This window comes from Brevibacterium sanguinis (assembly GCF_039528855.1).
Classification (GTDB): domain Bacteria; phylum Actinomycetota; class Actinomycetes; order Actinomycetales; family Brevibacteriaceae; genus Brevibacterium; species Brevibacterium sanguinis.
The window spans coordinates 172124-218475 of record NZ_BAAAMB010000016.1; the positions used below are offsets into that span (position 1 = coordinate 172124).

Here is a 46352-nt window from a genome sequence, read left to right on the forward strand (position 1 = left end):
GCCGACGACGTCGACGAAGTCGTCGACACCTCCCAGCGCGACGAGCTCAGCCGCGCGGTCTCCGCGACCTCCGAGGACGTCATCGAGACCCGCATCGCCCACAAGGCGGCAACCGACCGCGCGCGGTTCCTCCGCGACCGCGTCGACTCCCTGCTCCGCCAGGCCGGCGCCGAGGAGGCCGCCCGGGAACAGGCCCAGCGGGCGATCGCGCGGAAGACGGCAGCGGCCGCCTCGGCGGGCATCATCGCCGAGATCGCCGAGGAGGCCGCCACCCTGGCAACGGACACGGTCGCCGAACTCGGCGAGACCATCACCGTCCTCGTCACCGAGAGAGGGGGCCTGCGGGAGGAGAAGAACCGCCTCGGCGAGGAGATCGGGTCGACCCGCACGGAGCTCGGCAGGCTCAAGGACGCCGCCGCGGAAGCGGAGCTCGCGAAGGAGCGGTACCGTCTCAAGCTCGAAGAGGTCGAGCACCGGGCCGAACAGGAGACGGGGCTCGGACTCGAACGCCTCATCGCCCAGTTCGGGCCCGACACCCCCGTGCCCGGGTTCGAGGAGGGGGAGGAGGAGCGGCCCTACGTCCGCGCCGACGTCGAGAAGCGGCACAGGGAGGCGACGAAGCAGCTCAACCGGATCGGCACCGTCAACCCCCTCGCGCTCGAGGAGTACGAAGCGCTCAAGGAGCGCCACCAGTTCCTCGAGAAGCAGATCGCCGACATCGAATCCTCCCGGAAGGACCTCATGCAGCTCGTCGAGGAGGTCGACCGGCACGTCGAACGCGTCTTCGCCGAGGCGTATGCGGACACGGCGCGGGAGTTCGAGGACATCTTCTCCCGTCTCTTCCCCGGCGGTGAGGGCAGTCTCAGCCTCACCGACCCCGACGACATGCTCACCACCGGCGTCGACGTCCACGCCCGACCCGCCGGCAAGAAGGTCAAGCGCCTCTCCCTGCTCTCCGGCGGGGAGCGTTCGCTCGTGGCCGTGGCGATGCTCGTCGCGATCTTCAAGGCCCGGCCGAGTCCCTTCTACGTCATGGACGAGGTCGAGGCCGCCCTCGACGACCTCAACCTCTCGCGCCTGCTCACGGTGTTCAGGGAGCTGCAGGATTCGAGCCAGCTCATCGTCATCACCCACCAGAAGCGGACGATGGAGATCGCCGACGCCCTCTACGGCGTGACGATGCACGGCGACGGCGTCTCGAAGGTGATCTCGCAGCGCATCCCCGCCCAGCCGGAGCAGTGACGCACAGCGGAGTCCCAGGGAATTCTCCACGAGCCACGCGACCCCGGATCACTCCCGACGTGGTCTGGGGCGATAGACTGGGCCGTTGAAGCAGCATTGTCGAAAATCTTTGAGGAGCGGGACGTCCATGGCCGAGTCGGCTGAAGCACGGGGTGACTGCCGGGCATGAATGCAGTTCTCGTCGTCATCGTCGGCCTCGCCATCTCCTTCGCTCTCGCTCTCGTCGTCGTCCTCCTCGTCGCCCTGCCCGGCCTCAAGGCCGAAGGGCGGCTGCGCTACTCCTCCGATGTGCAGCGCTTCCGGCTGCCCGGACAGTGGACGGGATACGACGACGAGGTCCACGAGTTCTTCGGCCATGACGACGGCACGTCCCACCTGGCCACCCGCGAACAGGCAGCCGTCACCGCGATCCGCGACCACTCCTATGTGCTCCGACCCCAGCCGCGCAGACACGCGGCGCCGTCGCTGCTCACCGTCAGGCCGCGCACCCGCCACTGGAAGATCCCGGACTCCGGAACCGGCTGGCGCACGACCGCGGGACTGCTCTTCGGCTCACGCGGCACCTGAGGCCCGCGCGCCCGACGCCGTGAGACCGACACAGCACTGACACCGCCGTGAGACGAACACGGCACACCGACAGCAGACCAAGGAGGACGTCCCGCAATGGACCAGCCGATCATCCTGCTCATCGTCGCAGCCATCGTCTTCATCCTCGTCGTGGCGCTGGGCATCAGCCTGCGCATCAACGCCCGACGCAAGGGCTTCGGCGAGGACCAGTCGATCGACGCCGACTTCACCGGCGAACTGACGATCGACGAGATCACCGAGGCCGTGGCCAAGGAGAAGGAGAAGGCGGCCGGCTCCGAAGTGCCGACCGAACCGGCCAGCCGCCTCGTCCGGCTGCGCGAGAGGCTCGCGAAGTCGAACTCCGGGCTCGGCCGCGGACTGCTCAACCTCCTCTCCCGCGACACACTCGACGAGGCGACCTGGGAGGAGATCGAGGACACCCTCATCCTCGCCGACGTCGGCGTCGAACCCACCTCCGAACTCGTCGACACCCTCCGCGAACGCGTCAAGGTGCTCGGCACCCGCGACCCCGACGAGGTTCGGGGGCTGCTGCGCGAGGAGCTCATCAAGCTCGTCGATCCGACGATGGACCGTGAGCTCGCCACCTCCGGCACCGCAGGAGATCCCGCCGTCATGCTCGTCGTCGGCGTCAACGGCGCCGGCAAGACGACGACCGTGGGCAAGATCGCCCGCGTCCTCGTCGCCGAGGACAAATCCGTCCTCCTCGGTGCCGCCGACACCTTCCGCGCCGCCGCCGCCGACCAGCTGACGACCTGGGGTTCACGCGTGGGCGTGGAGACCGTGCGCGGCGAAGAGGCCGCCGATCCCGCCTCGGTGGCCTACGCCGCCGTCGAGAAGGGCAAGGCGGAGAACGCCGACGTCGTCCTCATCGACACCGCCGGTCGCCTCCAGAACAAGGTCGGGCTGATGGACGAGCTGCGCAAGGTCAAGCGCGTGGCCACCCGCCCCCTCGGCGTGGGCCACGACATCGACGAGGTCCTCCTCGTCCTCGACGCGACGACCGGGCAGAACGGCATGCAGCAGGCCAAGGTGTTCGCCGAGGCGGTCGACATCTCCGGCATCGTGCTCACGAAGCTCGACGGCACTGCGAAGGGCGGCATCGTCATCGCCGTCCAGCGTGAGCTCGGGGTCCCGGTCAAGCTCATCGGCCTCGGCGAAGGTGCCGACGACCTCGCCCCGTTCACCGCCGAAGGGTTCGTCGACGCTCTCCTCGACTGAGCCATCCCGCCCGCTGAGACAGTCGAACGATCGGTCTCAGCGGGCTTCTCACTGCCTCTGACCAGGCATTCCGCCTCACCTGAGGCCCTCGTCACATTCTCGAAACATCGTCGAATCATTCCCGTGACCTCGTCCCTGAAGACTGGGCGCACCGGAACCGATTGAGACGATTGAGAGACAGAGACATGGAACTCGATGCAGTGAATGTGTGGATGATGGTCGCTGCGGGGCTCGTGCTGCTGATGACCCCCGGCGTGGCCTTCTTCTACGGAGGGATGACTCGGATCAGTTCGAGCATCAACATGATGATGATGGTCTTCTCGGCCATGGCCGTCGGGGCGCTGGTCTGGGTGCTCTACGGCTACGGCCTGAGCTCCGGCGACTCGATCGCCGGGATCGTCGGCAACCCGCTCAGCCAGCTCGGCCTCGCCGACGCCGTCGCCAACCAGCCGGAGACGCTGATCTCCATCGGCTACGGGTCGACGTTCGCGATGATCGCGATCGCCCTCATCGCCGGGGCCGTGGCCGACCGTGCGAAGTTCTCCACGTGGCTTGTCTTCTCCGCCGCCTGGGTCACCCTCGTCTACTGCCCGCTGGCCTTCATGGTCTGGGGTGACGGGATCCTGTCGGCCGACGGCGCGATCGGCAGCGTCTTCGGACCCGCGATCGACTTCGCCGGCGGCACCGTCGTCCACATCAACGCCGGCATCTCCGCCCTCGTCCTCGTCGTCGTCATGGGCCGCCGGGCACGCTTCTCCACCCCGCACAAGCCGCACAACATCCCCATCACCGTCCTGGGTGCCGCCCTCCTGTGGTTCGGCTGGTTCGGGTTCAACGGCGGAGCCGCCTCGACGATCGAGCAGGCCGGACTCATCTGGGTCAACACCCTCGTCGCCCCGGCCGCGGGCATGATCACGTGGATCACCATCGAACGCCTGCGGGCCTCACGCCCGAGCAGCATCGGCAGCGTCTCCGGACTCATCGCCGGCCTCGTCGCGATCACCCCTGCGTGTGCCGACGTCGAACCCTACGCCGCGATCCTCATCGGCATCGCCGCCGGCGCCGGAGCCTACTTCGCGGTCGTCGCGAAGAACCGTCTGCGCTACGACGACGCACTCGACGTCGTCGCCGTCCACCTCGTCGCCGGCATCATCGGCACCGTGATGATCGGATTCTTCGCCGTGCCCACCGCGGAGACGGCTACGGGACTCTTCTACGGCGGCGGACTCGAACTCCTCATCGCCCAGATCGTCGCCTGCATCGTCGCCATCGTCTACGCCGGAGCGGTGACCTTCGTCATCTCGCTCGTGCTGCGCAAGACCATGGGTCTGCGGATCGACCCGCGCGACGAACTCGACGGCATCGACAACGTCGAACACGCGGAGCGGGCCTACTCCTTCCGCTGACCCGATGCTCCCGCCTCGGCGCCGGTCGGTCTCGCCGGACTCCGAGGCGGGGGAGTACGCCGGAGTGCTCACAGGACGCCCCACCCGCGGTTCCAGCAGACGCCGCAGGTGGGGTGTTCTGGTGCCCGGCGGGGTTTCGGACCTCCCAGGGGGAGTTGTTAGGCTAGGGAGTCGACCAATCTGAAGAAGGCGTGCACGTGTTCAATTCCCTCTCCGACAGGCTCACCGCGACTTTCAAGAATCTGCGCGGCAAGGGCAGGCTCTCGGAAGCCGATGTCGATGCCACCATCCGCGAGATCCGTCGAGCCCTGCTCGACGCCGACGTGGCCCTGCCCGTCGTCCGCGCCTTCACCGGGCGGATCCGCGATCGGGCGCTGTCGGAGGAGGTCTCGGGGGCGCTCAACCCGGGCCAGCAGGTCGTCAAGATCGTCAACGAGGAACTCGTCGCCATCCTCGGCGGCCAGACCCGTCGCCTCACCTTCGCCAAGCGCCCGCCCACGGTCATCATGCTCGCCGGACTCCAGGGTGCGGGCAAGACGACGCTGGCCGGCAAGCTCGCCCACTGGCTGAAGTCCGAGGGCCACCGCCCGATGCTCGTCGCCGCCGACCTCCAGCGCCCCAACGCCGTGGGTCAGCTGCAGATCGTCGGTGAGCGGGCCGGTGCCGTCGTCTACGCCCCCGAATCCGGCAACGGCGTGGGCGATCCCGTCAAGGTCGCCACCGACGCGATCGAGGTCGCGAAGTCGAAGCTCCACGACGTCGTCATCGTCGACACCGCGGGTCGCCTGGGCATCGACGAAGAGCTCATGCAGCAGGCCGCGGACATCCGTGCCGCCGTCAACCCCGACGAGGTCCTCTTCGTCATCGACGCGATGATCGGTCAGGACGCCGTGAAGACCGCCGAGGCGTTCCTCGAAGGTGTCGACTTCACCGGTGTCGTGCTCTCGAAGCTCGACGGCGACTCCCGCGGCGGTGCCGCCCTCTCCGTCGCCGAGGTGACCGGCCGACCGATCATGTTCGCCTCCACCGGCGAATCGATGACCGACTTCGAACAGTTCCATCCCGACCGGATGGCCGACCGCATCCTCGACATGGGCGACATCCTCACGCTCATCGAGCAGGCGGAGAAGAACTTCGACGAGAAGGAGACCGCGAAGCTCCAGAAGAAGTTCGAGTCCGGCGAGGACTTCGACCTCAACGACTTCCTCACCCAGATGGCGGGCCTGCGGAAGATGGGCTCGATGAAGAAGATGCTCGGCATGATGCCGGGCATGAGCCAGTACAAGGATCAGATCGAGAACTTCGACGAGCGCGAGGTCGACCGGGTCGAGGCGATCGTGAGATCGATGACACCGTACGAGCGCAGCAACCCGAAGATCCTCAACGGCTCCCGGCGCGCCCGCATCGCCAAGGGTGCCGGCACCACCGTGACCGCGGTCAACCAGCTCATGGAGCGCTTCACGCAGGCGCAGAAGCTCATGCGCGGCATGGGCCGCGGCGGCGGCATGCCGGGCATGCCCGGGGCCGGCGGCATGCCGGGAATGGGCTCACTGCCTGGTGGGGGAGCCAACCGGAAGAAGAAGGCCGCGGGGAAGAAGAAGGGCCGCAAAGGCGGTCAGTCGGGCAACCCGGCCAAGCGCGCCGAGCAGGCGCAGGCCGTCCAGGACCGGAAGTCGGGCAAGGCGAAGGACCCGGTCGGTTCGGCCTTCGGCGGCGTCGACCTCGGCGGGGACGACGACTTCGATCTCGCGAAGCTGCCCAAGGGCTTCGGCGGGATGTTCCCAGGTGGAAAGAAGTAGCCCTTTCTGGCACAATGAACTCTTGTACTTTCGCCTCGGCGCGGGCCCTCTCTTCTGCCTCGAGTCGATAGTCCAGGTCGCAGACTCCGTCACGTCAACCCCACGACTGTGCGGTATCTCTGTGCAAACAGAACACAAAAGGAGACACCACTACAGTGGCAGTCAAGATTCGTCTGACCCGCATCGGCAAGGTCCATGCACCCTTCTACCGCGTCGTCGTCGCCGACTCGCGCACCCGTCGTGACGGTCGCGCGATCGAGCAGATCGGCATCTACCAGCCGCTGCGCGACCCCTCGGTCATCGAGATCGACTCGGAGCGTGCGCAGTATTGGCTCTCTGTCGGCGCGCAGCCGACCGATCAGGTCCGCAACCTGCTCAAGCTCACCGGCGACTGGCAGAAGTTCACCGGTGAGGGCGAAGCCGTCAGCACCGTGAAGCCGCAGCCGGAGAAGGAGGCCTTCGTGGCTCCGACCGCCGACTCGGTGATCAAGGAAGCCATCACGCAGAAGAGCTCGGGCAAGGCTGACGCCGCCGAGGTCGAAGCTGAGGACACCGCTGCCGACGACGTTGCCAAGGCCGTCGAGGCCGAGGACGCCGCTCAGGCCGAAGCCGCTGAGGACAACGCCTGACATGTTGGCAGATTCGCTCGAACATCTGGTCCGCGGCATCGTCGATCATCCCGACGACGTCGCAGTTCGGTCCCGGTCGTCCCAGCGTGGGACGACGCTCGAGGTCAGGGTTCACCCCGACGACCTCGGACGTGTCATCGGCCGCGCGGGTCGCACCGCGAAGGCCCTGCGCACCGTGATCAACTCCCTTGCCGGCCGTGAGTCGGTGCGGGTGGACCTCATCGAAGCGTAGATCTTCCACACACGAGGGGGACGTCGGCGGGCAGCCGACGTCCCCCTCGGGCATTCATCCGCGGCCGCGGAGCCCACGACTGCGGCGAACTACACTGAATGCTGATGAGAACGCATTCCCCCGACCACGAGGAGCACGCATGGACACGGTGATCGCCCGGCTGGGCAAGCCGCACGGGATCAGAGGCGAATTCACCGTCGAGGTGCGCACCGACCGCCCCGAGGAACGGCTCGTGCCCGGGATGACGTTCGCCACCGACCCCGACATCGGCGAACTCACGCTCAAGTCCGCGCGCTGGCACCGTGACCGTCTCCTCCTCACCTTCGACGAGGTGGCCGACCGCACCCGCGCCGAGGAGATCCGCAACACGCTCATCCTCAGCCCCCAGGACGACGAGGACGACGACGCCGAGGCGTGGTACCTCGATGACCTCATCGGACTGGCCGCGTTCGTCGGCGAGACGCAGGTCGGCGAGGTCGTCGACGTCACGAACGGCACCGCACAGGACCTCCTCCACATCAGGCACGTCGACGGACACGAGGTGCTCGTGCCCTTCGTCGCAGCGATCGTCCCCGACATCGACATCGAGGCCGGGCGCATCATGCTCACCCCGCCCGCCGGTCTCCTCGACGCGGAGTGAGCCTGCGCATGCGCATCGACGTCGTCTCGATCTTCCCCGACTACCTGGCCGGACTGCGGCTCTCCCTCATCGGCAAGGCGATCGAGCAGGGACTGCTCGGCCTGAGCGTCCACGACCTGCGCGACTTCACCTTCGACCGCCACAACACCGTCGACGACTCCCCGTACGGGGGAGGGGCCGGCATGGTGATGAAGGCCGAACCGTGGGCACTCGCCCTCGACCACATCCGGCAGGCCGGAGAGCCCGCGCCTGCGGACACGTCGGGCAGCCTCGGCGCGGGCCCGGCGAAGCCGATCCTCATCGTCCCGAGCCCCGCGGGGGAGGTCTTCGATCAGCGGATCGCCGAAGAGCTCAGTGCAGCTGAGCACCTCGTCTTCGCGTGCGGACGCTATGAGGGCATCGATCAGCGCGTGCTCGACTGGGCGCGGGAGGACTTCGAGGTGCGGCCGATGAGCATCGGCGACTACGTCCTCAACGGGGGCGAGGTCGCATCGATGGTGATGATCGAAGCCGTCAGCCGCCTCATCCCCGGCGTCATCGGCAACCCCGAGTCCCTGGCCGAGGAGAGCCACGAGGGCGGTCTCCTCGAGTACCCGATCTACACGAAGCCGGCGGTCTGGCGCGGTCACGCGGTGCCGGACATCCTGCTCAGCGGCAACCATGCGGCGATCGCCCGGTGGCGACGTGACCGACGTCTCGAACGCACCGCCGAGGTCAGGCCCGACCTGCTCGACGACCGTGACGATCTGAACGCCCGCGACCGCGAGGTCCTCGACCGGTTTGAGTCTTCCGACCCCGCCGTGACAGAATAGATCGTCGCGTTTGTTGGCATCCGCCTGCTTCAGGGGGTCGGATGTCCGCGCCGCCGGCCGGAATCCTCGGCCGACACCTGGGGAGCGATCCCGACAGACGATCCGAATACCGGTTCTCACCGGTCCTACATGCGTGTCCTCGACCTGGAGCAGAGGCCACAGGAGAAGCACAATGCAGAAGCTCGATGTTGTCGATGCAGCCTCGCTGAAGACCGACGTCCCCGATTTCCGCGCCGGTGACACCCTCAACGTCCACGTCCGCGTGGTCGAGGGCAACCGCTCGCGCATCCAGGTCTTCAAGGGTGTCGTCATCCGCCGTCAGGGCGACGGCGTCCGCGAGACCTTCACCGCCCGCAAGATCAGCTTCGGCGTCGGCGTCGAGCGCACCTTCCCGGTGCACTCGCCCATCGTCGAGCAGATCGAGGTCCTCTCCCGCGGCGACGTCCGCCGCGCGAAGCTGTACTACCTGCGCAACCTGCGCGGCAAGGCCGCTCGCATCCGCGAAAAGGCCTGAGCGCCCCAGCTGCCTGGCACCGGCGAACGTGAAGAACGCTGACGAGAACGCGACCTCCGGGTCGCGTTTTCGCGTCTCTGGCCGGATGTGGAGGATCGTCGGCATCATCGCCGTCGTCATCGTCATCCTCGGCGCCGCGGTGCGCGGATTCGTCGTCCAGCGCTTCACCATCCCCAGCGAATCGATGCAGCCGACCCTGACCGTCGGCGACACGATCACCGTGTGGCGCCCGGACGCGCTGACCGGCACGATCGAGCGCGGCGACATCGTCGTCTTCGACGGCCGCGGCTCCTTCATCGACGATCCGCTGCCGACCCCGCTGCAGAAGATCGGTTCCTGGGTGGGTGTCGGCAGTCGCGACGTCTACTATGTCAAACGCGTCATCGCCCTCGGCGGGGACACCCTCGAGTGCTGCGACGCCGAGGGCCGGCTCCTCCTCAACGGCGAACCCCTCACCGAGGACTACGCCCCGCTGCCCGCCTCACAGGTGCCGTTCTCCATCGCCGTGCCGGCCGACACGATGTGGGTGATGGGCGACAACCGCGACGACTCCACGGACTCGCGCGCGCTGCTCGGACGCCCCGGCGGCGGCTTCATCCCCCTCGACCGGGTCATCGGCCCCGTCATCGGGCACGGCTCGACGATCGACTGATACGCTCGTTCCAGCCAGCCCGCGCAGGTCGCGCACCGATGCGAAAGCGAACGAATGACCTCCGAACCACAGCCCTCCCCACGTGCGTCCAAAAAGCTCCTCCGCGGACTCCTCGAGACCCTGGTGATCATCGTCATCGCCCTCCTCATCTCCACGGCGCTCAAGACCTGGGTGGTTCGGTCCTTCTACATTCCCTCCGGATCGATGATGGAGACCCTCCAGATCGACGACCGGGTCCTCGTCAACCAGCTGGCGCCGAAGTTCGGTCCCGCCGACCGCGGCGACATCATCGTCTTCGACGACCCCGACGACTGGCTCTCGGGCTCCGAATCCTCCGGGTACGCACCCAACCCGTTCCTCGAGTTCATCGGCCTCGCACCCTCGGACGCAGGCAACCAGCTCATCAAACGCGTCATCGGCGTCGGCGGGGACACCGTCGAATGCTGCGATGCCGAGGGGCGGATCCTCGTCAACGGGTCACCGATCGACGAGACCTACCTGGCACCGGGCACGCAGCCCTCGGAGATGGAGTTCTCCGTCACCGTGCCCGAAGGCAGCTACTGGGTGATGGGCGACAACCGCGGCAATTCCGCAGACTCCCGGTACCACCTCGACGGACAGCCGTTCGTGCCTGCCGACAACGTCGTCGGCACCGTCTTCCTCATCAACTGGCCGCTGAGCAGCTTCGCTTGGGTGTCCAACCCCACGGACGTCTTCGCCGACGTCCCGGCGCCGCAGGGAATCACCGTCAACTGATGGCAGCACGCGGACTGCACGACGTCTCGGTGGAGAGGGCGCTGCTCGCCGAGGGATTCGACACCGTCATCGGCGTCGACGAGGTGGGGCGCGGGGCGCTGGCCGGTCCCGTGAGCGTGGGGGTCGCCGTGTTCTCGCTGACCGAGGTGTGCGGGAGTCCGGTGCCCGAGGGCATCCACGATTCGAAGCAGCTCGATGCCGTCTCCCGTGCTGCCGCCACCGCGCGGGTCCAGGACTGGGCGCAGGCGAGTGCGGTCGGGTCGACGCTGCCTGCGGAGATCGACGCACTCGGGATGACGCTCTCCCTCGGACTCGCCGCCAGGCGGGCCCTCGCACAGGTGCCGGGGCTTGTCGATGGGCAGGGGCTGATCGACGGGCAGGGGCGGACGATGGTCCTCCTCGACGGCAAGCACGACTGGCTCTCGGCCCCACTCACGCTCGACTGCCTGGGGATATTCGGCGCCTGCGCCGACATGGATCTGCCGCCGGTGCGCACGATCATCAAGGGCGACGGCAGCGTTCCGGTCATCGCGGCGGCGAGTATCGTGGCGAAGGTGGAGCGCGACGAAACGATGATCGGCCTCGCCGAGGCGCACCCGCAGTATGGTTGGGAGTCCAACGTCGGCTACGGCACCGCCGCCCACCGGCAGGCGATCGTCGACCACGGACCGAGCGTCCACCACCGCCGAAGCTTCCGCCTGCACGCCGTGCCACCGGCCGGTGCCGGGCGGGTTGCCCCTGATACTGACCCTGTCCCCGAGTCCTGACCCTGTCCCCGAGACGAAGAGAGGAACCCCGTGAGCGCAGACGATCTCGATGACTACGAGGCCCAGCTCGAACTCCAGCTCTACAAGGAGTACCGCGACGTCGTCGGCCTGTTCGCCTACGTCGTCGAGACGGAGAGGCGCTTCTACCTCGCCAACCACGTCGACCTCAAGGCCCACAACGACGCCGGCGACGTCTACTTCGAGCTGACCCTGCGCGACGCCTGGGTGTGGGACAGCTACCGGTCGGCCCGCTTCATCAAGATGGTCCACGTGCTCACGTTCAAGGACGTCAACATCGAGGAGATCGCGAAGTCCGACCTCGAACCCCTGACCTCGATCGGGCGGTGACCCCGCGCGGGGTGAGCCAGCGGCGGTGAGGTGAGCCTGCAGCAGTGAGGTGAGTCGTCTCCGACTAGCGTGCGGTCGAGGTGTGGACACCCGCTCACTCATGTGCCCTGGGCCTGTGGACGCCCACGCGTCGTCCACAGGCCGATTCTCTGCTCTTCCCTCGGCACGATCGAACGTGGTGCCGTGGTGGGCATGTCGGGAACGAGAGGGACAACGCGAGGCGAGAGGCAGATCGCCCTGGGCCGTGCCGGGGAGGACCTCGCCGTGGCGCGCCTCGAAGCCGAGGGCATGGTCATCCTCGCCCGCAACGTCCGCTGTGCCCGCGGTGAGATCGACATCATCGCCAGGGACGGGGCCGCCGTCGTCTTCGTCGAGGTCAAGACCCGCCGCACGATGAGGCAGGGGTCGCCACTCGAGGCGATCACGCCCGTGAAGCTGCGGAAGATCCGGATGCTCTCGGGACTGTGGCTGCGCGCCCAGACCGAATTCTTCCCAGCCGCCCGGATCGATGCGATCGGCATCGTCATGGAGCCGCGCGTCGTCCTCTCCCACCTGAAGAACGTGCAGGTCGACTCATGAGCGAGCCGCTGCCGGTGACCGGCGACGACGACTTCGACCCGGAACTCCCTGCCGAGGCCGACCCCTGGCTCGATGCCGCCGAGGAGGTCGGCCCTGCGCCCCCGCTCGTGGTGGCGACCCCGGAGACGACCATCGTCGGGCGGGCCTCGGCCGTGGCCCTGTGGGGACTGACCGGCAAGATCGTCTCGATCGAGGCCAGCGTGAGTGCCGGCCTGCCCGGCATCGACATCGTCGGACTGCCGGACACCTCGGTGAGCGAATCCCGGAAGCGGCTGCGAGCGGCGCTGGCCTTCCTCGGCACCCCGGTGGCCACCGAGCACCTGACGGTCAACCTCACTCCCGGTAGCGTCCCGAAGATCGGCACCGGATTCGACCTCGGCATCGCCGTGGCCGTGCTCCGGGCGCGCAGAACGATCACCTCACCCGATACGGAGCGGGTCATCCACTGCGGCGAGCTCGGACTCGACGGTCGGATCCGCCCGGTCAGCGGAGTGCTGCCGACCCTCCACAGCGGTCTGCTCGCCGGGTTCGACCGCTTCGTCGTGCCCGCCGGCAACGCGAGCGAAGCCGGCCTCATCAGCGGCATCGAGGTCATCCCGGTCTCCTCGCTCGCCGAACTCGTCAACCTCTACGGCGGTGCACTCACCGTGCCCGCGCTGCCGCCGGTCATCGACGCCGCCGGTCCCGCGGCCCACAGTCCCGACCTCCACGACCTCGCCGAGGTGCAGGGCCAGGAGGAAGCGCGCTTCGGCCTCGAAGTCGCCGCGGCCGGGGGCCACAACCTGCTCATGCGGGGCACGCCGGGAGCGGGCAAGACCCTGCTCGCCCAATGTCTGCCGGGAATCCTCCCGTCGCTGTCCGACGCCGAGGCCCTCGAGGTCGCCGCGATCCGGTCGCTGCGCGGGGAACTCACCGCCGGTGACGAACTCGACCACCGTCCCCCGTTCGAGGCGCCCCACCACCGGAGCACCGCCTCGGCGCTCGTCGGCGGACGCCGACCGGGAACCGTCGGGATCCTCAGCCGAGCCCACCGGGGAGTGCTCTTCATGGACGAGGCGCCGGAGTTCTCCCGGGACGTGCTCGAAGCGCTGCGCCAGCCGCTCGAGGCCCGGCAGGTCCACATCCACCGGGCGTGGGGGTCGATGGTGCTCCCGGCCGCGTTCCAACTCGTCATGGCCGCCAACCCGTGTCCGTGCGGCGCCGGGATGCCGGCCGGCGGCCAGGGCGCATGCCAGTGCACGCCGATGGACAAGCGCCGCTACCGCAACCGGCTGTCGGGTCCGCTCCTCGACCGCGTCGATCTGCAGCTCGAACTCTTCCCCGTCTCGCCTGCCGACCTCCGCCTCGGCGGGGACCAGGAGGCGAGCGCTGTCGTGGCCGACCGCGTGCACGCGGCCAGGCACGCCCAGGAGGCGCGCTATGCCGACTGTGCTTGGTCGCTCAACGCGAATGCGCCCGGTTCGTGGCTGCGCGACCACTTCGGCATGCGGCCCGAGGTGCTGCGCGGTCTCGATCGGGCGCTCGAGACCGGCCGGATCACGATGCGCGGCTACGACAGGGTGCTGCGCGTCGCGACGACGCTGACGGACCTCGCCGGTGCCGAGACTCCCGATGCCGACAGGATCGCCGTGGCTCTGGCGCTGCGGACGCAGGAGACGTGAGCGAGACGGAGGACGAGGTCATGGACGACGAACGGATCGAGGGCACGGCCAGCGAGTCGCGGCAGCGCAGCGCGCTCGCCGCCCTACTGCGGATCGGCGAACCCGGTGACGGGCTGCTCAGAGCCGTCGTGATCGCTGTCGGCCCGATCGCGGCCCTCGAGATCATCCGCGCCGTCGCTGCCGAACCCGTGAGCACCGGGGATGCCGCGGCCCACCTGAGCGCCGAAGTCGGGGAACCGGCCGCCGGCAGTCAGCTCGCCGAGGCGCTCGCCCGGTGGGCGGTGCGCTCCGCCGATGCCGACGGCGACCACGACCTCGAGGGAATGCTGCGCCTCGGCGGGCGACTCGTCATCCCGGGTGACGACGAGTGGCCGCGGTGTCTTGACGACCTCGGGCCGGCGGCGCCCCTGGCACTGTGGGTGCGGGGACAGGCCGGACTCGATGCGACGCTGCGCCGGGCCGTCGCCGTCGTCGGGGCGCGGGCGGCGAGCGGGTACGGGACGAAGTGCGCGTCCGACCTCGCGTGGGATCTCGGCGCCGAGGGGTTCACCGTCGTCTCCGGCGGTGCGTTCGGCATCGACGCGGCCGCCCACCGGGCGGCGATCGCCCGGGACGCCCCGACGATCGCCTTCATGGCCGGAGGCGTCGACCGGTTCTATCCGGCGGCGAACGCCGATCTCTTCACCCAGGTGCTCAATGGGGGAGCGATCGTCTCGGAGACCGCGCCCGGGATGACGCCGATGCGGCACCGCTTCCTCCTGCGCAACCGGCTCATCGCCGCGTCCGCCCTCGTCACCGTCATCGTCGAAGCCGGGTGGCGCAGCGGGGCGCTCAACACCGCCCGGCATGCGCTCGAGCTCTCCCGCGCCGTCGCCGCCTATCCGGGGTCGGTGTACTCGGCGTCATCGGCGGGAACGCATCGGCTCATCCGCCATCACGAGGCCGAACTCGTCACGACGGCCGCCGACGTCCTCGACCTCCTCGACGACGACGAACTGCCGCTCGATCTCGGACCCGACCCGGACGGCGGCTCACGCGGCGATGATCGGCTCGAGGACCTCAGCGAGCGGGAGAAGATCTGCCTGACCTCGCTGTCGGCGACGAAGGAACTCGACGTCGGGACGCTCGCCGCACGAGCCGGACTGACCGTCCAGGACACCCTCTCCGCGCTCGCCCTCCTCGAACTCGCAGGGCTCGGCAAGAGGCACGGCTCCGGCTGGATGAAAGTCCGAGGCGGCTGACCGCAGCCGGCTGCGAGTCCCTCACTCCGCCGGCCTCCGCCGTCGCGGTTGCGCAACCGCGTAGTCTGGGGACTGTGACCAACGCACACCGCTTCCCCACGGTGGTCGACGCCTACGCCGACCACCTGCGCTCCCGTGATGTCTCCGACCACACGCGCCGCGCCTACGTCGCCGACATCACGGACTTCTTCGACCACGTCCGCACCACCGACGTCGCCGACATCGGCCTCGGCGAGCTGCGGTCGTGGCTCATCGCCCTCGATGATGCGGGTGCCGCGAAGTCGACGGTGGCGCGCAAGATCGCCGCCCTCAGATCGTTCTTCGGCTACTGCGTGAACTCCCTGGGACTGGCGACCAACCCCGCGGCCCGCCTGCGCACCCCGAAGAAGGACTCCCGCCTCCCGACCGTGCTCAAACCGAAGCAGGCGGCGAACCTCATCGCAGCGGGCCAGACCGCCGGAGCGGACCCGGGAGACGACGCGCCGCCCGAGGACGAGGCCGATGAGGCCATGCAGGCCCGGGATACTGCGATCCTCGAGATGCTCTACGCGACCGCGGTCCGCGTCTCCGAGCTCTGCGGACTCGACCGCGCCGACGTCGATGACCACCGCTCGATGATCACCGTCCTCGGCAAGGGCAACAAGGAGCGCCGTGTCCCGTTCGGGACACCCGCCGCCCAGGCCCTCAAGACATGGCTGCGGATGCGGGAGAGGATCGCCACTGACAAGAGCGGAGACGCCCTCTTCCTCGGCCGGCGCGGAGGACGGATCGGGGCGCGTCAGGTCCGCGACCTCGTCCACCGGTACGGCGCCCTCAACCCGGAGGCCCCGGACATCGGGCCGCACGGACTCCGTCATTCCGCAGCCACGCACATGCTCGACAACGGCGCCGACCTCCGCCAGATCCAGGAACTCCTCGGGCACGCGACGCTGAGCAGCACACAGATCTACACCCACGTGTCGATGCAGCGACTGCAGGAGACCTACCGGCAGGCGCACCCCCGGGCGTAGCCTCCCCGTCCCTCACTTCCGGAACTCCCAGTGCCACGGTTCGGGCAGGGAACCCGACTGTCTCGCCCACGACGGGTGCACCCAGCCGAAGGTCGGCGCATTCGCGCGCATCCACTCGTGTTCGGCACTGCCGAACGCATTGATCCCACCGCCCAGATCGACGGCGAGCGCCCACCCGTGGTTGGAGGTCCCGGGTGTGGCCGCCATCCGGCCCTTGCGCTTCTTGAGGATGACCTGCGTGTCGTAGTCGCGATAGGCGTCGGTGACGGAGATCGGCCGACCGAACCGCGCCTCGAACGCGAAGGAAAGCCGGTCGAACGCCGCCTGCGCGTCACAGCGCAGCAGCTGTCCCGGGGCGGTCTTGAGCTCACACATCGCCGAGGCGGGGATCCGGCCGTTCCGGTGCCCGCCCCAGGACCCGGCCCCGGAGTCACCGTCGTCACCGGCCGGCTCCTCGGCGGGTTTGCGAGAGAGCGGCAGGAGCACCGAGGCGTCCTGCCCGAAGAACGGCGCCGGATCGACGTACGCGCGGTCGCTGCCGGTCGGCCACACCCCGACGTGGAGACAGTCCTCGTCACAGTGCGCCCCGTCGGTGACCTCGCCGATCTGCTCACCCGCGGCGATTGCGTCACCGACGGCGAGGTCCGTCGTCGCCGGCTGGAACGAGACGGTGCGGCCTGAGTCGGTGGTGATGCTCACCGTGTCGGTGCCCGCGACCGAACCGCGGAAGCGCACCGCTCCGCTCGTCGGAGCCCGCAGCGGTTCACCCGGCAGGGCGCGGATGTCGATGCCCCGATGCCCTGCCAGCCAGGTCTCCTGCGGTGGATCGAAGGCGGTGACGATCTCCATGACGGGCACGGGGGAGACCCACGTCGTCGCCTCCGGACCGGTCTGGTCCGCTCTGGCGTTGGCAGGCAGACCGAAGGCGACGACGACGAGTACGGTGACGGCGAGCGTCGCGAACGCAGTCGCTCCGGAGCGACTCCGAGATGGGATGCGCTGGCGAGGAGTGAGCGGTCGGGGAGGATTCGGCATGCCGTCCATCTCACCCCGTACCGATGCGCCTGTCACGGCCGCCGCAACCGCCTGTGGACGGCCTCTCAGCCTCCACAGTTCAGGTGCACACGAGTCACACAGGCATCCACAGATCGCCGCACGCGAGTGCGGCCGAGCCCAGTGGCGCCGGATGGGATGATGCGCGCCGGCCGCGGCGCGGCGGCACCGCCCGCCGCGACCCGTTCGCCACGACGCGTGGCGAACCGCGAACCACCTCGGCGACGGGGACGCACCGTCACCTGGTCAAGGGGCAGTGCCGCGTCCCCGCGGGGACCACCGGCTCGACCATCCACAGGTCCTGGCACTCGAGTCGATTCGGCGCGGCCGCCCCGCAGACCCAGCCCCCGCGTCACCTCGATCGGGACCCGGGACCGCAGGGCCGCCTCGGCGCGGGGGACCGATTGGAAATGGCTTGGTCACCCGCGATAGACTGGCTCCAGCAGAAGCGTGTCTTCTGACTACGCGCATCCGATTTCTTCTCCATCCCTTGGTGCACGCCTGCAGTGCGTGTGGGGCGGATGAACCGGATGCCAGGAATCAACCGAAACCGTCACAGGCGTCGTCGGCTCACAGCCGGCGGCTCACCGTGGCACAACGCACCCGCAGCAGGGTGCTCGAGAAAGGAGGGCGTCGGCATGGCCGTCGTCACCATCCGCCAGCTGCTCGACAGCGGCGTCCACTTCGGACACCAGACCCGCCGTTGGAACCCGAAGATGAAGCGCTTCATCTTCACCGAGCGCAACGGCATCTACATCATCGACCTGCAGAAGTCGCTGGGCTACATCGACACCGCGTTCGAGTTCGTCAAGGAAACCGTCTCGCACGGTGGCTCGATCCTCTTCGTCGGCACGAAGAAGCAGGCTCAGGAATCCATCGCCGAGCAGGCCAAGCGCGTGGGCCAGCCCTACGTCAACCAGCGCTGGCTGGGCGGCATGCTCACGAACTTCCAGACCATCTCCCTGCGTCTGCGCCGCCTCAAGGAACTCGAAGAGATCGACTTCGACGACGTTGCCGGCTCCTCGCACACGAAGAAGGAACTCCTCATCCTCCGTCGTGAGAAGGACAAGCTCGAGAAGACCCTCGGCGGCATCCGCGACATGCAGCGGACCCCGTCGGCCGTGTGGATCGTCGACACGAAGAAGGAGCACCTCGCCGTCGACGAGGCGAAGAAGCTGGGCATCCCGGTCATCGCGATCCTCGACACGAACTGCGACCCCGACGACGTCACCTACCCGATCCCGGGCAACGACGACGCCATCCGCTCGGTGTCCCTGCTCACCCGCGTGATCGCCGACGCCGTGGCCGAGGGCCTCATCGCCCGCCACTCCGGCGACGACGAGTCCGGTGAGAAGAACGTCTCCGCCGTCGAGCCGATGCCCGAGTGGGAGCGCGAGCTCCTCGAAGGCAACGCCGCTGAGGGCGAAGCCAACACCGCCGAGGCCGAGGCCAAGGTCGCCGCGGACGCAGCCACCGCTGACGCCGCTGCCGGTGACACCTCCGCTGCCGACGCCGAGGCCGAGACGGCCAAGGCCGACGCCGCCACCGCTGAAGCCGACGCCGAGGCCAATGCCGACGCGAACGCTGACTCCACCGAGTCCTGATCTCACTCACCTCCACCACCACTAGGAGAAAGAATGGCAAACTACACTGCCGCTGACATCAAGGAACTGCGCGAGAAGACCGGCGCGGGAATGATGGACGTCAAGAAGGCCCTCGACGAGGCCGACGGCGATCAGGCGAAGGCCGTTGAGCTCCTCCGCGTGAAGGGCCTCAAGGGCGCCACCAAGCGCGAAGGCCGCGCCACCTCCGACGGACTCGTGGCCAGCTTCGTCGACGGCGGAGTCGGCACCATGATCGAGCTCGACTCGGAGACCGACTTCGTCGCGAAGTCGCAGCGCTTCATCGACCTCGCCGACGAAGTCCTCGCCCTCGCGGTGTCGAACAAGTCCGAGTCGGCGGAGTCCCTCCTCTCGGTCGAGGCCGACGGCAAGACTGTCGCCCAGTTCATCACCGAGTCCGGCGCCGCCCTCGGCGAGAAGGTCGACCTGCGCCGCGTGGGTCGCCTCGAGAGCCAGAAGGTCGAGTCCTACCTCCACCGGACGAACAAGGACCTGCCCCCGCAGGTCGGCGTTCTCTTCGGCTACGAAGGCGACGACCAGACCGTGGCCCACGATGTCGCCGTGCACATCGCCGCGATGGCTCCGAAGTACTTCTCCCGTGAGGACGTCCCCGCCGAGCTCGTCGAGAACGAGCGTCGCATCGCCGAGGACACCGCGAAGAACGAAGGCAAGCCCGAACAGGCACTGCCGAAGATCATCGAAGGCCGCGTCAACGGCTTCTTCAAGGAGAACTGCCTGCTCGACCAGGGATTCGCCAAGGATCCCAAGCAGTCCGTGGGCAAGGTCCTCGAAGCTGCCGGCCTCAAGGCCACCGGTTTCCTCCGCTTCCGCGTGGGAGCCTGAACCGCAGCACGATCGCTGACGGGATCACCATGATCCCCGCGTGATCCGATGACGGGGTCGGACCGATTCGGTCCGGCCCCGTCTTCGCTAGACTGACCCAGACGAACCACCCCGGAACGGCGCTGCCCACAAGGCGGCGCCGCCCGCATGGAAGAAGGACCTCAATGACATCGACCCCGGTACACGAATCGAGCCATGCCAGCCGACCCCTGCGCACCCACCGTCGGCGGGTGCTGCTCAAGCTCTCAGGCGAGGTCTTCGGCGGAGGCAGCATCGGCGTCGATCCCGACGTCGTCGCTGCCGTCGCCCGGGAAGTCGCCCCCACCGTCGACGACGTCGAGGTGAGCATCGTCGTCGGCGGCGGAAACTTCTTCCGCGGCGCCGAACTCTCCCAGCGCGGCATGGACCGCACCCGCGCCGACTACATGGGCATGCTCGGCACCGTGATGAACTGCCTCGCGCTCCAGGACTTCCTCGAGCAGCTCGGCGTCGACACGCGCGTACAGACCGCGATTCCGATGTCCCAGGTCGCCGAGTCCTACATCCCGCGTCGCGCGATGCGGCACATGGAGAAGAACCGCGTCGTCATCTTCGGCGCCGGTGCCGGTCTGCCCTACTTCTCCACCGACACGGTGGCGGCGCAGCGAGCGCTCGAGATCCACGCCGACGAGGTGCTCATCGCGAAGAACGGCGTCGACGGGGTCTACACCGCCGACCCGAAGCTCGACCCCAACGCCGTGAAGATCGACGAGATCAGCTACCAGGAGGCTCTGCAGAAGGGCCTCAAGGTCGTCGACGCGACCGCGTTCTCCCTCTGCATGGACAACCGGCTTCCGATGCATGTCTTCGGCATGGAAGGGGAGGGCAACCTGCGCAAGGCGATCTCCGGCGAGAAGATCGGCACCGTCGTCAAGTAGCCCGCAGCACGCGGGTCATCCCGGGGGCTCGCCGACCAGGATCCGCTGGTCAGGCACCCGCAGCCGACACACCGGCGGAGGCGAATCCGCCGTGGTCCGAGTGCGCCAAACGCGAGCTCGGACACATAGAATGTTCACACAGCTCCAATCGACTGAAAAGAGTGTCTCGTGATTGAAGAAACACTGGCAGAGGCCAGGGAGAAGATGGACAAAGCCGTGGAATTCACGCAAGAGGACTTTGCGTCGATCCGCACCGGCCGGGCCAACCCCGCGCTCTTCGCGAACATCGAGATCGAATACTACGGAGCGCCGACGCCGCTCCAGCAGCTCGCCTCGTTCCAGACGCCGGAAGCCCGCACGATCCTCATCACTCCCTACGACAGGGGCACCCTCGGCGACATCGAGAACGCGCTGCGCAACTCCGACATCGGCGCCAACCCCGCCAACGACGGCAACGTCATCCGCGTCGTCCTCCCCGAACTCACCGAGGAGCGCCGCAAGGAGTACGTGAAGATCGTCAAGGGCAAGGCCGAGGACGGCAAGGTCTCGATCCGCAACATCCGCCGCCACGCCAAGGAGACCCTCGAGCGGATCAAGAAGGACGGCGAAGCCGGCGAGGACGAGGTCACCCGGTCGATCTCCGAACTCGACGACATCACGAAGAAGAAGGTCGATTCGATCGACAAGCTCCTCGATCAGAAGGAAGCTGAGCTCCTCGAGGTCTGATGATCGCGTTGTCGACACCTGAGACTCCCGCATCCGATCCGACCCCGGCAGAGGGGTCGGATCGGGGCGCGTCTGCGCAGGCCCCGTTCCCGAAGAGGCGTGACCTGCGCGGCACCGACACGGTCTACTCCGCCGCCGAGGTGGAGGTCGAGGCCGCTCCGGCGCCGAAGGACTACGGGCGGGCAGGTCGCAACCTTCCCGCCGCGATCGGCATCGGACTGCTCATCGGCGGAGTCGTCCTCGTCTCCCTCATCTTCTTCCCGGAGTCCTTCATCTTCGTCATCCTCATCGCCATCGTCGCGGCGATGTGGGAGCTGGCGAACGCGCTCTCGCGCTCGGGCTCCCTCGTCTCCCGGATTCCCGTGATGATCTCGGCGGCCTGCATGGTCGTCGCCACGTACTTCGGCGGTCGCGAGGCCCTGTGGGTGACCTTCGCCGCGAGTGCTGGCGCCGTCATGCTCTTCACGATGGTCGAGCGCCGGAAGAACGCCGTCAAGGACGTCTCCCTCTCCCTCTTCGCGCTCACCTACGTGGGCCTCATGGCGTGCTTCGTCGTCTATCTCCTCACCCTGCCCGACGGCAACCTCTACGTCATCATCTTCCTCGCCAGCGTCGTCGCCTCCGACATCGGCGGCTACGTCTTCGGCGTCCTCTGGGGCAGGCACCCGATCGCCCCGCGGATCTCGCCGAAGAAGTCGTGGGAGGGCTACGCCGGCTCCGTCGTCTTCACCGCCGCCGTCGCGACGACGCTCGCGGTCACCCTCCTCGGCGCCCCCTTCTGGACGGGCCTGATCATCGGCGTCGTCATTCCCGCTTTCGCCACCCTCGGCGACTTCAGCGAGTCGATGATCAAACGCGATCTCGACCTCAAGGACATGGGCACCCTGCTGCCCGGACACGGCGGGGTGATGGACCGTCTCGACTCGATCCTCCCGACCGCTCCCGTCGCGCTCGTGATGTTCTCCGTCCTTCCCGGATTCCTCTGAGCCCCGCCCGCTGAGCCGGTGGCCGCCGAGGCGGTCGCGGGCCTGCTCTGGGTGGTCCCGACCACAACCCGCCTGTCCACAGACCATGAGACAATGGGCGGGTGAGTGCATCAGGTGGAAGCAGACAAGTCAGACCCGTCGTCGAGCATGCCGACGGCACGACGTCGACGACCCCGATGCGCGACGGTCGTCCGCTGCTCAACTTCAAGTCACCGCGCGTCGCGCAGCCGCAGCAGCACCTCGCGGACATGACGATGGACGAGCGCATCGCCGCCGTCGAGGAGATGGGGCTGCCCGCCTTCCGTGCCAAGCAGCTGTCCAACCACTACTTCACCCGGTACCACACCGACGTCGAGTCGATGACCGACCTGCCCAAGGACCTGCGCGGACCCCTGGCGGAGCGCTTCTTCCCGCCCCTGCTCACCGAGGTGCGCCGCCTGACGACGGAGAACGGCGACACGATCAAGTTCCTCTGGCGGCTCTTCGACGGCGCCCTCGTCGAATCGGTGCTCATGCGCTACCGCAACCGCATCACCCTGTGCGTGTCGAGTCAGTGCGGCTGCGGCATGAACTGCCCGTTCTGCGCGACCGGCCAGCAGGGACTGACCCGGAACATGTCGACGGCCGAGATCGTCGAACAGGTCATCCGCGCCAACCAGGCGATCGCCGCCGGTGAGCTCGCACCCCTGACGTCGGGCGCGGTCGCCGACGATGAGGTCGCCCTCGGCGCCGAAGCCGACGAAGAACAGGGGGAGACCCCGGACGGCGCCACCGGGGCGGGCGCCGGTCAGGCGGGGGCCGCCTCGGCGAACGGGCCCGAACGGGTGACGAACATCGTCTTCATGGGCATGGGCGAACCCCTGGCCAACTACAAGCGCGTGATGAACGCGGTGCGGCACTTCGTCGCCCCGGCACCTGAGGGCCTGGGCATGTCGGCCCGGCGGATCACCGTCTCGACGGTCGGGCTCGTGCCCGGCATCAACAAGCTCGCGGCCGAGGACATCCCCGTCACCTTCGCCCTCAGCCTCCATGCGCCCGACGATGAGCTGCGCAACGAGATGATCCCCGTCAACACGCGCTGGAATGCCGACGAGGCGATCGACGCCGCCTACAACTACTACAAGGTCACCGGTCGGCGGGTCAGCATCGAATACGCGCTCATCAAGGACATGAACGACCATGCCTGGCGCGCCGACCTGCTCGCGAAGAAGCTCAACGCGCGCGGCCGCGGCTGGGTCCACGTCAACCCGATCCCGCTCAACCCGACGCCGGGATCGGTGTGGACGGCCTCGGAACCGGAGGTCGCGAACGAATTCGTCCGCCGCCTCGTCGACGCCGGCGTGCCCACGACGATCCGCGACACCCGCGGCTCCGACATCGACGGAGCATGCGGACAGCTCGCCGCCGCTGACTGAACACTGGCAGGCGGCCCACGGGCCCGCCGCTGAGACGGCATCGGCAGGACACTCCATCTATCATGGTGGAAACGACTTATTGTGCGATTCGCTTCTGGAGGAATCATGGCGGACACGACGTTCCCTCGAATGTCGGGTTGGAAGAACGGTTACGACCCCAAACAGGTCGACAGCTTCTTCAAACGGGCTCGGGAATCGTTCGAACGGCCGACCCCGCAGCCCGGTGACCTCGACTCGCGTGCCGTGCGCACCGTCGGCTTCGACCTCGTCCGCAAGGGCTACCATGTCGCCGTCGTCGACGCCGCCCTCGACCGCCTCGAGGACGCCTTCGCCAAGCAGGCCCGCGACCGTCTCATCGCCCAGTCGGGACAGGATGCCTGGGTGCAGGAGCTCACCCGCGTTGCGGCATCCCTGCGCGGCCGGCTCGTCCGCGACGCGGGGGAGCGGTTCGACAACCCGGCCCCCGGGGTCATCGGCTACGACATCGCCCAGGTCGACGACATGTGCGAGAAGGTCAACTCCTACTTCACGCAGGGAGTGGCGATGAGCGTCGACCAGGTGCGCCGCGTCCTGTTCAAGACGGCGAAGGGCAACAAGGCCTACGACGAGGACCAGGTCGACGCGTTCATCGACCGCGTCGTCGAGGTGATGGCCTCCGTTGACTGACATCCACTGGTTCACCAAGCCCGCCGGCGACGACGCCGGGACTCTCAACCCGGTCTACGACGTCCTCGACCATCCGATCGCCATGGGCGGTGCCGATGACATCGTCGTCACCGGAGACACGCCCGAAGCACCGCTCATCGACGGCCGTGAGGTCACCGATCCGCGGCTCATCAGCGCCCTGTCCAAGCCCGTCGAGCTCGATCGCGCCGAGGTGCTCGACCGCAGTGCGAAGCTCGGCGGCATCCTGCGCGCCATGGGAGTCGATCCTGAGCGGACGCAGGTGCGCATCGACGCCGAGGTGCCCGCGGCGGCACGCGCCCTGAGCACGCTCGCGGCCCTGCGCATCGGGATGGTCGTCGACGCCCGCAGCGGCGAGAGTGTCGGTGACGATCGTGCGGATGATGTGACCGTCGTGCGCATCCACCCGATCGACGCGGACGCGATCGCACCCGGGCGGGCCGTCGTCAAGGTCATCCGTTCGCGCTTCGAAGGCGTGGGCATCACCGTTGACGGGCAGACGGCGAACCTCGATCAGGCGATGCGCGATTCCCGCGTCGAATCCGCCGTCGTCGTCCCCCTCGACGCGGAGCGCACGATCGCCCTCACCGACGCTGGCGCCGTTGCGGCCGCCGACGGAGTGGAGTGGCTGCAGGAGACCGTCCTCGACGAGCAGTGATGCCGGCGCTGGCTCTCGGGCGCCGTTGCTGGGCGCCAGACGTCGTTCTGCGTGCCGAATGTCTCTGAACCCGCCGAAGGTGTGCTCAGTGCTCGCCGCAGGTGTGTTCGCCGAAAGTGCGAGTGCCAGCCAGAAGTCGTCCTGCCTGCGAGAAGTGCGCGGACACACAGAGATGTCGGCCAGAAGTGCGAATGCGGGGAACTGGTCTCCCGCATTCGCACTTCTGGCCGACAGTCGCGCTCATGTCGCAGCGGCGCTGATGCCGCAGCGGCGCGTCAGTTCGCGAAGGCGTTGATGCCCGTCAGCGCGCGTCCGATCGTGAGCTGGTGGACTTCGTGGGTGCCCTCGTAGGTGAGGACGGTCTCGAGGTTGACCGCGTGGCGCAGCGGCGGGTACTCGCTCGTGATGCCCGAACCGCCGAAGAGCGCCCGCAGGTCGCGGCAGACGTTCATCGCGGTGTCGACGTTGACCATCTTGCCGAGGCTGATCTGCTCGGGACGCACGCCCTTCTCCGAGTCCTTGAGCTCACCGAGGTGGGCGGCGAGCAGCGTGATCTGCGAGTACTGGCCGAAGGCCTTCGCGAGCTTCTGCTGCGAGATCTGGAACGAGGAGATCGGGCGGTCGAACTGGATGCGGGTGCCCGTGTACTCGATCGCCGAGAGCAGGGCGTCGCGGGCGGCGCCGGTGACGCCGAAGACGATGCCGAAGCGCGCCTCGGACAGGCACGACAGCGGCGCCTTGAGGCCCTTCGCCTCCGGCAGCATCGCATCCTCGGGCAGGCGGACGTTGTCGAGGACGATCTCACCGGTGATCGAGGCGCGCAGGGAGATCTTGCGGTGGATCTCCGGGGTCTGCACTCCTTCGGTGTTCGTGGGGACGACGAAGCCGCGGATGACCGGGCGGCCCTTCTCATCGGTGTCCTCGGTCTTGGCCCACACGACCATGACATCGGAGACCGGCGAGTTCGTGATCCACATCTTCGCGCCGTTGAGGATCCAGTCGGACCCGTCCCTGCGCGCCGTCGTCTTCATGCCCGAGGGGTCGGAGCCGACATCGGGTTCGGTGAGGCCGAAGCAGCCGAGAGCCTTGCCGGCGGCCATCTTCGGCAGCCATTCCTGCTTCTGCTCCTCGGAGCCGTAGCGGTGGATGGCGAACATCGCGAGCGAGCCCTGCACGGACACGAGCGAGCGCAGACCGGAGTCGATGGCCTCGAGCTCCCGGCAGGCGAGCCCGTACTGCGTGGCCGTCGACCCACCGCAGCCGTAGCCGTCGAGGTGCATGCCGAGGACGCCGAGCTCTCCGAGGCCTTCGGCGAGTTCATGGGCGGGAATGGTCGCATCGAGGAAGTAGTCGCCGATCTTCTCCCGCACGTTCTCATCGAGCCACTTGCGGACGACGTGCGCGAATTCGAGGTCATCGGCGTCGAAGACCGAATCCAGTCCCAGGATCTCGTCGGGGCTCATCGTTGCACTCATCTATACCTCTCTCGCCATTGATCGCATGTGCATCGCCCACGCCGAGAAAGCCGCTGTCGAGTCATTTCCCAGAGAACTTTGGCATCATCGGTAGGCGTGAGCGAACGTAAGATCATTGTAGTCGGGTCGACCGGATCGGTCGGTACGCAGGCCCTCGACGTCCTGGCTGAGAACGCAACCGATTTCGCAGTCGTCGCGCTTGCCGGAGGGTCCCAGATGGACCTTCTCCTGGGTCAGGCCCTCGACTTCTCCGTCCCCGTCATCGGCCTGACGACGCCTCCGGCAGGCGGCGAGGACGAGGTGCGGAACCGGTTGTCCGAACTCGCCGCTGAGCGCGGAATCAGTGTTCCCGTTCGTGAAATCCATCTCGGAGACGATGCCGCCGAGGCGGTCGCCGGCCGACCGGCCGACATCGTCCTCAACGCGGTGACCGGGGCCGCCGGGCTCGGTGCGACGCTCGCGGCGCTGGCGACCGGCACCGATGTCGCCCTGGCGAACAAGGAGTCCCTCATCATCGGCGGCTCCCTCGTCCTCGACGCCGCGAAGCGGACCGGGGCTCGACTCATCCCCGTCGACAGCGAGCACTCCGCGATCGCCCAGGCTCTGCGCTCGGGCACGCACGGCGAGGTGAGCAGGCTCGTCATCACCGCCTCGGGCGGGCCGTTCCGCGGCATGACCCGCGACGCCCTGCGCCGGGTCACGCCCGCCCAGGCGCTCAAGCACCCGACCTGGTCGATGGGCTCGATGATCACGATCAACTCGGCGACCCTGGTCAACAAGGGCCTCGAGGTCATCGAAGCCCACCTCCTCTTCGACATCGACTTCGACCGCATCGAGGTCGTCGTCCACCCGCAGAGCCAGATCCATTCGATGGTCGAGTTCACCGATGCCTCGACGATCGCGCAGATCTCCCCACCGGACATGCGCCTGCCCATCGCCTACGCCCTCGGCACCCAGGACGACGGGAGCACGCGTCGGGTGACCTCCGGTGCGGTCCCGAACAACTGGGGCCAGCCCATGCACTGGTCGTTCGAGCCGGTCAACCATGTCGCGTTCCCCGCGCTCGGGCTCGCCATCGAAGCCGGAAAGCGCGCCCGCAGCTACCCGGCGGTGTTCAACGCCGCCAACGAGGTGCTCGTCGCCGCCTTCATCGCCGGGGACATTCCCTTCACGGGCATCGACTCCGGTCTCGAGAAGGCACTCGCGGCGCACGAGCCGGCACCCGAGCACACGGTGGAGACCGTGCTCGCCGCCGACGCCTGGGCGCGGGACTTCGCGCGCGAGCACGTGGCGGCCCAGGCGTCGGACGGGGATGCGGTCCGCACCGCCTCGGCGGCCTCCGGTTCGCAGCCGGCCGGCGTCGGCGTGAGCACCGGCGGGGAGTGAGATGACCGTCGTCCTCTTCATCATCGGGATCATCCTCTTCCTCCTCGGCATCTCGATCTCGATCGCCCTCCACGAACTCGGCCACCTCACCCCGGCGAAGCGGTTCGGGGTCAAGGTCACCCATTACATGGTCGGATTCGGGCCGACGCTCTTCTCGTTCAAGCGCGGTGAGACCGAGTACGGGATCAAGGCGCTGCCGCTCGGCGGCTTCATCGCGATGCCGGGCATGTACCCGCCGCTCGATGCGACGAAGCAGCGCGCCGAGGCACCCGCCGTGCAGACGGGCACCGCCGGGCAGTCGACCGCTCAGGGGCAGTCGACCGCCGACCTCGGCGGCGCCACCGCTGCCGCTCCCATCGACGGGTCCGCTTCGCACGACGCCACCGCACCCGGCGACCACCTCGGCGCCGGCGATGAGGCGACTCTGCGTCCGCGGACGAAGCGGAAGGGACGGCTGTTCGAGAACACGATGGCCGATGCCCGGGAGATGTCGAACGATGAGATCGAGCCGGGGGAGGAGCACCGGACGTTCTACGCCCTCAGCGTGCCCAAACGGCTCGTCGTCATGTTCGCAGGCCCCTTCGTCAATCTCGTCCTCGGCATCGTCATCATGGCGATCTCGCTGCTCGGCATCGGCGTGATGACCCCGACGACGACGGTGCAGACCGTCGTCGAATGTGCGGTCCCCGCCTCGGAGGCCGCCGAGCGACCGGCCGCGGACCGCAACGCGTGCCTGCCCGGTGACCAGCTCACTCCCGCGTGGGAGGCCGGTTTCGAACCCGGCGATCGGATCACCTCGGTGGCCGGTGTGGAGACGGAGAACTGGGACGAGCTGTCCTCGGTCATCAAGGACCATGCGGGGGAGAGCGTCGAGGTCGACTTCGTCCGCGACGGTGCCGCGCAGACGGTGAGCGTGCCGATCATCGCCCACGAGCGTCCCCGCGTCGACGATCGCGGCAACCTCATGACGAACCCCGACGGCACCCCGCAGACGGTGACGGAGGGCTTCCTCGGCATCGGCCCCGTCCAGGAGCGTCAGCCGCTGCCGCTCGGCGAATTCCCCGGAGCGGTGTGGGACCAGGTCACCGGTGTGTTCACGGCCATCGTCACGCTGCCCGTCAAACTCGTCGACATCGCTCAGGTCGCCACGGGTGCGAAGGAGCGCGACCCCGAGGGCCTCGTCGGCATGGTCGGCGTCGGTCGCGTCGCCGGTGAGATCGTCTCGACCGATGACCTGCAGGTCGTCGAGAAGGCGCAGCTGGGCCTCGGCGTGCTCGGCTCGCTCAACATCTTCCTCTTCGCGTTCAACATGATCCCGCTGCTGCCGCTCGACGGCGGACACATCGCCGTCGCGCTCTACGAAGGCGCGAGGCGCCGGATCAACCGGTGGCGCGGGCGCGGGAAGGTCGGGCCCTTCGACACGGCGAAGCTGCTGCCGTTGACGTACGTCGTCATCGGCCTCATGCTCTGCATGACCGCGCTCCTTGTCTACGTCGACCTCGTCAAACCGATCACCCTCGACGCGATCTTCAACTCGGCCCGCTAGGGGCGGTCGCGCCCGCAGCCTCTGTGGCGGGGGACTTTCAGTCGCTCAGGGTGATCGCCTGGACATCGCCGAGGTGGTCGAGCCGGACCGTGATCGACGCCGTGTCCGTGATCGCCACGGTTCCCAGCAGGCGGTTCTCCATCGTGAGGTCGTCGACGGTCACCGGTGTGGTCGGGGCGACGCCGTGGTCGCGGCACCAGGCGGCATGGCGTTCCCTCCTCTCCTCGCGTGGTTCGTCGAGGTCCATGTTCACGGCGAAGCGGGCGTCGGCGAAAGCGTCATCCCAGTCGAGCACCGCAGCGGCGGCCCCGAGGACGGTTCGGCCGGTGCGCGGTCCCGCCGGCAGCGGGTGGGTCGGCGCGGGCGTGCTCTCGCGCGGGAGGACCGGGGCAGCCGAGGTCAGCGGGACGTCCGCCGGCACCTCCGGGATCTCGTCGGCGCGCCCGATCGCGGCGAGCCATCCGGCGTCGACGGCGTCGCGGACGATGCGTTCGGCCGGGTAGTACGTGGTATTGCCGAGGACGACGATCCCGAGGTTCAGCCCGGGGAACCACCGCATATGGGAGCCGAAGCCCGGGTAGCCGCCCGAATGGCCGAGCACTGGTCCGAACCGGGAGTCCTCACGGTGGATGAGCCCGTAGCCGTAGGCGACGTCCTCGGTGTGCAGGCGGCTCGTCTCGACGGCGATGGGGCGGTGCGGCCGCTGGCCCGCGGTGAGCACCGTGGACCAGGCTCCGGGAGCGCTGCTCGCCTCGGCGTCGAGGGAATCGAGGTGGACGTTCATCCAATTGCAGACATCGGCGGCGGTCGAGACCATGCCGCCGATCGCGGAGAACGCCCCAGGCCTCGTCGGTTCGAGGACGTGGGCACGTCCGCGCCTGTCGATGCGCAGGCCGGGGACGAGATCGGGGAAGTCGGCGACATCGAAGCCGGTGCGGGTCATCTGCAGGGGAACGGTCACCTCGGTGGCCACCATCTCCGGCAGCGTGCGGCCGGTGACGGACTCCGCGGCGAGGCCGAGCAGGGCGTACCCGAGGTTGCAGTACTCGAAGCCGGTGCCGGGTTCGGCGATCGGCACGAGCGGTCCCTGGAGATAGGTGAGGAAGTCGAAGGTGCTCATCGACTCCATTCGGTCGGCCCACGGGTCGTCCTTGCCGAAGCCCGTGCCCATCGTCAGGCACTCGCGGCTGGTGAGCTCACCGACCGCCGTGCCCTTGAGATCGGGCACGAGGAAGTACATCGGATAGTCGAGGTTGAGACCCGAGGCCTCGAGCGACCCGATCATCGCAGCGGTGAACGATTTCGTCATCGACGCGATGCGGTAGGGCCGGTGGGCATTGGTCAGCTTCGCCTCGGCGTTCTGGACGCCATGCCGCTCGAGGACGCCGTACGCCAACTCCCCGCCCAGGGCCGACAGCTCGTCGGAGGCACGGAGGAGGCGACGCAGGACGACCTCGATGTCGGGCGCGACCGGGGCGGTCATGGCCGCTCCACCGAAGATTCGGTCTCGTTGCCGTCGTGACCGAGCAGAGTCGCGAGGGAATCGCGCGGGTCGGTGCGTCGCGACAGGACGAAGAGCACGACTCCGAGGACGATCCAGACGAGGAGGATGATGTACTCGTGCGGCCAGACCAGTGAGGATCCGGTACCCGGCCAGAGCGCGAGAGCGATGACGCCGAGAGCGCCGATCGCGCCGAGGAGCGAGAATCCCGTGGCGAGCGCCGACCTCGGGGCGCGTGAGGCAGGCAGCCGGAGGTTGGCGATGACGACCATGATCCACACGACACCCAGATAGATGCCGCCGGTGTCGAGGAACCACGTCACCGCCCCCGGGCCCAGCCACCCCAGGCCCAGGGTGATGACGAGGGTGAAGATCAGCGCGGTGCGCGGTGTTCCCGAGCGCGCGTCGACGGCGGCGAGGCGGCGCGGGAGGAGATCTGCGCGGCCCATGGCGACGAGGATCCGGGACGAGGCGACGAAGAGACCGAGGAAGCTGGTGAGCAGCCCGAGCACCGCGATCGCGTAGGCGACTCCGCCGAGGGCGGGGAACCCGGCGGCCCGGAACGCGTCGACGGTGCCGAGCTCCATGCCGGCGACCTCCTCCCAGGGATGGACCCATGCCGTCGCGAGGAGGACGAGAACGTAGAAGCTGCCGGCGATGATGACCGTCCACACCACTGTGCGACCGATCTTGCGCGGTGAGATCTTGGCATCCTCGGCGAGGACGGCGACGAGTCCGAACCCGGAGAGGAACGTCATGCCCGGCACGACGAAGCGCAGCGTGTCCGTCACCGGAGTCGCTTCGGGGGCGAAGGCGGGGAAGAAGTTGTCCGGGCTGCCGGCGGTGAACCCGGTGACGATGAGGGCGAGGCCACCGGCGATGATGAGGCCGAACATGAGGATCTGCACCTGCGCACCCACACTGATCCCGTACCAGTTGAGGGCGAAGAACGCGAAGGTCAGCCCGATCCCGATCGCCAGGCCGGGCAGGTACACGGTCTCGTCGTTGATCGTGTAGAGGGGAATCGTGTTGAGGCCGGGAACGAAGCGGCCGAGCAGGTAGCCGAACGCCGTGACGTAGAAGGCCAGCGAGGAGACGTAGGCACCGAGCAGCATCCATCCGGTGAGAAACGACGCGCCGCGCCCGAGCGCGGCGAAGGAGAACACGACCTCACCGCCGGCGCGCGGAAACGCCTGCGCGAGGCGGGCGTAGGCCAGCGCGACACAGGCCGCCAGAGCCACACCGAGGCAGAGGCCGAGGATGACGCCCCCGGCCCCGTAGGCATCGAAGAACGTCGAGTTCGTGTAGATCCAACTCGCTCCGACGACGCCGGCGACTCCGAAGGCGAGCAGCTGGACGGTGCCGAGACTCCGCTTCAAGTCCGTCATGGGACCTCCATCCTCTGGCTGTCTGTTCTTGTCACCGCACATTACCGAACGCCCCTGACGCGGCTGCCCGATACCGCGCTGCGCGCTGCGTCCCGCGGTCACCGCTGCACCAACCACCCTCGCAATCACCGAGCGCGCTCTGGTGACGTCGTCCCACCTCGGCGCTGACAGGGAACCTCCAGGTCGTGAGCGATCACACCGGAGCCGGCCGACCGGGACGATGGTTGTCGTCCTACAATGAGAGGGACTCGTACTATCGGGCTGTCACGGCTGCCGATCCAGCCGCACAGCCCCAATGAAGGGATCGTCTTCGTGACATCGGTCAACCTCGGCATGCCAGCTCCTCCGCCTCCCGTTCTCGCACCTCGGCGGAAGACCCGGCAGATCCACGTCGGCAAGGTGGGAGTCGGATCCGACTATCCCATCAGCGTCCAGTCGATGACGACGACGCCGACGACGGACATCAACGCCACCCTCCAGCAGATCGCCGAGCTCACGGCCTCTGGGTGCGACATCGTCCGGGTCGCCTGCCCGTCGGCCGATGACGCCGCCGCCCTTCCCGCGATCGCCCAGAAGTCGCAGATCCCCGTCATCGCCGACATCCACTTCCAGCCGAAGTACGTCTACGCGGCGATCGACGCCGGCTGCGCGGCCGTGCGCGTCAACCCCGGCAACATCCGCAAGTTCGACGACCAGGTCAAGGAGATCGCCGCCGCCGCGAAGGACGCCGGCACCTCGATCCGGATCGGCGTCAACGCCGGGTCGCTCGACAAGCGGATCATGGAGAAGTTCGGCAAGGCCACGCCCGAGGCGCTCGTCGAATCCGCGGTGTGGGAGGCCTCCCTGTTCGAGGAGCACGACTTCCACGACTTCAAGATCTCCGTCAAGCACCACGACCCGGTCATCATGGTCCGGGCGTACGAGATGCTCGCCGAACGCGGCGACTGGCCGCTCCACCTCGGCGTCACCGAGGCGGGACCGGCGTTCCAGGGCACGATCAAGTCCGCCACCGCGTTCGGGGCGCTGCTGTCGAAGGGCATCGGCGACACGATCCGCGTGTCCCTGTCGGCACCCCCCGTCGAAGAGGTCAAGGTCGGCAATCAGATCCTCGAGAGCCTCAACCTCAAGCCGCGCAAGCTCGAGATCGTCTCGTGCCCGTCGTGCGGTCGCGCTCAGGTCGATGTCTACACGCTCGCGGAGAAGGTGACCTCGGGCCTCGAGGGCATGGAGGTTCCGCTGCGCGTGGCCGTCATGGGCTGCGTCGTCAACGGTCCCGGTGAGGCGCGCGAAGCCGACCTCGGCGTGGCCAGCGGCAACGGCAAGGGCCAGATCTTCGTCAAGGGCGAGGTCATCAAGACCGTGCCGGAGTCGCAGATCGTCGAGACCCTTATCGAAGAGGCCATGCGCATCGCCGAGGAGTCGGACATCCCGTCCGGGCCGCCGGAAGTCGTCGTCGGCTGATCGAGCCGATGTGTTGAGACTAGCTCCCCTCGGGCACCGGCACACGGCATGGCTGACCAGCCTGCTCGCCCTCAATCCCTGCGAGAACGTCTACCTCCTCGCCCTCCTCGACGTCACCGGCACCGCGGCGACGAATTCCCCGGGCGGCACGATCTACGGCGTCTTCGACGGCGACCGGCCCGTCGCCGCCTACTGGGTGGGCGGCAACATCATCCCCGTCAACGCGAGCCCCGAGACGAACGCGGTGCTCGCCGCGAAGCTCAACGCCGACGGCCGGTCGTCGTGTTCGCTCATCGGGCGGCGCGAGATCATCATGGACCTCGACAGCCGCCTGAGCTGGGGCAGGCCGCGCGGCGTGCGCGAGCGCCAGCCACTGCTGGCGATCAGCTCGGACCCTGACGTCGAACCCGACCCCGAGGTGCGACTGGCGACCCCCGAACAGCTGCCGACGGTCTTCCCCGCCAGCGTCGACATGTTCACGAAGGAGGTCGGCTTCTCGCCCATCGAAGGCGGGGAGTCGAGCTACCTCGCGCGCGTGCGCGGCATCATCCGCGGCGGCAACTGCTTCGTCCGGATCTCCCCGACCCTGCCCAGCGGCAGTCCGGCACCGAGGTGGCCCGCCACCGACCGTGCCGAACAGGTCCTCTTCAAGGCCGACATCGGCATCCGCTCGCCGCGCATCGTCCAGGTCCAGGGCGTGTGGGTCCATCCCGACACGCGCAACCACGGGCTCGGTGCCGCGGGCATGGCCGCCGTCGTCACGCAGACGCGGGCGGCCGGGCATCCCACGGTCAGCCTCTACGCCAATGACTACAACGAGGCGGCGCTGCGGATGTACAAGCGCGTCGGCTTCGATCAGGTCGGCACCTTCGCGACCGTGATGTACTGAGGCGCGCGGCCTCGCTACCGCTGAGAGTCGCGGCCGCGGAGCCGGTCGAGGTCGCGGCGATCCTTCTTCGTCGGCCGCCCCAGCCCCTTGTCGCGCTTCGGGACGAAACCCCGCAGCGCAGGGTCGGGAGCGGGAGTGAGATCCTCGTAGGCGCCGACGGCGATCGCGGCACCCGGCCGCGTGGGGAGGATGCCCGTGATCTTCCAGATGAACTCGGTGCCGGCCTTGCGGACGCGGACCTCCTGCCCGATCGTCACCTTCTGCGCGGCCTTGACCCGTTGCCCGTCGACCTGGACATGCCCGCCCCGGCACGCCTGCGTGGCGAGATTGCGGGTCTTGAACATCCGCGCCGTCCATAGCCACACGTCGATGCGCACCGCCGCCCCGGGCGTCCGGTCAATCTGCATCGAGACCGCCCCTGGCATCCTGTCGCAGCGCGATCTCGGAGCGTCGCGTGAACGTCTGCGCCGGCCGCCCGCGTCCCTGCGTCACCGCGCGCCCCGTCGCGTCGAGCAGCGGCAGCATCGTCCGTCGGAAGGTGTCGGCCTGCATCTCCTCACCGGCGACGACCTCGTGGAGGGCCCGCAGCTGCCGGAGGGAGAACTCCGCGGGCAGCAGGCCGAAGGGGTCCGGGGTCCGCTCGTGGAGAGCGCGGAGGCGGTGGACGGCGACGCGGACGATCTCCTGATGCTCCTCGCTGAGCTCGTGGACCGTGTGGACGGGGACGAGCTTCCGCCGACTGGACTCGGCGGCAGTGTCGTGGGACTCTGCGGTGGCCTCCGCGCGCTCGGCGGCCGCGGGGGACTCGGCGGCAGCCGCCTCGACAGATTCGGCATCCGCCTCGGAGAGAGGTTGGTCGGAGCCGTCGTCATCGCCGTTCGCGGTGCCCGCGTCGCCGTCGGCGAGGCCGACATCGGCGGCCGAGAGGACGTCGAGGTGGGCGACCGAGATCACCCACCCGCGGTCGTCGCGGTCGGGCTGGTCGAAGACGTGGAGCTGGACGGGGGAGCGGTCGACGAGCTGCGCCTTCTCGCGCAGACACCGGGCGACCGCCTCGGCGAGGCGCTCCTGCGGACGCAGAATCGACCCGGGCAGCTGCCACCGACCATCTCGGGACCGGGTGAGGAGCACGTGCAGCCCACGACCGGGCACGGGGCAGAGGACGGCAGTGTCGACGGCGACCGAGGGTCGGGGGAACTGCGAGAGGGTTGTCGTGTCAGGCATGCTCTTTATGATCGGGTCAGCGGGATTCGGCAGCGCTGACCAGTCTAGTTCGCCCGCCGACTGCCGCCGAACGCACACCGCGCAGGCTGCGGGTGCGCTCCATGGCTGCCGCGGGCGAAGGAGCCCGCGACCGCGTTGCGGGGGACCACCTCGGCGAAGGGAGGGATCGATGACAGGACACGCACCGACGTCGGCCGCGCCCCGATGATCGGCGAATGGACGCGCGCGCACGCAGGCGGATAATGTTCGGACTGATACCCCCACGTCGCCCGAGGAGAAACATCCATGGCCCTGCGCATGTCGTCGCTGTTCGTCCGGACTCAGAAGGAAGACCCGGTCGGCGCCGAGGTCGCCAGCCACAAGCTGCTCCACCGGGCCGGCTACATCCGCAGGTCGGCCCCGGGCATCTACACGTGGCTGCCGCTGGGACTCGCGGTGCTCGGCAAGATCGAGGCGATCGTCCGCGACGAGATGTCCCGGGCCGGATCGCAGGAAGTCCACTTCCCGTCCCTGCTGCCCGCCGAGGTCTACAAGCAGTCCGGCCGCTGGGAGGCCTTCGGGCCCGACCTCTTCAGCCTCCAGGACCGGAAGAAGAACGACTACATCCTCGCGCCCACACACGAGGAGTTCTTCACCCTGCTCGTCAAGGACCTCTACTCCTCGTACAAGGACCTGCCGCTGTCGATCTACCAGATCCAGACGAAGTACCGTGATGAGGCCCGCCCCCGCGCCGGACTGCTGCGCGGTCGCGAGTTCATCATGAAGGACGCCTACTCCTTCGACATCGACGACGCCGGCCTCGACGCCTCCTACGAGGCGATGCGCGTGGCCTACATCCGCGCGTTCGCCCGCCTCGGCATCCCGAGCCTGCCCGTCAAAGCGACCCCCGGGGCGATGGGCGGATCCGGCACCGAGGAGTTCATCTACCCCTCCGAGGTCGGCGAGGACACCTTCGTCCGCTCACCCGGCGGCTACGCGGCCAACGTCGAAGCCGTCACCTCGATCGTGCCCGAGGCGATCCCGTACGAGAACTCGCCGGCCGCCCACGTCGAGGACACCCCCGACACCCCGACCATCGAGACGCTCGTCGCCGCCGCGAACGCGAACCACCCCCGCTCCGACCGCGAATGGACGGCCGCGGACACCCTGAAGAACGTCGTCTGCGCCGTCACCCACCCCGACGGCACCCGAGAGGTCATCGTCATCGGCCTGCCCGGCGACCGCGAGGTCGACCTCGACCGCGCCGCCGGCACCGGCATGCTCAGCAACGGCGAAGTCGACATCGAAGCCGCGACCGCCGAGGACCTCAGCCTCCACCCGGAACTCGTCAAGGGCTACATCGGCCCGGGCCTCGACCTCGACAACCCGGTCCTCGGCACCGAGGGCAGCACGAAGATCCGCTACCTCCTCGACCCCCGCATCGTCGACGGCACACGTTGGATCACCGGCGCGAACGAACACGGCAAGCACGTCTTCGACCTCGTCGCCGGGCGTGACTTCACCGCCGACGGCACGATCGAAGCCGCCGAGGTCGTCATCGGCGACCCCGCCCCCGACGGCTCGGGTCCGCTCGAGCTCGCCCGGGGCGTGGAGATCGGCCAGATCTTCAAGCTCGGCCGCAAGTACGCCGAAGCCCTCGACCTCACGGTCCTCGACCAGAACGGCAAGGCCACGACCGTGACCATGGGCTCCTACGGCCTCGGCGTCACCCGGGTCATGGCCTGCATCGCCGAGGAGTACCACACCGAGGGCGGACTGCTCTGGCCGCAGCACCTCGCACCGGCCGACGTCCACATCATCGCCGCCGGCAAGGGCGAGGAGATCAACGCCGCCGCCGAGGAGCTCACCGCACAGTTCGAGGCCGACGGCGTCAGCGTCCTCCTCGACGACCGGACGAAGGTCTCACCCGGGTTCAAGTTCGCCGATGCCGAGCTCATCGGCATCCCCACGGTCGTCGTCGTCGGCCGCGGCCTGAGCGACGGGGTCATCGAGGTCCGCGACGTCTTCGCCGGTGAGAAGCAGGAGCTTCCCGTCGCCGAGGTGGTCCCCACGACCGTGGCCAAGGTCCGTGCCGCCTATGCCGCCGCCGCTGCCGCAGCCGACGAGGCCGTCATCGAGGACTCGATCGAGGCCGCCGTCGACTCGGCCGAGGTCGCAGCCGACACCGCCGAAGCCGAGTCCGCCCGGATGGAGTGACCCGCCGACGATGAGCGAAGTCCTCACCGGCGGCATCGACGTCACCCTCGTCATGCTCCTGTGGCTGCTCGCCGCGGGCGCCCTGGCGGGCTGGATCGATGCCGTCGTCGGCGGTGGGGGCCTCATCCAGCTGCCCGCGCTGCTCCTCGTGCCGGGGATGACCCCAGTCCAAGCCGTCGCGACGAACAAGGTCGGGTCGATCGCGGGGACGACGGCCTCGGCGGTGACGTATCTGCGACGCATCACCCCTGACCGGTCGGCGACGATCCCGGCGGCGGCGACCGCGTTCCTCGGGGCGGTGCTCGGGGCGAAGCTCGCGACGCTGGTCCCCGCCGAGCTCTTCACCCCGATCATCCTCGCCGCGCTCATCGCCGTCGGGATCTTCACCTTGCTCAACCCCAGCCTCGGCACCGACGCCCGCCTCCGCTTCGAGGAGTCCTCGAAGCGCCACCACGCCGTGTCGTGGCTCATCGGCCTCGTCATCGGCATCTACGACGGTGTGCTCGGGCCGGGCACCGGGTCGTTCCTCGTCATCGCGTTCGTCTCGATCATCGGCTTCTCGTTCCTCCAGGCCTCGGCGACGGCGAAGATCGTCAACTGGGCGACGAACTTCGGGGCGCTCGTCTACTTCGTGCCCGACGGCCAGGTCGTGTGGCTGCTCGGTCTCGTCGTCGCCGCCGGCAACGTCACCGGCGGGATCATCGGGGCGCGGACGGCGATCGCGAAGGGCTCGGGCTTCGTGCGCATCGTCTTCATCGTCGTCGTCTCCGCGATGGTCCTCAAGCTCGGCTACGACGTCGTCGCCGACCTCATCCGCTGAGGCCGGCCCTAGGCTCTCAGCCCTCAATTCTGCGCCCTGACCGCGTGCCGGGAAAGTTCCGGTCGCGGAGTGTCGATCCGCCGCGTAGAAATCGACACTCTGCGTCCTGAAGTCGGAGCGGAAGGTTGCGCGTGGGGCGGAGGGTTGTGTGTGAAGCGGAAGGTTGCGCGAGGAGGGCGCGGCTGCGCGAGAAGGGGGGTGGCGTGTGGCTGCGCGGAAGCCCGGCGGCCGGTCACCCGATGGGTTTGAGGGCGTGCGCGTCGACGCCGTTGACGTCGGCGCCGGAGAGCGCGCGGGCCACCCACAGCGACCGTGCGGCATCGGCGAGGGAGCCGTTCGTCCCGCCCCTGGCCGAGCGCAGGTACCAGAACATGTTCGTCACCTCGCGGGCGATCGCCGCCCCGATCCCGTACTGCGGGTCGATGCCGGCGAAGAGCGCGAGGTCCGCGGCGAAGCCCCGCAGCCATCCTGCCTGATCGCGGGGCGTGCGGGCGGGGATCTCGCCGAGGCGGTTCCACAGCACCGGCGCCACCGTGTACGCCGTGGGACCCGACAGCGGCTGCGGGTCGATCGCCTTCCACGTCGCGACTCCCGAGGCGTCCGGATTGCCGGCGAGGATGTTGTAGTAGTGGAGGTCGGCGTGGATGAGGGTGCTCTCCTCCGAGGTCGCGAGCGTGTGCATCCACGTCCGCGCGATCGAGAGCAGTCGGGCGTCGTCGCGAACCGTCTCCGACCAGCCACTGAGCATCGCGGCGTCCGTGTCGAACGTCGTCAGCCAGCCCGCCGCGAGATCCTGCACCCGGATGAAGTCGGGGCCGGCGGGGATCTCGAGCGACTTCTGCAGCGCACCCCACACTGGGGGCACATCGGGCAGCGGCAGCACCGAGAGATTGTCCTTCGTCCGCAGCCGCTCCTGCAGGGTGACCCGGAAGCTGCGGTCGTCCCTGATGACGCGCACCGCACCGTGCCCGTTCCACATCTTCAGCGCCCGCAGGGCCTGCGCGTGCGCGGCGGTGTGCGCCGAGGTGGGAGCCGCGAACCGCAGGACCCCCTGGTAGCTCTCCTGGGTGAGGACGGGAATGACGAGGCTCTCGCATCCGGCCCACGGGGCGCCGGGCACGTCGTCGAAGCGCAGATTCCACCGGTCGACGACCTCGTTGGCCATGAAGTCCAGCGCGGAGACCCACGCTTCGGTGCGCCCCTCGCCGATGATGTCCTTCGTCGAGCGGTAGAGGACGGGTGGGACCTTCACCGGTCCGCCTCCGCCTGCTCGGCACCGCCGGCATAGGAGTAGCGCAGCGGCTGCGGGGCGGCGAAGACCGCGCGCGTGCGCGCCGACTCCCACACGCGCAGGGCGGCCTGCGGGTCCGTCTGCAGCCAGGGCAGCAGTGCGGCGGCGACCGCATCCTCGAGGTTGAGGGCGAGCTGTCCCGCCGACTCCGGATCGGTCGGGGAGGGGTCGAGCTGCCACGCGGGAGTGTCGGGCTGGGCATCCTCCTCGCCGAGCCTCTCGAGCATCTCGCCGGCCAGGGAGCCGAGCGATTCGAGGCGGGCGACCGCCTCGGCGCGCTCAGGGCTCTGCCGGTCGAAGCGCACTGCGAGGCGCTCGTAGCCATAGGACGCGGCGCGGGCCTGGTCGAGGATCGTGTTCCACTCCGCGGCGGCCGGGGCGCTCGGGGTTCCGGCGTCGTCGCCGGCCTCGGCGGTCGGAGACGGCGTCGCGTCGCCATCGACTGCGGCGAAGGCATCGCGGAGACGGCCGTCGGCGCCGTCGCGGATGGCTCCGTCGACGGTGCCGGCGGTGAGCGCACACCCGGTCGCGACGTCGACGAGGACCGGGATGAGACCCGAGCCGAGATCGGCCACCGCGTCGAATACGGCGGTGGAGACCGCCTCGGCGGCTTGGATGTAGGTGCGCCCCTGCTCCGTCGGGGGAGGGGAGGTGGCGAGTTCGGTCGGGGGCGCCCAGACGGGGCCGATCGCGTCCCGGAACTTCTGCAGGTCCTCCCCGGCGGTGGAGGGATCCCCGTCGGCGACGTTCGTCGACGCGAGGATCAGGGCGATGCGGTTGCGCAGCTCTGCACTCGAATCGAGCTCGGGAACCTCCGGGGGTGCATCGATGCGCAGCCCGCAGCCGGAGAGGAGGGAGAGCCCCGCTCCTGCCGCGCCGACGATGAGGACGGAACGGCGACTGACGGGGAAACGCATACGCCAATCGTAGCGGATGCTTAACGTACGTCCGGGCTGTCGCATAGGGTGGGATGAACCCACGCGAGCGATGAGATCGGCAGGCGTTCCCGGGCCTCCTGAATTCCTCGCCCGAGCCGAGAAGAAAGAGATGGTGGAGAGCATGCACGAGGACGTCGCCCGGATCGAAGAGCTGCTGGAAGGTCCCCTGACCGCGGCCGGATTCCACCTCGAATCCGTCAAGGCCGTCGCCGCCGGACAGCGGCGCACGCTCACCGTCGTCGTCGACCTCGACGAGTCGAGCGCGGAGCCGATGTCGATGGACAAGATCGCCGAATCGACGCAGATCGTCAGCGACGCCCTCGACACCGTGGAGATCTTCCGCGACAAGCCCTACCAGCTCGAGGTCACCAGCCCCGGAGCGACCCGCAGGCTCGAGTGCCCGCGCCACTTCAAACGGGTGCTCGGGCGCCGACTCGATGTCAGCACGAAGAAGGAGAACTTCAAACTCGACCTCGAGGAGGTCGGCGAGGACGCGATCACCGGCACCGATCCGGCCCGCCGCGAGAAGCGCACCGTCGGCCTCGGCGACATCGTCAAAGCCCACGTCGAACTGCGCTTCCGCTGATCCGTCCCGGCAGGGCCGCTGATCCGGCAGGTGATCCGGCACGCGCCGAGGCGGGGGCAGGGCGGCACGACCGCTGATCCGGCGGGCGCCGAGGCGGGGCTGTCGTCGCACTGCCCACGACCGATCCGCGGTGCTGGTGTGGGATAGAATGGTGTGCTTGCATAAGTGAAGACCGACAATTCAATGCTCGTGGGCGACCCCGTTCGCTGGAGCCGGAGAGGATATGGGCCATGGATATCGACCTCGATGTTCTGCGCGTCATCGAACGTGAGCGCGAGATTCCGTTCGACACCCTGATCGAACTCATCGAACAGGCGCTCTTCCTTGCCTACCAGAAGACCGAGGGTGCGTGGCAGGATGCCCGCGCCGAACTCGACAAGAAGACCGGCGAGGTCCGGATCTGGGCCGTCGAGTTCGACAACGACGACAACCCCATCGGCGAATTCGACGACACTCCCTCCGGGTTCGGCCGCATCGCCGCGCAGACGGCGCGCCAGGTCATCCACCAGCGCCTGCGCGACGTCGAGGACGAATCGGTGCTCGGCAGTTTCAAGGGCCGCGAGGGCGAGATCGTCTCCGGCACCATCCAGCAGGGCAGGGATCCGCAGATGGTCCAGGTCGACCTCGGCGAGGTCGAAGCCGTGCTGCCCCCGCACGAACAGGTTCCCGGCGAGGAGTACGGCCACGGCAAGCGCCTGCGCGTCTACATCGCCGACGTCCACAAGGGACCCAAGGGCACCTCGGTGACGGTCTCGCGCACCCACCCCAACCTCGTCCGCCGCCTCTTCGCGCTCGAAGCCCCGGAGATCGCCGACGGCACCGTCGAGATCGTCTCCCTGGCCAGGGAGGCCGGACACCGGACGAAGCTCGCGGTCCGCGCGACGAAGCCCGGCGTCAACGCGAAGGGCTCGTGCATCGGCGAGCTCGGCTCCCGGGTGCGCGCGGTGATGAATGAACTCGGCCAGGAGAAGATCGACATCGTCGACTACAGCGACGACCCCGCGAAGTTCGTCGCCCATGCGCTCTCCCCGGCGAAGGCGACGCGCGTCGACATCCTCGACGCCGGCGCCCAGGAGTCCCGGGCCGTCGTCCCCCGCGACCAGCTGTCCCTGGCGATCGGCAAGGAGGGGCAGAACGCCCGCCTCGCCGCGAAGCTCACCGGCTGGAAGATCGACATCGTCGCCGAGGACTGAGACCGAAGGCTGAGACCGCAGGCCGGCACACCATCGCCGAGGCGGTCGTCCGGTGGCTCGTGCACCGAGGCCACAAGGGCCCCTGAGGAAACCCGGCGGCGCCTCCGTGACCCCGGACACAGTCGCCGGTGGCGCGGCACGGAATAGAAGTGCGGTAGAATTGTTGACTGTGAATGTCGGCAGTGCACCTCGAAGGACGTGCATCGCCTGCAGGAGGACTGCGAACCGGGACGAACTCGTGCGTTTCGTGCATCGACCCGATGAGCAGCCGGCCATCGTCCGCGACGTGTCAGCGACACTGCCCGGACGTGGCGCCTGGATCCACCCGGACGTCGAGTGCCTGATGAAGGCGCAGACCCCGGCACCCTTCGCTCGAGCCTTTCGAACGAAGATCACCGCTTCGGATCTCCCGGAGCTGGACATCGAACCCCAGAAGAACGGGTGAGCTAAGAATGGCTGACAAGTAGTGAGTGTCGTGCGATGACACCCTCACCGGAATTCGAGAGAGCAGTGTAATGAGACCTGCTCTTCACTGATGAGGTTCTTTCCTGACCGGGAAAGAACCCGGACAGGAGAACTGTGGCAAAGCCCCGTGTCCATGAGCTCGCGAAAGAGCTCGGCACAACCAGCAAGATCGTCCTCGAGAAACTCCAGGACATGGGCGAATTCGTTCGCTCCGCCTCCTCGACGCTCGAAGCCCCCGTCGTCCGACGGGTGAAGGAGGCGTTCGCCGATTCCGCGCCTGCCTCCGGCAAGGCGAGCGGCGATTCCGCCAAGAAGCCGGCTGCCAAGCCCGGCCAGAAGTCTGCGGCCAAGCCCGGCGCCCCGGCGGCGAAGCCTGCCGCGAAGCCCGGAGCCAAGCCGGCACCGAAGGCTGATACCGCCGACGCGAAGCCGGCTGCCGCGAAGCCCGCGGCGAAGCCTGCCGCCAAGCCCGCTGCGAAGCCCGCCGCCGAGGCGGAGGCTCCTGCCGCACCGCCGGCCGCCGACGAGTCGGCTGCCCGTCCCGCGGCTCCCAAGCCCGGCGGTGCACCGAAGCCCGGCGCCGCCAAGCCCGGTGGTGCCGCACCGAAGCCCGGCGGTCGCCAGGGCGGACAGGCGGCACGTCCCGGCAACAACCCGTTCGCGCCCTCGCAGGGCATGCCGAAGCCGGGCGGACGCTCGGGCGGCCCGAAGCCCGGCAGCCGTCAGGGCGGCCAGGGCGGTGCCCGTCCCGGCAACAACCCGTTCGCGAACTCGCAGGGCATGCCGAAGCCGGGTCAGCGTCCGGCTCGTCCCGCCGGTGAGGCCGGCGCTGCCGGACCGCGTCCGGGAGCCCCGCGACCCAACCCGTCGATGATGAAGAACTCCGCGCTCAACAAGCCGGCCCCCGGTCGGGGACGCGGCGGAGGCGGACGCAACGCTCCGGCCGGCGGACCCGGGGGAGGCCCCGCGGGCGCTCCCGGCAGCGCACCGGCAGGTCGTCGCGGACCGGGCGGAGGCCCGGGTGGCGGCGGTCGCGGCTCCGGTCGCGGTCGCGGCAGCACCCAGGGTGCGTTCGGTCGCGGCGGCGGTCCGCGCCAGAAGGGCCGGAAGTCGAAGCGGGCCAAGCGCGCCGAACTCGAGCAGATGCAGGCGCCGTCGATCGGCGGCGTGACCGTTCCGCGCGGTGACGGCGAGACTCCGCTGCGCCTGCGCCGCGGCTCCTCGCTCGCCGACTTCGCCGAGAAGATCAACACCGACCCGACGAACCTCGTCACGGTGCTCTTCCACCTCGGCGAGATGGCGACGATCACCCAGTCGCTTGACGAGGACACCTTCCAGGTCCTCGGTGAGGAGCTCGGCTACAAGATCGAGATCGTCTCTCCCGAGGACGAGGACCGCGAGCTGCTCGAGACCTTCGACATCGACCTCGATGCCGAAGCCGCCGAGGAGGACGACGACGATCTCGTCGCCCGGCCCCCGGTCGTCACCGTCATGGGTCACGTCGACCACGGCAAGACGAAGCTGCTCGACGCGATCCGGTCGGCCAACGTCGTCGCCCGCGAGGCCGGCGGCATCACCCAGCACATCGGCGCCTACCAGGTCGAGGTCGAGCATGAGGGCGCCGAGCGCCGCATCACGTTCCTCGACACCCCGGGTCACGAGGCGTTCACCGCCATGCGTGCCCGTGGTGCGAAGTCGACGGACCTCGCGATCCTCGTGGTCGCCGCCGACGACGGCGTGATGCCGCAGACGATCGAGGCGCTCAACCACGCGCAGGCCGCGGATGTGCCGATCGTCGTGGCGGTCAACAAGATCGACAAGGAGGGTGCGAACCCGGCCAAGGTCATGCAGCAGCTCACCGAGTACAACCTCGTGGCCGAGGAGTACGGCGGCGACACGATGTTCGTCCCGATCTCCGCGCTCAAGCGCGAGGGCATCGACGAGCTCCTGGAGTCGGTGCTGCTGACCACGGACGCCGCTCTCGACCTGCGGGCGAACCCGAACAAGGCCGCCCGCGGCATCGCGATCGAAGCCAAGCTCGACAAGGGCCGCGGCGCCGTCGCGACCGTCCTCGTCGAGTCCGGCACCCTGCGTCAGGGCGATGCGATCGTCTGCGGCACGGCCTTCGGCCGCGTCCGTGCGATGTTCGACGAGAACGGCAATTCCGTCGCCGAGGCGGGACCCTCGCGTCCCGTCCAGGTGCTCGGTCTGTCCTCGGTGCCGCGCGCCGGTGATTCGTTCATCTCCACCGATGACGACCGCACCGCCCGGCAGATCGCCGAGAAGCGCGATGCCATCGAGCGCAACGCCGCCCAGGCCCGTGGCCGCAAGCGGATCAGCCTCGAGGACTTCACCAAGGCACTCGCCGAGGGCAAGGTCGACATGCTCAACCTCATCCTCAAGGGCGATGTCTCCGGTGCCGTCGAGGCGCTCGAGGATTCTCTGCTCAAGATCGACGTCGGCGACGAGGTCGACCTCCGCATCATCCACCGCGGCGTCGGTGCGATCACGGAGAACGACATCAACCTCGCCACCGTCGACAACGCGATCGTCATCGGCTTCAACGTCCGGCCGGAGGCGAAGGCCCGCGACCTGGCCGACCGCGAAGGCGTCGACGTGCGCTACTACTCGGTCATCTACCAGGCGATCGACGACATCGAGAACTCGCTCAAGGGCATGCTCAAGCCCGAGTTCGAAGAGGTCCAGACCGGCTCCGCGGAGATCCGCGAGGTCTTCCGGTCCTCGAAGTTCGGCAACATCGCCGGCTCGATCGTCCGCGACGGGGTCATCACCCGCAACTCCGCTGCGCGCGTCACGCGCGACGGCGTGGTCATCGGGGACAACCTCAAGGTCGAATCGCTGCGGCGGTTCAAGGACGACGCCACCGAGGTGCGCGAGGGCTACGAGTGCGGTATCGGACTCGGCAGCTTCAACGACCTGCGCGTCGGTGACATCATCGAGACCTTCGAGATGCAGGAGAAGCCCCGCGACTGAT

General features: G+C 68.7%; 44 protein-coding genes. 36 read left to right on the forward strand and 8 right to left on the reverse strand.

Features of this window, described 5'->3' with window-relative positions; translation table 11 throughout:
- The 18 genes from ABD154_RS16805 to ABD154_RS16890 all read left to right on the forward strand — a co-directional run.
- On the forward strand, window positions 1-1242 hold a 1242-nt coding region (locus tag ABD154_RS16805; protein WP_344251688.1), incomplete at its 5' end, for an AAA family ATPase.
- 165 nt (window positions 1243-1407) lie between these two features.
- On the forward strand, window positions 1408-1809 hold the full coding sequence (locus tag ABD154_RS16810; protein WP_198499157.1) for a hypothetical protein: 402 nt from the start codon (window positions 1408-1410) through the stop codon (window positions 1807-1809).
- A 96-nt stretch (window positions 1810-1905) separates the two neighbouring features.
- The gene (gene ftsY, locus ABD154_RS16815) at window positions 1906-3048 is read left to right on the forward strand and encodes a signal recognition particle-docking protein FtsY (protein WP_344251689.1); all 1143 of its coding nucleotides are present in this window, start codon (window positions 1906-1908) and stop codon (window positions 3046-3048) included.
- 185 nt (window positions 3049-3233) lie between these two features.
- Window positions 3234-4454 (forward strand): ammonium transporter, encoded by a 1221-nt coding sequence (locus ABD154_RS16820; RefSeq protein ID WP_344251690.1) that lies wholly within the window; start codon window positions 3234-3236, stop codon window positions 4452-4454.
- A 197-nt stretch (window positions 4455-4651) separates the two neighbouring features.
- A complete protein-coding gene (gene ffh, locus ABD154_RS16825; RefSeq protein WP_344251691.1) occupies window positions 4652-6253 on the forward strand; it encodes a signal recognition particle protein in 1602 nt (533 codons plus the stop codon).
- Window positions 6254-6408: 155 nt separating this feature from the next.
- Window positions 6409-6882 (forward strand): 30S ribosomal protein S16, encoded by a 474-nt coding sequence (rpsP, locus tag ABD154_RS16830; protein WP_339392558.1) that lies wholly within the window; start codon window positions 6409-6411, stop codon window positions 6880-6882.
- A 1-nt stretch (window position 6883) separates the two neighbouring features.
- Window positions 6884-7114, forward strand: a complete 231-nt coding sequence (locus tag ABD154_RS16835) for an RNA-binding protein (RefSeq protein ID WP_009378338.1) — start codon at window positions 6884-6886, stop codon at window positions 7112-7114.
- Between the two features lie 139 nt (window positions 7115-7253).
- On the forward strand, window positions 7254-7754 hold the full coding sequence (gene rimM, locus ABD154_RS16840) for a ribosome maturation factor RimM (RefSeq protein WP_344251693.1): 501 nt from the start codon (window positions 7254-7256) through the stop codon (window positions 7752-7754).
- An 8-nt stretch (window positions 7755-7762) separates the two neighbouring features.
- Window positions 7763-8566, forward strand: coding sequence for a tRNA (guanosine(37)-N1)-methyltransferase TrmD (gene trmD / locus ABD154_RS16845; RefSeq protein WP_344251694.1), 804 nt, complete (start codon window positions 7763-7765; stop codon window positions 8564-8566).
- Window positions 8567-8738: 172 nt separating this feature from the next.
- A complete protein-coding gene (gene rplS, locus ABD154_RS16850; protein WP_137825202.1) occupies window positions 8739-9080 on the forward strand; it encodes a 50S ribosomal protein L19 in 342 nt (113 codons plus the stop codon).
- A gap of 28 nt (window positions 9081-9108) precedes the next feature.
- Window positions 9109-9732 (forward strand): signal peptidase I, encoded by a 624-nt coding sequence (gene lepB / locus ABD154_RS16855; protein ID WP_344251695.1) that lies wholly within the window; start codon window positions 9109-9111, stop codon window positions 9730-9732.
- A 54-nt stretch (window positions 9733-9786) separates the two neighbouring features.
- Window positions 9787-10488, forward strand: a complete 702-nt coding sequence (lepB, locus tag ABD154_RS16860) for a signal peptidase I (protein ID WP_344251696.1) — start codon at window positions 9787-9789, stop codon at window positions 10486-10488.
- Window positions 10488-11255, forward strand: a complete 768-nt coding sequence (locus tag ABD154_RS16865) for a ribonuclease HII (RefSeq protein ID WP_344251697.1) — start codon at window positions 10488-10490, stop codon at window positions 11253-11255. Before lepB (ABD154_RS16860) ends, ABD154_RS16865 begins: the two co-directional genes overlap by 1 nt.
- A 30-nt stretch (window positions 11256-11285) precedes the next feature.
- The gene (locus ABD154_RS16870) at window positions 11286-11603 is read left to right on the forward strand and encodes a DUF2469 domain-containing protein (RefSeq protein WP_344251698.1); all 318 of its coding nucleotides are present in this window, start codon (window positions 11286-11288) and stop codon (window positions 11601-11603) included.
- Between the two features lie 192 nt (window positions 11604-11795).
- Window positions 11796-12182 carry a YraN family protein gene (locus tag ABD154_RS16875; RefSeq protein ID WP_198499147.1) on the forward strand — a complete coding sequence of 129 codons (387 nt, stop codon included), beginning with the start codon at window positions 11796-11798 and terminating at the stop codon, window positions 12180-12182.
- Entirely contained in the window at window positions 12179-13843 is a 1665-nt protein-coding gene (locus ABD154_RS16880; RefSeq protein WP_344251699.1) for a YifB family Mg chelatase-like AAA ATPase, read from the forward strand. Before ABD154_RS16875 ends, ABD154_RS16880 begins: the two co-directional genes overlap by 4 nt.
- Window positions 13840-15084 (forward strand): DNA-processing protein DprA, encoded by a 1245-nt coding sequence (gene dprA, locus ABD154_RS16885; RefSeq protein WP_344251700.1) that lies wholly within the window; start codon window positions 13840-13842, stop codon window positions 15082-15084. The genes ABD154_RS16880 and dprA overlap by 4 nt, the downstream gene beginning before the upstream one ends.
- A gap of 74 nt (window positions 15085-15158) precedes the next feature.
- Complete coding sequence (locus ABD154_RS16890; RefSeq protein WP_344251701.1) at window positions 15159-16094, forward strand: tyrosine recombinase XerC; 936 nt, start codon at window positions 15159-15161, stop codon at window positions 16092-16094.
- A gap of 12 nt (window positions 16095-16106) precedes the next feature.
- On the opposite strand, the gene ABD154_RS16895 is transcribed toward ABD154_RS16890, so the two are convergent.
- Complete coding sequence (locus ABD154_RS16895) at window positions 16107-17129, reverse strand: peptidoglycan DD-metalloendopeptidase family protein (protein WP_344251702.1); 1023 nt, start codon at window positions 17127-17129, stop codon at window positions 16107-16109.
- Between the two features lie 656 nt (window positions 17130-17785).
- Here ABD154_RS16895 and rpsB point away from each other — a divergent pair.
- From rpsB to ABD154_RS16935, 8 genes are all read left to right on the forward strand, one after another.
- Window positions 17786-18751, forward strand: a complete 966-nt coding sequence (gene rpsB / locus ABD154_RS16900; RefSeq protein WP_344251703.1) for a 30S ribosomal protein S2 — start codon at window positions 17786-17788, stop codon at window positions 18749-18751.
- Window positions 18752-18784: 33 nt separating this feature from the next.
- Window positions 18785-19612 carry a translation elongation factor Ts gene (gene tsf, locus ABD154_RS16905; protein WP_137826028.1) on the forward strand — a complete coding sequence of 276 codons (828 nt, stop codon included), beginning with the start codon at window positions 18785-18787 and terminating at the stop codon, window positions 19610-19612.
- Window positions 19613-19776: 164 nt separating this feature from the next.
- Window positions 19777-20529 carry a UMP kinase gene (gene pyrH, locus ABD154_RS16910; RefSeq protein ID WP_137826029.1) on the forward strand — a complete coding sequence of 251 codons (753 nt, stop codon included), beginning with the start codon at window positions 19777-19779 and terminating at the stop codon, window positions 20527-20529.
- Window positions 20530-20697: 168 nt separating this feature from the next.
- Window positions 20698-21255: a ribosome recycling factor gene (gene frr / locus ABD154_RS16915; RefSeq protein WP_137826030.1), complete on the forward strand. Its 558-nt coding sequence runs from the start codon at window positions 20698-20700 to the stop codon at window positions 21253-21255.
- Window positions 21255-22241, forward strand: coding sequence for a phosphatidate cytidylyltransferase (locus tag ABD154_RS16920; protein WP_344251704.1), 987 nt, complete (start codon window positions 21255-21257; stop codon window positions 22239-22241). Before frr ends, ABD154_RS16920 begins: the two co-directional genes overlap by 1 nt.
- Before the next feature lie 176 nt (window positions 22242-22417).
- A complete protein-coding gene (rlmN, locus tag ABD154_RS16925) occupies window positions 22418-23656 on the forward strand; it encodes a 23S rRNA (adenine(2503)-C(2))-methyltransferase RlmN (RefSeq protein WP_344251794.1) in 1239 nt (412 codons plus the stop codon).
- Window positions 23657-23761: 105 nt separating this feature from the next.
- Window positions 23762-24322, forward strand: a complete 561-nt coding sequence (locus ABD154_RS16930; RefSeq protein WP_137826032.1) for a DivIVA domain-containing protein — start codon at window positions 23762-23764, stop codon at window positions 24320-24322.
- The gene (locus tag ABD154_RS16935) at window positions 24315-24998 is read left to right on the forward strand and encodes a hypothetical protein (RefSeq protein ID WP_344251705.1); all 684 of its coding nucleotides are present in this window, start codon (window positions 24315-24317) and stop codon (window positions 24996-24998) included. Before ABD154_RS16930 ends, ABD154_RS16935 begins: the two co-directional genes overlap by 8 nt.
- A 275-nt stretch (window positions 24999-25273) precedes the next feature.
- Here the strand turns inward: ABD154_RS16935 and ABD154_RS16940 are convergent, their stop codons facing one another.
- Complete coding sequence (locus ABD154_RS16940; protein ID WP_344251706.1) at window positions 25274-26473, reverse strand: acyl-CoA dehydrogenase family protein; 1200 nt, start codon at window positions 26471-26473, stop codon at window positions 25274-25276.
- A 96-nt stretch (window positions 26474-26569) separates the two neighbouring features.
- Between ABD154_RS16940 and dxr the strand changes: the two genes are divergently transcribed.
- A complete protein-coding gene (dxr, locus tag ABD154_RS16945; protein ID WP_344251707.1) occupies window positions 26570-27859 on the forward strand; it encodes a 1-deoxy-D-xylulose-5-phosphate reductoisomerase in 1290 nt (429 codons plus the stop codon).
- Window position 27860: 1 nt separating this feature from the next.
- Complete coding sequence (locus ABD154_RS16950) at window positions 27861-29405, forward strand: M50 family metallopeptidase (protein WP_344251708.1); 1545 nt, start codon at window positions 27861-27863, stop codon at window positions 29403-29405.
- A 37-nt stretch (window positions 29406-29442) separates the two neighbouring features.
- Here ABD154_RS16950 and ABD154_RS16955 read toward each other — a convergent pair whose 3' ends face one another.
- On the reverse strand, window positions 29443-30888 hold the full coding sequence (locus ABD154_RS16955; protein ID WP_344251710.1) for a serine hydrolase domain-containing protein: 1446 nt from the start codon (window positions 30886-30888) through the stop codon (window positions 29443-29445).
- Complete coding sequence (locus tag ABD154_RS16960; protein ID WP_344251711.1) at window positions 30885-32294, reverse strand: APC family permease; 1410 nt, start codon at window positions 32292-32294, stop codon at window positions 30885-30887. The genes ABD154_RS16955 and ABD154_RS16960 overlap by 4 nt, the downstream gene beginning before the upstream one ends.
- 312 nt (window positions 32295-32606) lie before the next feature.
- Here ABD154_RS16960 and ispG point away from each other — a divergent pair, with 312 nt between their 5' ends.
- Together ispG and ABD154_RS16970 are read left to right on the forward strand one after the other, a co-directional pair.
- Window positions 32607-33755, forward strand: coding sequence for a flavodoxin-dependent (E)-4-hydroxy-3-methylbut-2-enyl-diphosphate synthase (ispG, locus tag ABD154_RS16965; protein WP_198499137.1), 1149 nt, complete (start codon window positions 32607-32609; stop codon window positions 33753-33755).
- 10 nt (window positions 33756-33765) lie between these two features.
- Window positions 33766-34644 (forward strand): GNAT family N-acetyltransferase, encoded by an 879-nt coding sequence (locus ABD154_RS16970; protein ID WP_344251712.1) that lies wholly within the window; start codon window positions 33766-33768, stop codon window positions 34642-34644.
- Window positions 34645-34658: 14 nt separating this feature from the next.
- On the opposite strand, the gene ABD154_RS16975 is transcribed toward ABD154_RS16970, so the two are convergent.
- Together ABD154_RS16975 and ABD154_RS16980 are read right to left on the reverse strand one after the other, a co-directional pair.
- Window positions 34659-35051 (reverse strand): RNA-binding S4 domain-containing protein, encoded by a 393-nt coding sequence (locus ABD154_RS16975; RefSeq protein ID WP_344251713.1) that lies wholly within the window; start codon window positions 35049-35051, stop codon window positions 34659-34661.
- On the reverse strand, window positions 35041-35868 hold the full coding sequence (locus ABD154_RS16980) for an NrtR DNA-binding winged helix domain-containing protein (protein ID WP_344251714.1): 828 nt from the start codon (window positions 35866-35868) through the stop codon (window positions 35041-35043). Before ABD154_RS16980 ends, ABD154_RS16975 begins: the two co-directional genes overlap by 11 nt.
- A gap of 285 nt (window positions 35869-36153) precedes the next feature.
- Between ABD154_RS16980 and ABD154_RS16985 the strand changes: the two genes are divergently transcribed.
- The gene (locus ABD154_RS16985) at window positions 36154-38064 is read left to right on the forward strand and encodes a proline--tRNA ligase (protein WP_344251715.1); all 1911 of its coding nucleotides are present in this window, start codon (window positions 36154-36156) and stop codon (window positions 38062-38064) included.
- Between the two features lie 10 nt (window positions 38065-38074).
- Window positions 38075-38884, forward strand: a complete 810-nt coding sequence (locus ABD154_RS16990; protein ID WP_344251716.1) for a TSUP family transporter — start codon at window positions 38075-38077, stop codon at window positions 38882-38884.
- A 232-nt stretch (window positions 38885-39116) separates the two neighbouring features.
- On the opposite strand, the gene ABD154_RS16995 is transcribed toward ABD154_RS16990, so the two are convergent.
- Window positions 39117-40136, reverse strand: coding sequence for an aminoglycoside phosphotransferase family protein (locus ABD154_RS16995; RefSeq protein ID WP_198499131.1), 1020 nt, complete (start codon window positions 40134-40136; stop codon window positions 39117-39119).
- Window positions 40133-41092: a hypothetical protein gene (locus ABD154_RS17000; protein WP_344251717.1), complete on the reverse strand. Its 960-nt coding sequence runs from the start codon at window positions 41090-41092 to the stop codon at window positions 40133-40135. The genes ABD154_RS16995 and ABD154_RS17000 overlap by 4 nt, the downstream gene beginning before the upstream one ends.
- A gap of 130 nt (window positions 41093-41222) precedes the next feature.
- On the opposite strand from ABD154_RS17000, the gene ABD154_RS17005 reads away from it, so the two are divergent.
- From ABD154_RS17005 to infB, 4 genes are all read left to right on the forward strand, one after another.
- Window positions 41223-41699, forward strand: a complete 477-nt coding sequence (locus ABD154_RS17005; RefSeq protein ID WP_232623634.1) for a ribosome maturation factor RimP — start codon at window positions 41223-41225, stop codon at window positions 41697-41699.
- Window positions 41700-41929: 230 nt separating this feature from the next.
- Complete coding sequence (gene nusA, locus ABD154_RS17010) at window positions 41930-42892, forward strand: transcription termination factor NusA (protein ID WP_137826046.1); 963 nt, start codon at window positions 41930-41932, stop codon at window positions 42890-42892.
- A 169-nt stretch (window positions 42893-43061) separates the two neighbouring features.
- Window positions 43062-43337 carry a YlxR family protein gene (locus tag ABD154_RS17015; RefSeq protein WP_344251795.1) on the forward strand — a complete coding sequence of 92 codons (276 nt, stop codon included), beginning with the start codon at window positions 43062-43064 and terminating at the stop codon, window positions 43335-43337.
- 134 nt (window positions 43338-43471) lie between these two features.
- Window positions 43472-46351 (forward strand): translation initiation factor IF-2, encoded by a 2880-nt coding sequence (infB, locus tag ABD154_RS17020; protein WP_211979029.1) that lies wholly within the window; start codon window positions 43472-43474, stop codon window positions 46349-46351.
- Window position 46352 lies beyond the last annotated feature (1 nt).

Excerpts from the sequence above, each read along its gene's own strand:
- ABD154_RS16810 (WP_198499157.1), top strand. The coding sequence starts at position 1,408 with ATGAATGCAGTTCTCGTCGTCATCGTCGGCCTCGCCATCTCCTTCGCT.
- ftsY (WP_344251689.1), top strand. The coding sequence starts at position 1,906 with ATGGACCAGCCGATCATCCTGCTCATCGTCGCAGCCATCGTCTTCATC.
- ABD154_RS16820 (WP_344251690.1), top strand. The coding sequence starts at position 3,234 with ATGGAACTCGATGCAGTGAATGTGTGGATGATGGTCGCTGCGGGGCTC.
- ABD154_RS16835 (WP_009378338.1), top strand. The coding sequence starts at position 6,884 with ATGTTGGCAGATTCGCTCGAACATCTGGTCCGCGGCATCGTCGATCAT.
- rimM (WP_344251693.1), top strand. The coding sequence starts at position 7,254 with ATGGACACGGTGATCGCCCGGCTGGGCAAGCCGCACGGGATCAGAGGC.
- trmD (WP_344251694.1), top strand. The coding sequence starts at position 7,763 with ATGCGCATCGACGTCGTCTCGATCTTCCCCGACTACCTGGCCGGACTG.
- rplS (WP_137825202.1), top strand. The coding sequence starts at position 8,739 with ATGCAGAAGCTCGATGTTGTCGATGCAGCCTCGCTGAAGACCGACGTC.
- lepB (WP_344251696.1), top strand. The coding sequence starts at position 9,787 with ATGACCTCCGAACCACAGCCCTCCCCACGTGCGTCCAAAAAGCTCCTC.
- ABD154_RS16865 (WP_344251697.1), top strand. The coding sequence starts at position 10,488 with ATGGCAGCACGCGGACTGCACGACGTCTCGGTGGAGAGGGCGCTGCTC.
- ABD154_RS16875 (WP_198499147.1), top strand. The coding sequence starts at position 11,796 with ATGTCGGGAACGAGAGGGACAACGCGAGGCGAGAGGCAGATCGCCCTG.
- ABD154_RS16880 (WP_344251699.1), top strand. The coding sequence starts at position 12,179 with ATGAGCGAGCCGCTGCCGGTGACCGGCGACGACGACTTCGACCCGGAA.
- ABD154_RS16895 (WP_344251702.1), bottom strand. The coding sequence starts at position 17,129 with ATGCCGAATCCTCCCCGACCGCTCACTCCTCGCCAGCGCATCCCATCT.
- rpsB (WP_344251703.1), top strand. The coding sequence starts at position 17,786 with ATGGCCGTCGTCACCATCCGCCAGCTGCTCGACAGCGGCGTCCACTTC.
- tsf (WP_137826028.1), top strand. The coding sequence starts at position 18,785 with ATGGCAAACTACACTGCCGCTGACATCAAGGAACTGCGCGAGAAGACC.
- pyrH (WP_137826029.1), top strand. The coding sequence starts at position 19,777 with ATGACATCGACCCCGGTACACGAATCGAGCCATGCCAGCCGACCCCTG.
- ABD154_RS16920 (WP_344251704.1), top strand. The coding sequence starts at position 21,255 with ATGATCGCGTTGTCGACACCTGAGACTCCCGCATCCGATCCGACCCCG.
- rlmN (WP_344251794.1), top strand. The coding sequence starts at position 22,418 with ATGCGCGACGGTCGTCCGCTGCTCAACTTCAAGTCACCGCGCGTCGCG.
- ABD154_RS16930 (WP_137826032.1), top strand. The coding sequence starts at position 23,762 with ATGGCGGACACGACGTTCCCTCGAATGTCGGGTTGGAAGAACGGTTAC.
- ABD154_RS16940 (WP_344251706.1), bottom strand. The coding sequence starts at position 26,473 with ATGAGTGCAACGATGAGCCCCGACGAGATCCTGGGACTGGATTCGGTC.
- ABD154_RS16950 (WP_344251708.1), top strand. The coding sequence starts at position 27,861 with ATGACCGTCGTCCTCTTCATCATCGGGATCATCCTCTTCCTCCTCGGC.
- ABD154_RS16955 (WP_344251710.1), bottom strand. The coding sequence starts at position 30,888 with ATGACCGCCCCGGTCGCGCCCGACATCGAGGTCGTCCTGCGTCGCCTC.
- ABD154_RS16960 (WP_344251711.1), bottom strand. The coding sequence starts at position 32,294 with ATGACGGACTTGAAGCGGAGTCTCGGCACCGTCCAGCTGCTCGCCTTC.
- ABD154_RS16975 (WP_344251713.1), bottom strand. The coding sequence starts at position 35,051 with ATGCAGATTGACCGGACGCCCGGGGCGGCGGTGCGCATCGACGTGTGG.
- ABD154_RS16980 (WP_344251714.1), bottom strand. The coding sequence starts at position 35,868 with ATGCCTGACACGACAACCCTCTCGCAGTTCCCCCGACCCTCGGTCGCC.
- ABD154_RS16985 (WP_344251715.1), top strand. The coding sequence starts at position 36,154 with ATGGCCCTGCGCATGTCGTCGCTGTTCGTCCGGACTCAGAAGGAAGAC.
- ABD154_RS16990 (WP_344251716.1), top strand. The coding sequence starts at position 38,075 with ATGAGCGAAGTCCTCACCGGCGGCATCGACGTCACCCTCGTCATGCTC.
- ABD154_RS17000 (WP_344251717.1), bottom strand. The coding sequence starts at position 41,092 with ATGCGTTTCCCCGTCAGTCGCCGTTCCGTCCTCATCGTCGGCGCGGCA.
- ABD154_RS17005 (WP_232623634.1), top strand. The coding sequence starts at position 41,223 with ATGGTGGAGAGCATGCACGAGGACGTCGCCCGGATCGAAGAGCTGCTG.
- nusA (WP_137826046.1), top strand. The coding sequence starts at position 41,930 with ATGGATATCGACCTCGATGTTCTGCGCGTCATCGAACGTGAGCGCGAG.